Source organism: Hafnia sp., from assembly GCF_036648275.1.
GTDB lineage: Bacteria > Pseudomonadota > Gammaproteobacteria > Enterobacterales > Enterobacteriaceae > Hafnia > Hafnia alvei.
Genome location: NZ_JAVXIQ010000004.1, coordinates 196,610 through 249,617 on the forward strand (window position 1 = coordinate 196,610; position 53,008 = coordinate 249,617).

The 53,008-nt window shown below is 48.4% G+C and carries 53 protein-coding genes and 1 other annotated feature (1 of these 54 only partly in view); of the genes, 21 read left to right on the top strand and 32 right to left on the bottom strand.

The window, feature by feature from the left end:
* The 3 genes from RSC70_RS06115 to add all read left to right on the top strand — a co-directional run.
* On the top strand, positions 1–97 hold the 3' end of the coding sequence (locus tag RSC70_RS06115) for a type II toxin-antitoxin system TacA family antitoxin (protein WP_025801385.1). Its footprint begins 173 nt before the window's first position; 97 of the gene's 270 nt are visible here — the last part of the coding sequence; the start codon falls outside the window, past its left edge; its stop codon occupies positions 95–97.
* Between the two features lie 3 nt (positions 98–100).
* Positions 101–622 carry an N-acetyltransferase gene (locus RSC70_RS06120; protein WP_332542047.1) on the top strand — a complete coding sequence of 174 codons (522 nt, stop codon included), beginning with the start codon at positions 101–103 and terminating at the stop codon, positions 620–622.
* Between the two features lie 197 nt (positions 623–819).
* Positions 820–1,818 (top strand): adenosine deaminase, encoded by a 999-nt coding sequence (gene add, locus RSC70_RS06125; protein WP_332542048.1) that lies wholly within the window; start codon positions 820–822, stop codon positions 1,816–1,818.
* Between the two features lie 198 nt (positions 1,819–2,016).
* Here the strand turns inward: add and RSC70_RS06130 are convergent, their stop codons facing one another.
* From RSC70_RS06130 to RSC70_RS06140, 3 genes are all read right to left on the bottom strand, one after another.
* The gene (locus RSC70_RS06130) at positions 2,017–3,459 is read right to left on the bottom strand and encodes a protein adenylyltransferase SelO (RefSeq protein WP_332542049.1); all 1,443 of its coding nucleotides are present in this window, start codon (positions 3,457–3,459) and stop codon (positions 2,017–2,019) included.
* An 87-nt stretch (positions 3,460–3,546) separates the two neighbouring features.
* Positions 3,547–4,563: a lipoate--protein ligase A gene (locus tag RSC70_RS06135; protein WP_332542050.1), complete on the bottom strand. Its 1,017-nt coding sequence runs from the start codon at positions 4,561–4,563 to the stop codon at positions 3,547–3,549.
* A 328-nt stretch (positions 4,564–4,891) separates the two neighbouring features.
* Positions 4,892–5,356 carry a C40 family peptidase gene (locus RSC70_RS06140; RefSeq protein WP_025801280.1) on the bottom strand — a complete coding sequence of 155 codons (465 nt, stop codon included), beginning with the start codon at positions 5,354–5,356 and terminating at the stop codon, positions 4,892–4,894.
* Between the two features lie 227 nt (positions 5,357–5,583).
* Here RSC70_RS06140 and RSC70_RS06145 point away from each other — a divergent pair, with 227 nt between their 5' ends.
* Positions 5,584–5,847, top strand: a complete 264-nt coding sequence (locus tag RSC70_RS06145) for a DUF3811 domain-containing protein (RefSeq protein ID WP_040045005.1) — start codon at positions 5,584–5,586, stop codon at positions 5,845–5,847.
* Here RSC70_RS06145 and arnF read toward each other — a convergent pair.
* From arnF to thrS, 18 genes are all read right to left on the bottom strand, one after another.
* Positions 5,844–6,272, bottom strand: coding sequence for a 4-amino-4-deoxy-L-arabinose-phosphoundecaprenol flippase subunit ArnF (gene arnF / locus RSC70_RS06150; RefSeq protein ID WP_130971213.1), 429 nt, complete (start codon positions 6,270–6,272; stop codon positions 5,844–5,846). The two genes, RSC70_RS06145 and arnF, sit on opposite strands and share 4 nt — an antisense overlap.
* A complete protein-coding gene (gene arnE, locus RSC70_RS06155) occupies positions 6,272–6,619 on the bottom strand; it encodes a 4-amino-4-deoxy-L-arabinose-phosphoundecaprenol flippase subunit ArnE (protein ID WP_025801277.1) in 348 nt (115 codons plus the stop codon). Before arnE ends, arnF begins: the two co-directional genes overlap by 1 nt.
* Complete coding sequence (gene arnT / locus RSC70_RS06160; protein ID WP_234618443.1) at positions 6,616–8,271, bottom strand: lipid IV(A) 4-amino-4-deoxy-L-arabinosyltransferase; 1,656 nt, start codon at positions 8,269–8,271, stop codon at positions 6,616–6,618. Before arnT ends, arnE begins: the two co-directional genes overlap by 4 nt.
* On the bottom strand, positions 8,268–9,188 hold the full coding sequence (arnD, locus tag RSC70_RS06165; protein WP_234618442.1) for a 4-deoxy-4-formamido-L-arabinose-phosphoundecaprenol deformylase: 921 nt from the start codon (positions 9,186–9,188) through the stop codon (positions 8,268–8,270). The genes arnT and arnD overlap by 4 nt, the downstream gene beginning before the upstream one ends.
* Entirely contained in the window at positions 9,185–11,167 is a 1,983-nt protein-coding gene (gene arnA / locus RSC70_RS06170; RefSeq protein ID WP_130998515.1) for a bifunctional UDP-4-amino-4-deoxy-L-arabinose formyltransferase/UDP-glucuronic acid oxidase ArnA, read from the bottom strand. The genes arnD and arnA overlap by 4 nt, the downstream gene beginning before the upstream one ends.
* Positions 11,167–12,183, bottom strand: a complete 1,017-nt coding sequence (arnC, locus tag RSC70_RS06175; RefSeq protein ID WP_332542051.1) for an undecaprenyl-phosphate 4-deoxy-4-formamido-L-arabinose transferase — start codon at positions 12,181–12,183, stop codon at positions 11,167–11,169. Before arnC ends, arnA begins: the two co-directional genes overlap by 1 nt.
* Positions 12,176–13,324 carry a UDP-4-amino-4-deoxy-L-arabinose aminotransferase gene (gene arnB, locus RSC70_RS06180; protein WP_332542052.1) on the bottom strand — a complete coding sequence of 383 codons (1,149 nt, stop codon included), beginning with the start codon at positions 13,322–13,324 and terminating at the stop codon, positions 12,176–12,178. Before arnB ends, arnC begins: the two co-directional genes overlap by 8 nt.
* 473 nt (positions 13,325–13,797) lie before the next feature.
* A complete protein-coding gene (gene btuD / locus RSC70_RS06185; protein ID WP_332542053.1) occupies positions 13,798–14,592 on the bottom strand; it encodes a vitamin B12 ABC transporter ATP-binding protein BtuD in 795 nt (264 codons plus the stop codon).
* Positions 14,592–15,617, bottom strand: a complete 1,026-nt coding sequence (gene btuC, locus RSC70_RS06190; RefSeq protein WP_130934723.1) for a vitamin B12 ABC transporter permease BtuC — start codon at positions 15,615–15,617, stop codon at positions 14,592–14,594. The genes btuD and btuC overlap by 1 nt, the downstream gene beginning before the upstream one ends.
* A gap of 58 nt (positions 15,618–15,675) precedes the next feature.
* Complete coding sequence (gene dsrB, locus RSC70_RS06195; protein ID WP_025801269.1) at positions 15,676–15,873, bottom strand: protein DsrB; 198 nt, start codon at positions 15,871–15,873, stop codon at positions 15,676–15,678.
* A gap of 83 nt (positions 15,874–15,956) precedes the next feature.
* Positions 15,957–16,253, bottom strand: a complete 297-nt coding sequence (gene ihfA / locus RSC70_RS06200) for an integration host factor subunit alpha (protein WP_004089944.1) — start codon at positions 16,251–16,253, stop codon at positions 15,957–15,959.
* 4 nt (positions 16,254–16,257) lie between these two features.
* Complete coding sequence (gene pheT, locus RSC70_RS06205) at positions 16,258–18,645, bottom strand: phenylalanine--tRNA ligase subunit beta (protein ID WP_130986683.1); 2,388 nt, start codon at positions 18,643–18,645, stop codon at positions 16,258–16,260.
* Positions 18,646–18,659: 14 nt separating this feature from the next.
* The gene (gene pheS, locus RSC70_RS06210; protein WP_025801267.1) at positions 18,660–19,643 is read right to left on the bottom strand and encodes a phenylalanine--tRNA ligase subunit alpha; all 984 of its coding nucleotides are present in this window, start codon (positions 19,641–19,643) and stop codon (positions 18,660–18,662) included.
* Between the two features lie 217 nt (positions 19,644–19,860).
* Positions 19,861–19,985 (bottom strand) — a sequence feature (Phe leader region).
* Positions 19,936–19,980, bottom strand: coding sequence for a pheST operon leader peptide PheM (gene pheM / locus RSC70_RS06215; RefSeq protein ID WP_121626058.1), 45 nt, complete (start codon positions 19,978–19,980; stop codon positions 19,936–19,938). It overlaps the preceding feature by 45 nt.
* A 125-nt stretch (positions 19,986–20,110) precedes the next feature.
* Positions 20,111–20,467, bottom strand: a complete 357-nt coding sequence (rplT, locus tag RSC70_RS06220; protein ID WP_004089950.1) for a 50S ribosomal protein L20 — start codon at positions 20,465–20,467, stop codon at positions 20,111–20,113.
* A 42-nt stretch (positions 20,468–20,509) separates the two neighbouring features.
* Positions 20,510–20,707 carry a 50S ribosomal protein L35 gene (gene rpmI, locus RSC70_RS06225; protein WP_025801266.1) on the bottom strand — a complete coding sequence of 66 codons (198 nt, stop codon included), beginning with the start codon at positions 20,705–20,707 and terminating at the stop codon, positions 20,510–20,512.
* 98 nt (positions 20,708–20,805) lie between these two features.
* Positions 20,806–21,348, bottom strand: coding sequence for a translation initiation factor IF-3 (gene infC / locus RSC70_RS06230; protein WP_025801265.1), 543 nt, complete (start codon positions 21,346–21,348; stop codon positions 20,806–20,808).
* A complete protein-coding gene (thrS, locus tag RSC70_RS06235; RefSeq protein WP_040045013.1) occupies positions 21,344–23,281 on the bottom strand; it encodes a threonine--tRNA ligase in 1,938 nt (645 codons plus the stop codon). The genes infC and thrS overlap by 5 nt, the downstream gene beginning before the upstream one ends.
* 948 nt (positions 23,282–24,229) lie before the next feature.
* Between thrS and ompC the strand changes: the two genes are divergently transcribed.
* Entirely contained in the window at positions 24,230–25,378 is a 1,149-nt protein-coding gene (gene ompC / locus RSC70_RS06240) for a porin OmpC (RefSeq protein WP_025801263.1), read from the top strand.
* Between the two features lie 519 nt (positions 25,379–25,897).
* Here ompC and RSC70_RS21020 read toward each other — a convergent pair.
* On the bottom strand, positions 25,898–26,143 hold the full coding sequence (locus RSC70_RS21020; protein ID WP_063587215.1) for a hypothetical protein: 246 nt from the start codon (positions 26,141–26,143) through the stop codon (positions 25,898–25,900).
* A gap of 130 nt (positions 26,144–26,273) precedes the next feature.
* On the opposite strand from RSC70_RS21020, the gene RSC70_RS06250 reads away from it, so the two are divergent.
* Entirely contained in the window at positions 26,274–26,477 is a 204-nt protein-coding gene (locus RSC70_RS06250; RefSeq protein WP_025801261.1) for a DUF1482 family protein, read from the top strand.
* On the opposite strand, the gene RSC70_RS06255 is transcribed toward RSC70_RS06250, so the two are convergent.
* Complete coding sequence (locus tag RSC70_RS06255) at positions 26,474–27,532, bottom strand: methyl-accepting chemotaxis protein (protein ID WP_332542054.1); 1,059 nt, start codon at positions 27,530–27,532, stop codon at positions 26,474–26,476. The genes RSC70_RS06250 and RSC70_RS06255 overlap by 4 nt on opposite strands.
* Positions 27,533–27,846: 314 nt before the next feature.
* On the opposite strand from RSC70_RS06255, the gene RSC70_RS06260 reads away from it, so the two are divergent.
* The gene (locus RSC70_RS06260) at positions 27,847–28,095 is read left to right on the top strand and encodes a DUF1480 family protein (protein WP_025801259.1); all 249 of its coding nucleotides are present in this window, start codon (positions 27,847–27,849) and stop codon (positions 28,093–28,095) included.
* A 124-nt stretch (positions 28,096–28,219) separates the two neighbouring features.
* Here RSC70_RS06260 and mrdA read toward each other — a convergent pair whose 3' ends face one another.
* Positions 28,220–30,133: a peptidoglycan DD-transpeptidase MrdA gene (mrdA, locus tag RSC70_RS06265; protein WP_332542055.1), complete on the bottom strand. Its 1,914-nt coding sequence runs from the start codon at positions 30,131–30,133 to the stop codon at positions 28,220–28,222.
* A 219-nt stretch (positions 30,134–30,352) separates the two neighbouring features.
* Positions 30,353–30,742, bottom strand: a complete 390-nt coding sequence (locus RSC70_RS06270) for a DUF805 domain-containing protein (RefSeq protein WP_040045017.1) — start codon at positions 30,740–30,742, stop codon at positions 30,353–30,355.
* A 294-nt stretch (positions 30,743–31,036) separates the two neighbouring features.
* On the opposite strand from RSC70_RS06270, the gene RSC70_RS06275 reads away from it, so the two are divergent.
* Genes RSC70_RS06275 through RSC70_RS06295 form a run of 5 tightly spaced genes read left to right on the top strand, consistent with a single transcriptional unit; the run spans position 31,037 to position 35,850 of the window.
* A complete protein-coding gene (locus tag RSC70_RS06275) occupies positions 31,037–32,626 on the top strand; it encodes an ABC transporter substrate-binding protein (RefSeq protein WP_332542056.1) in 1,590 nt (529 codons plus the stop codon).
* Positions 32,627–32,670: 44 nt separating this feature from the next.
* Positions 32,671–33,636: an ABC transporter permease gene (locus RSC70_RS06280; RefSeq protein ID WP_332542065.1), complete on the top strand. Its 966-nt coding sequence runs from the start codon at positions 32,671–32,673 to the stop codon at positions 33,634–33,636.
* Positions 33,636–34,442 (top strand): ABC transporter permease, encoded by an 807-nt coding sequence (locus tag RSC70_RS06285; RefSeq protein WP_103010430.1) that lies wholly within the window; start codon positions 33,636–33,638, stop codon positions 34,440–34,442. Before RSC70_RS06280 ends, RSC70_RS06285 begins: the two co-directional genes overlap by 1 nt.
* A complete protein-coding gene (locus RSC70_RS06290) occupies positions 34,442–35,260 on the top strand; it encodes an ATP-binding cassette domain-containing protein (RefSeq protein WP_332542057.1) in 819 nt (272 codons plus the stop codon). Before RSC70_RS06285 ends, RSC70_RS06290 begins: the two co-directional genes overlap by 1 nt.
* Positions 35,260–35,850: an ATP-binding cassette domain-containing protein gene (locus tag RSC70_RS06295; RefSeq protein ID WP_332542058.1), complete on the top strand. Its 591-nt coding sequence runs from the start codon at positions 35,260–35,262 to the stop codon at positions 35,848–35,850. Before RSC70_RS06290 ends, RSC70_RS06295 begins: the two co-directional genes overlap by 1 nt.
* A gap of 173 nt (positions 35,851–36,023) precedes the next feature.
* Here the strand turns inward: RSC70_RS06295 and RSC70_RS06300 are convergent, their stop codons facing one another.
* From RSC70_RS06300 to RSC70_RS06310, 3 genes are all read right to left on the bottom strand, one after another.
* Complete coding sequence (locus RSC70_RS06300) at positions 36,024–37,163, bottom strand: ABC transporter substrate-binding protein (protein ID WP_332542059.1); 1,140 nt, start codon at positions 37,161–37,163, stop codon at positions 36,024–36,026.
* A 183-nt stretch (positions 37,164–37,346) separates the two neighbouring features.
* Positions 37,347–38,630, bottom strand: a complete 1,284-nt coding sequence (locus tag RSC70_RS06305) for an HAAAP family serine/threonine permease (RefSeq protein ID WP_234618432.1) — start codon at positions 38,628–38,630, stop codon at positions 37,347–37,349.
* Between the two features lie 903 nt (positions 38,631–39,533).
* Positions 39,534–40,184, bottom strand: a complete 651-nt coding sequence (locus RSC70_RS06310) for a transglycosylase SLT domain-containing protein (RefSeq protein WP_332542060.1) — start codon at positions 40,182–40,184, stop codon at positions 39,534–39,536.
* Between the two features lie 169 nt (positions 40,185–40,353).
* On the opposite strand from RSC70_RS06310, the gene ghoS reads away from it, so the two are divergent.
* Together ghoS and RSC70_RS06320 are read left to right on the top strand one after the other, a co-directional pair.
* Positions 40,354–40,674: a type V toxin-antitoxin system endoribonuclease antitoxin GhoS gene (gene ghoS, locus RSC70_RS06315; protein WP_025801248.1), complete on the top strand. Its 321-nt coding sequence runs from the start codon at positions 40,354–40,356 to the stop codon at positions 40,672–40,674.
* Positions 40,675–40,961: 287 nt separating this feature from the next.
* Positions 40,962–41,834, top strand: coding sequence for a fructosamine kinase family protein (locus RSC70_RS06320; protein WP_149226544.1), 873 nt, complete (start codon positions 40,962–40,964; stop codon positions 41,832–41,834).
* Between the two features lie 68 nt (positions 41,835–41,902).
* Here RSC70_RS06320 and RSC70_RS06325 read toward each other — a convergent pair whose 3' ends face one another.
* A complete protein-coding gene (locus RSC70_RS06325) occupies positions 41,903–42,448 on the bottom strand; it encodes a YniB family protein (RefSeq protein ID WP_046459579.1) in 546 nt (181 codons plus the stop codon).
* A 280-nt stretch (positions 42,449–42,728) separates the two neighbouring features.
* On the opposite strand from RSC70_RS06325, the gene hxpB reads away from it, so the two are divergent.
* From hxpB to RSC70_RS06340, 3 genes are all read left to right on the top strand, one after another.
* Entirely contained in the window at positions 42,729–43,391 is a 663-nt protein-coding gene (gene hxpB, locus RSC70_RS06330; protein ID WP_282807001.1) for a hexitol phosphatase HxpB, read from the top strand.
* Between the two features lie 149 nt (positions 43,392–43,540).
* On the top strand, positions 43,541–44,083 hold the full coding sequence (locus RSC70_RS06335; protein WP_025801243.1) for a metal-dependent hydrolase: 543 nt from the start codon (positions 43,541–43,543) through the stop codon (positions 44,081–44,083).
* Between the two features lie 246 nt (positions 44,084–44,329).
* The gene (locus RSC70_RS06340; RefSeq protein ID WP_040045027.1) at positions 44,330–45,721 is read left to right on the top strand and encodes an L-cystine transporter; all 1,392 of its coding nucleotides are present in this window, start codon (positions 44,330–44,332) and stop codon (positions 45,719–45,721) included.
* An 83-nt stretch (positions 45,722–45,804) separates the two neighbouring features.
* Here RSC70_RS06340 and kdgR read toward each other — a convergent pair whose 3' ends face one another.
* Positions 45,805–46,593, bottom strand: a complete 789-nt coding sequence (kdgR, locus tag RSC70_RS06345; RefSeq protein WP_046459583.1) for a DNA-binding transcriptional regulator KdgR — start codon at positions 46,591–46,593, stop codon at positions 45,805–45,807.
* Positions 46,594–46,815: 222 nt separating this feature from the next.
* On the opposite strand from kdgR, the gene RSC70_RS06350 reads away from it, so the two are divergent.
* Positions 46,816–48,192, top strand: coding sequence for an MFS transporter (locus RSC70_RS06350; RefSeq protein WP_332542061.1), 1,377 nt, complete (start codon positions 46,816–46,818; stop codon positions 48,190–48,192).
* A gap of 107 nt (positions 48,193–48,299) precedes the next feature.
* Here RSC70_RS06350 and RSC70_RS06355 read toward each other — a convergent pair whose 3' ends face one another.
* Complete coding sequence (locus RSC70_RS06355) at positions 48,300–48,629, bottom strand: hypothetical protein (RefSeq protein ID WP_040045030.1); 330 nt, start codon at positions 48,627–48,629, stop codon at positions 48,300–48,302.
* 309 nt (positions 48,630–48,938) lie between these two features.
* Here RSC70_RS06355 and RSC70_RS06360 point away from each other — a divergent pair, with 309 nt between their 5' ends.
* Together RSC70_RS06360 and RSC70_RS06365 are read left to right on the top strand one after the other, a co-directional pair.
* Positions 48,939–50,054 (top strand): YadA-like family protein, encoded by a 1,116-nt coding sequence (locus RSC70_RS06360; RefSeq protein WP_332542062.1) that lies wholly within the window; start codon positions 48,939–48,941, stop codon positions 50,052–50,054.
* An 85-nt stretch (positions 50,055–50,139) separates the two neighbouring features.
* Positions 50,140–50,556: a hypothetical protein gene (locus tag RSC70_RS06365; protein WP_332542063.1), complete on the top strand. Its 417-nt coding sequence runs from the start codon at positions 50,140–50,142 to the stop codon at positions 50,554–50,556.
* Positions 50,557–50,609: 53 nt separating this feature from the next.
* Here RSC70_RS06365 and RSC70_RS06370 read toward each other — a convergent pair whose 3' ends face one another.
* Positions 50,610–51,260 (bottom strand): riboflavin synthase subunit alpha, encoded by a 651-nt coding sequence (locus RSC70_RS06370; RefSeq protein WP_234618426.1) that lies wholly within the window; start codon positions 51,258–51,260, stop codon positions 50,610–50,612.
* A 300-nt stretch (positions 51,261–51,560) separates the two neighbouring features.
* Here RSC70_RS06370 and RSC70_RS06375 point away from each other — a divergent pair, with 300 nt between their 5' ends.
* Positions 51,561–52,931 (top strand): MATE family efflux transporter, encoded by a 1,371-nt coding sequence (locus RSC70_RS06375; RefSeq protein ID WP_025801235.1) that lies wholly within the window; start codon positions 51,561–51,563, stop codon positions 52,929–52,931.
* Positions 52,932–53,008 lie beyond the last annotated feature (77 nt).

A 53,008-nucleotide genomic window follows, 5' to 3' on the forward strand; every position in this document is an offset into this window, starting at 1 on the left:
TGAGTCATGGAATCTGGTAATGGATGCCATCAGCACCCCACCGGCACCGAACGATAGACTTAAACGCGCAGCCAAACGTCTACAGAGTATGGAATAGTCAATGCCTAACTTAACCATTGCAATTTTTTCGAGTGAAGCCGAATACGATTTCTCTGACTTTGACTGCGGCGAAGAATCTCTGAATGTATTCCTTACCGATCATTTGGCTCGCCAGCATAATGCGCGAATTTTACGTGGCTATTTACTCATAACCCAAACGCCAAAACCCAAAGTCGTTGGTTATTACACGCTATCTGGTAGCTGCTTCGAAAAGGAAACACTTCCGTCAAATACCCAGAAACGAAAAGTGCCTTATGTCAACGTACCCAGTATCACTTTAGGGCGTCTCGCCATTCAAAAAGATCTCCATGGACAAGAATGGGGCACGGTGCTGGTGACTCACGCGATGCAAGTGGTCTATCGAGCATCGCTTGCCGTGGGCGTTCACGGCATGTTTGTCGATGCACTCAATGAGAAAGCAAAGCAGTTCTACCTGAAACTTGGATTTATTGCTCTCACGGGCAATAACGCAAACTCACTTTTCTACCCAACCAAATCCATCGAAAAACTGTTCGAGGATTAACCGTTTATCTCATAATAACCATACATATTTTTTACCATTTTATTGATACTGTGTATTTATACAGTCACCCGTAAAATTGAGACCAGCACCCATTATTTGTGATTAAGATCACATTTTTATGCAACTCACTGGTAATTTGCAGTGTATTGTTTTTATACTGTTACGCACTTTATCCAGAATAACTGAGAGTGCATATCATGATTGACACCCGCCTTCCTCTGACCGATATCCATCGTCATCTTGACGGTAACATTCGTCCACAAACTATTCTGGAACTGGGTCGTCAGTTCAATTTGGCACTGCCTGCTGAAGAACTGGAAGCCCTACGCCCTCACGTACAAATAACCGATACCGCACCAGATTTGGTCAGTTTTTTAGAGAAACTGGATTGGGGCGTTGCTGTTTTAGGCTCTCTAGACGCCTGCCGCCGCGTAGCCTACGAAAACGTGGAAGATGCATTACGTGCCGGTATCGATTATGCCGAACTGCGTTTCTCGCCGTATTACATGGCGATGAAACACCAATTGCCTGTCCAAGGTGTCGTGGAAGCCGTGATCGACGGCGTGCGTGCAGGCGTTCGTGATTTTGGCGTTGAGACTCGCCTCATCGGCATCATGAGCCGCACTTTTGGCGAAAGCGCATGCTTAAAAGAATTAGATGCCCTGCTGGCCTGCCGTGAAGGCATTACCGCATTAGATTTGGCCGGTGACGAACTGGGCTTCCCTGGCTCTTTATTCCTCAATCATTTCAATCGCGCACGCGACGCGGGCTTACGTATTACGGTTCACGCAGGCGAAGCAGCTGGTCCTGAAAGCATCTGGCAAGCTATTCATGAATTAGGTGCAGAACGTATCGGCCACGGTGTTAAAGCGGTTGAAGATACCCAGCTGCTGGATTATTTAGCTGAAAATCGTATTGGAATGGAATCCTGCCTGACGTCAAATATTCAAACCAGCACCGTGGCTTCACTGGAAAATCACCCGCTGAAAACCTTCCTACGTCACGGCATTCTGGCTTCAATTAACACTGACGATCCGGCAGTAGAAGGCATTGAGCTAGCGCATGAGTATAACGTCGCCGCACCTGCCGCAGGGTTAACGCCGGAAGAAATCCGCACCGCTCAGATTAATGGATTGGAGATGGCGTTTATTTCTGAAGAAGAGAAACAAGCTCTGCGGGAGAAGAAATTAGGGTAGTGTTTAGTTGATAGTCGAAGAAAGGTGAAAGGTTTCGTCCGCCTATGAATAACAGCTATCACATATAGCTAAATCGAAGGCGACCGATGAGGGTCGCCTCCCCCAGCGATACCATAAAAACACAACTGCTAGCGGGCGAACGAAATCTTACACTAAATGATCATATCGTTATGTACTCGAAATTTTAATCCTATCACCCTAACTCGAACACGATATCTCCAACGTCTTACCCCATTCCGGCGGCAACGCACTTAAATCATCGAAAGCAGCATCGTCTTCGTAAGGATTTAATAGCCCCTGATGAACTCGGGTGAGCACGCTGATATCATCTTTTTCCGCGGCTTCAATCGCGTTTTGCGCCAAATAGTTGCGTAAGATCCGTTTAGGGTTCACCGATTTCATCTGCGTCTGACGCGTTGCGTCGTCTACGCTGTCCTGCTGCAAACGTAAGCGCCACTTGCGGTGCCATGCATCAAAGGCATCACGATCGAGAAAATCATCGCGCAGGGCCATTTGGTTTTCGGCCACTTCTACATGGCTTAGCTGGCGGAATGTGCGCGTATAATCCCGCCCTTCTTTGGCCATAAGGCTAAGAAGTTCGGTCAGCAGATCGTTATCTTGATTGTCTCGACTAAAGAAACCCAGTTTCTTACGCATTTGCTCGCCAAAAGCCACCATCAGCGCGGGCTCATAGGCATCAAGCGCACCACGAATTTGATCGGCAGTCATCAGGCCAGAAAGCGCCTGACCCAGACGATGCAGGTTCCAATACGCAACCGCGGGCTGGTTATCAAACGCATAGCGCCCCTGATAGTCAGAGTGGTTACAAATAAAACCGGGTTGGTAATCGTCAAGGAAGGCATAAGGGCCAAAATCAATGGTCAGCCCCAGAATCGACATATTATCGGTATTCATTACCCCGTGCGCAAAACCTTGCGCTTGCCACAGGGCGATCAGGCGCGCCGTTCGCTCGGCGATATCACGCAGCCAAAGTGCATAGCGATCTTTTTCATCAACCAGATGCGGCCAATGATGGCGAATCGCGTAATCCGCCAGCTTTCGTACTTCAGCAGGCTGTTCGCGATAATAGAAGTGCTCGAAATGGCCAAAACGCAGGTGGCTTTCCGCGATACGCATCAGCATGGCACCGCGCTCAGGCTGCTCGCGGAAAACAGGCTGCTGGCTGGTGACAATACTCAGTGCTCTGGTTGTGGGAATGCCGAGATGGTGCAGTGCTTCGGAGGCTAGGAATTCGCGGATCACCGATCGCAATACCGCGCGGCCATCACCCATTCTTGAATAAGGCGTTAGGCCCGCACCTTTGAGATGCCAATCGTATTTGCCCCCGTCGGGTAGCTGTTGTTCGCCGAGCAAAATACCGCGACCATCGCCCAACTGCCCCGCCCAAACCCCAAATTGGTGCCCACTGTAAACCTGAGCGATAGGATTCATTCCCGGTAATAGCGCCTCACCGCGCAAAACGGCGGCGGATTCACCGGTAAAAAAATCAGGGCTCAGGCCTAAATCATCGGCTAAGGGCTGGCTGTAATACAGTAAACGCGCATCTTTAAGCGGCGTTGGCTTTAGCTCGGTATAAAAACCCGCAAGCTCATCGTGATAGCTATTAATAAATTGAGTCATGTGCCCTCTTGTTTTCACCGCATATGATTACAGTGTAGAGGGCATGACTCGATATAAACACCGGCACTCTGTGCGGGTATGGCGGGTTTATTTCACTTGCTGCGATAGCCACTGCTTCAGTTCATGCAGTTCCGCCTGCTGTTCAGGGAATTCCTGCACTAACTGTTCCACAACTGCACCAATTTCATCGCTACGATAAGCCACCTGATGCAAACGCTCGGCAAGCATTTCTAGCGGAGCGGGGTTCAAGCTGTCGGTAAACATCTGTGCGCGCGTAATAAGCCCACGTTCAATGTCAAAGTGCAGCTCAACGCCGCCCCACACAAAGCGTTCATCCAACTGGTGCGTGAACGATGGCGCTTGACCAAAATTCCATGCCCAACTGCTTTGCTTTAGGAACTGCTCGCTGAAATTCGGCATGTCAGGCTCATAGCGCGGTGAAATATGTTCAGCCTCAACGCGCTCGCCATAGTGGTCGAAGAATGACTCGGTGATCGCCGTACAGATTTTCTCATGGGTAATATCAGGCATCAATTCCACTAGGTTTGCTACACGGGAACGCACCGACGTAATCCCTTTCGCCTGTAATTTCTTCGGATCGGGATTCAGGTAATTAGCCAACCGGCTCAGATCGGCATTCAGCAGCAGCGTGCCATGATGAAAGCCGCGATCCATGGTTTCACGATACGCTGAACCGGAAACTTTGCGCTCGCCATCCGCAGTGGTGACCACTAAGTCATTGCGACCCGAGGCATCGGCAGCAAGGCCTAGGCTGCGTAAGGCATTAAGAATAATGCCGGTTGAAATTGTTTTATCGTATTCAGGCTTACCGGCCATAAAGGTAAAGCAGGTATTACCTAAATCGTGGAATACCGCGCCGCCGCCGCTGCTTCGGCGGGCTAATTTCACGCCATCCTCGCTCATGCGCCGAGTATTACACTCTTTCCACGGATTTTGCGCCCGCCCGATCACCACGGTATCGTTATTACGCCACAAAAATAACACCCGCTGCGTGGGGGCCATTTGACGAAATATGCACTCCTCCACCGCCAAATTAAACCAAGGGTCATAAGAGTCTGAAATCAATAAGCGTAAAGTGGTCATTCGTCAATTCCGGTTATTCTTTGCATAGAGAATATAATAACATTTCGCTGCGCTGACTGCGGCAGGAAAGTACCTGTGGTATTTGAGGAGTTTCAATTAGTTTTGAAATAGGTTATTTCGGCATTTTGCGCGTATATACCCTAAATAATTGGAGTGCATCAAGGCGGCAAGGGAGCGAGTCCCGATGAGCTTACTCTAGTAAGTAATTCGGGTGAGCAAGTGCAGCCAACACAGATGCAGCTTCAAGTATGACGGGTATAAAAAACGCCCATATTAAGGGCGCTTTGAATAATTAGGATTATAACTAATAAATTATATAACGTAGAAACTATAAGCGTCGTGCCTGCCAATAGACTTTACGCCAATAGACATTATCTAATGAAGAACGGGTAACGCCCTTACTGGTTGAGGCGTGAATAAAGGTTTCATCGGTATCGTAAATACCCACATGCAAACCGTTTTCACCTCCGCCGGTTTTGAAAAAGACCAGATCGCCCGGCATCAGTTCGTCGCGGTCGACCTTCGTACCCAGCGACGTTTGCTGCTTGGTGGTACGAGGCAGCTGCATTTCAAAACGGTCGCGGAAAGTGCGATAGACAAAGCCCGAGCAGTCAACGCCGTTACGCTCTAAGCCACCGTAACGATAAGGCGCACCGTGCCATTGGCGTAGCTGATCGTTCAACTGCGCCACCACGGCGATTGAATCAGATAATTTTCCGCTTGGTGGCGGCGCATTATGGCTACAGCCCGCCAACACCAAACTTGCCACTACCACTAAAAAACCAAGACGCATAATTTCCCTTTTGCTTATCTTATTTACCTAGCCATAACCTAGGTTCTTTCTCATTGGTAAATTGTACGAATTATCTACATATTTACGTGCTAAGTCAGAATTATGCAAATTTAGCGTGATTTTTTTGCTACGTCAGCGGGAATTTTAGAATATCCGCATTTATTAACTGTAAATGAGCATGTCTGTGTAATACTGACGCTAATGAAATCTGACTCAAGGTGCGCACGATGAAAAAACTGACTTTAAAAGACCTGAATGAAAGCCAGCTACAGCGAGTACAAGTAAGACAGGCTCAGGCCAGAAAAAGTTTAGATCGCCCGCTAACCAATGCCGAAAAAGGCAAAATCAAAGATGAGATGCTGAAAGAAATTGCGTTAGAGATGGATAAAGAAGCTAAGAAAGTACGCGCTGAGAAGAAAAAGCAAAAAGTGGTTCCTAGCGATGAAACCTTTAGCTGGTCTAAAAACAATCACTCGCGTGGTTTACGCTAATCCCCTTTCGACCCAACTCCCTGCTCTTGTGGGTGGGGAGTATCCTGTTTGCCGCTCGTAATTAACCAAACGCCCGCTAATATGGCGATCACGCCAGCCGTTTTAGTCCAGCTCACCGTTTCATTCAGCCACGGTAACGCAATGGCCGCGACGTAAACCAATGCATAGCTTAAACTCAACAGCGGATACGCTCGGCTGAGCGGTAAATAGCGCAGAGCACAAAACCAGCACACCATCGACAGCACATAGCCCAAGATCCCGAGACTAACCACCAGCAACGGTGCCGCATAGGCTATCAGCAACGTTAGCGGTTCAATCTCTAGCGACGAAATAATCGGAATATCCGCCATACCAGACTTCATCAGCACCTGCGCCACACTCACCAAAACAATGCTGCACGCGGCCCAAACATAGCCTTTTTTCATCACAGTCCACGACTCATTAGATAAATACCCAGCATAATTAACGCCACCCCGCACCAATGCCGCACACCCGCTTTCTCACCAAACCAATAGTGCGCGCACAGCGTGATCAGAACAAAGTTAATACTCAGCATCGGATAGGCAATGCCCAGCGGCAGGCGCTGCAAAACTAGCAGCCAGAGCAGCATTGCTATGCCGAGCGAGCAACAGGCGGCGAGTAACCAGCGTAACGTTGTGGCTAAGCGTGAAGACGGTGGGCGCTGTTGCCAGCACACCACCGCTTGTTTTTGGCAAAGTTGCCCGCCGCAGGTAAAAACGCTGGCGAGCAGAAGGAGCAAGTAACTCATTATTCGCTTTTCTTGTAGAACAGCACGACGTAACGGCCTCGTTGTTCAACGCTATCAGCCTTAGGTAAGCCTTCGTGGTCAAGAGTTTCATCTCTGGAGAGATGGATCATCAAGCTCACGTTGCCCTCTTTGCGTGCGTTGGCTAACCATCCAGCAAATTCATCTTTATTGATGCGATGGCCTTTAGCATCAGGATAGCCTAACCCATATCTCAACTCACCCGAATAATCAAACATCAGAATATCACTGCGTTTGAGTTCCCATGCCAGCCCAGCAGCAATACCCACCTCATCGCTTAATACATAGCGGCTGTTGGCGAGCTGCGGCATTACATCTTCAATAAAAGCCTGAGGGTTTTTGCTGTTCTCGATCTTCTGAGGAATAGCCTGCGCGATGAGCAATCCTAACACCAGCGGACATACCGCCGACCATAGCCAGTTTTTACCACCACGAACCAGCGCAATCACGCCGAAGAGTGACCAGCCGGCAAAACACACTACGCCGATGAGGATAGTGCTTAACTCACCCTGCTCACCGGTTCCATACAGTGGCGATTCAAAGTGACCTAGCGCCATCACCGATACGGCTATTGCGCCTACCACGCCAAACAGGATGTTAATCACCGCGTTGACTTTAAACGTTCGCCATTGCCCTTTTGCCACCAGTTCGGAAGCATAATGCGCCATCAGCAACGCCAGCGGTGCCATGCAAGGCAAAATGTACGTGGGCAGTTTGCCTTTCGCGATGCTAAAGAACAGGAATGGCATCACCAACCAACTGAGCAGGAAAAATCTGTCTGGATGGAAACCACGCCAGCCGTGACGAATAGCCCCCGGCAATAGCGCTAACCACGGCATAACACCGGCCACTAGCACCGGTAAATAGTACCAGAACGGCGCTTTGTGCTGAGCATCCGACTCGGCGAAACGCTGGATATGCTCAACCCAGAAGAAGTAATTCCAGAAATCAGGCTCGCGCAGATAAATACTCCACGCCCACGGAGCGCTCAGGATCGCAGCCACCACCACCGCAATGGGCCCAAACAAAAACAGCTCTTTAACCCGTTTTTGTTGGATAACAATCGGCAGAACGCTGATAACCGGTAACGCTAAGGCTAAGAACCCTTTGGTCATAAAGCCCATGCCACACGCAATACCGAGCAGCACGTAGGCACCGACTTTGGCTTTCGGCGTAGTTGCCTTCAAGGTGAGATAGAAACTCACCATCGCCGCCGACATCCACAGCGTGATCATCGGGTCTAGCACGCTATAGGTGCCAACCGCGTATACCAAGAACATGCTGAAATAGATGACCGCCGCCAAAATCGCCGTGCGGCTGTTTTTCCAAATCAGCATGGCCAGCCAATAGACTAACAGCGTGCTTAACGCGGTACAGAATACTGAACCGAAACGCACAGCGAAGTTATTATCACCAAATAACCATTGGCTAATATTGTTGATCCAATACCCAGCGACTGGCTTTTCAAAATAGCGAAGCCCCAGTAAATGGGGCACGGTCCAATCACCGCGAGCAAGCATCTCGCGGCTTATTTCGGCATAACGGGTTTCATCTGGCTGCCAAAGTGGACGCCAATTCAGAGGTAACAGGTACAGCAAGGCGAACAATAAGCCGGACAGTGTTTTAATCACTCTCACAAAGACGTCTCCGCTGGGTTTTCTACAGCAGGAGCCTGACAACCGAGCCAGCCCTCCCGCCCTTCAAATGATGAACGAACGATACGTCCCGTTGGGAGCTGCGCCCTATCGTTTGGCAACAGCGCAGACAACGGGCAAAATTCGATGTTTTCGGCTTTTAATCGGATCAATAATTGCTCAAACATTTCGGCTTTTACGATCCCTTCAACTTCGGCATGAATGGTATAGACCGGAGTACCTTTGTCGTTTTTGATCGCATCAATGATGAAATCATTAAACTGAGCGTCGGTAGTTAACGTCCCTACCGCTTCATCATAGGTCGGTAGCGTAACGGGGATTTGCACCGTGCCGTGCTGGCCGTTACTCATTTGAGGAATAAACGGCTGCGTTCCTCGACAATCGCTGTTGTAGCGCATGCCGTAAGATTGCTTCATATCCACAACGCGCTGATCGGCACGCCAACCCGCCACCGCAGAGCAATCCACCGCATAGCCTAAAATGCGCTGCATTTCCGCTAAACCGCGTTCAAACTCACGCTTGAGCCGAGCATCAGACCAGTGACCCACGTTCTTTTGCCAGCCGTGATGATCCCATGAATGCAGCCCCACTTCATGCCCCGACGTCGCGGTATGACGAATGATAAGCTCGTGAGGTTTACCAATTAATTTGCCTGGCCAGCAGGTGCCGGCCAGTAAAATATCCCATCCATACAGCGAAGCGGCCTGAGAACGAAGCATCTTCCACAAAAAGCGCGGCTTCAGCAGACGCCATAAATGGCGTCCCATGTTGTCCGGCCCCACGCTAAAGAAAAAGCTCCCTAAGACATCATGCTTTTGTAGCATGGTTAATAACTGCGGCACCCCATCACGGGTACCGCGAAACGTATCAACGTCAATTCTCAGGCCAACCCGTTTCATTGTGCCTCACCGCTGAGATCAACGGTACGCAGGAAGTAATCCAGCGTTTCTTCAACGGTCTGTTTCATTTCAACCGTTGGAGCCCAATGCAACAGACGCTTAGCGTTGGTGATGCTTGGTTTACGATGCTCAACGTCCTGATAACCTTTACCATAATAGCTGCTGCTTTCAATTTCTTTGAAACCGGCAAACGGTGGGAAGTGAGAACGCAGCGGATGACGTTCAAAACAATCCAACAGCATCTCACCCAGCTCACGAATACTGGCTTCGTTGTCTGGATTACCGATGTTGATAATCTGCCCGTTGCAGTTGTCGTCTTTGTTCTCAATAATTCGGAACAGCGCTTCGATACCGTCGCTGATATCGGTAAAGCAACGCTTCTGCGCACCGCCGTCCACCAGCTTAATCGGAGAACCTTCAACCAGATTCAGGATCAATTGGGTGATCGCACGGGAGCTACCGATACGCGCGGCATTCAGGTTATCCAAACGTGGCCCCATCCAGTTAAACGGACGGAACAGCGTAAAGTTAAGCTCATTTTTGGCACCGTAAGCCCAAATAACGCGGTCTAACAGCTGCTTAGACACCGAGTAAATCCAGCGCTGTTTGTTGATCGGGCCAACAATCAGGTTAGAGGTATCTTCATCAAAGTCTTTATCGTTACACATGCCATACACTTCTGAAGTGGATGGGAACACGATACGTTTTTGATATTTCACGCAGTCACGCACAATCTTCAAGTTTTGTTCGAAGTCTAATTCGAATACTTTCAATGGATTGCGGGTATACTCAATCGGCGTAGCAATCGCAACCAGCGGCAGGATCACGTCACATTTTTTGATGTGATATTCGATCCACTCATTGTGGATGCTGATATCGCCTTCAACGAAGTGGAAACGCGGGTTGCCGATAAAGCGCTCAATGGCATCAGAGCCGATATCCAAACCGTAGATATCGAAATTATCATCTTGCAGCAGGCGTTCTGTCAGATGGTTACCGATAAAGCCGTTTACGCCCAGAATCAGTACACGCGTGCGGCGCTTGATCAGGCTGTTCGGCTTATCCCACAGGCGAACTTTCGCCACAATGCCCATCTCGTTAGCCAGCTGAGAGCCCTGCGCATATAAACCGGCATCGCTTTGCCCTGTAACGATTTCCAGCGCGTTTTCACCGCAGGCAATAACCAGCGGTTTGGCTGACAGTACCGTACCCGGCTTGCTGCCTGATTTGTCTTCAACCACACGGCTACGCCATACGGTAATTTTTCTATCACCTAGGTAGCTAAATGCACCTGGGTAAGGTTCGGTTACCGCACGCACTAAATTGTGAATCACTGTTGCAGGCTTGTTCCAATCAATCAGGCCATCAGCCGCGGTACGACGGCCAAAATAGCTCGCCTGAGACTCGTCTTGTGCCGTGGTTTTCACGTTACCAGTTTTGATTAACGGTAACTGCTGGCCTAACAAAGCCACCGCAGCATCACGAATTTTGCTGTGCAGCGTCAGCGCCGTATCGTCGGCAGCAATATCCACCGCCAATTGCCCTGCGATATCACCGGCATCCGCTTTACGCGTCATTTGATGCAGCGTGACACCAGTTTGTGCTTCACCGTGTACCAACGCCCAGTTAACCGGTGCGCGACCACGATATTTAGGCAACAGTGAACCATGCAGATTCCAGCTACCGCGAGGGGCAATATCCAGAATGTCCTGGCACAGCATATTGCGATAGTAGAATGAGAAAATAACGTCTGGTTTTAACGCCTTAATGCGATCGATCCACAGTGGATGATTAACATTATCTGGTGCATAAACAGGCAGCTCCATTTCGGCTGCAACACGCGCAACTGAACCATAGAAATGGTTCTCACCCGGTTCATCGGTGTGGGTAAATACGGCAGAGATTTCATAACCCGCATCTTTCAGCGCTTTCAGTCCTGCACAGCCGATATCATGGTAAGCAAATACAATGGCTTTCATTACTCTTCTTCCTGTTGTTCAACAGATTCATGGGTCTTCAACGCGTCTGCGGAGACAATTTTTTGCACAAAATAGCGAGGGCGTGCGCGCACATCGTTATAGATACGCCCGATGTACTCGCCCAATAATCCCAGCCCAACAAACTGAGCGCCGATAAAGGTAAACAGCACGGCAAACAGCGTGAATACCCCTTCTGCGGCCCATGTTGGACCAAAAATCAAACGCATCGCGATAAGTAAGACCGCCAGAGTGAAACCGGAAAGCGCAATCACGCTGCCGACAATACTCAAAAGACGCAAAGGTGTGGTGGTCAAACAGGTCACGAGGTCATACATCAGATTGATGAGTTTTAAGAAGCTGTACTTTGATTCCCCAAACTCGCGCTCATCGTGGCGAACATCGATTTCAATGGTTCGACGAGCAAAGGTATTCGCCAGAATAGGAATAAAGGTGCTGCGTTCATGGCAATGCAGCATGGCTTCAATGATGGGACGGCGGTAGGCTCGCAGCATACAGCCATAGTCTCCCATTGATTTACCAGTGGCTTTTTGGATCATCATATTGATCATCTTGGAGGCCGTTTTACGGAACCAAGTATCTTTACGTTTGGCACGAACGGTGCCCACCACGTCATAGCCCTGCTCTGCCGTTTCAACCAAGCGAGGGATCTCTTCCGGTGGATTTTGTAAATCCGCATCAAGGGTAATAATTAAATCGCCAGAAACCTGATTGAATCCCGCCATGATGGCCGAGTGTTGACCATAGTTACGGTTTAAAAGCACAGCAACAATATGGTTTTCTGGGATCTCAGCCGCCTGGGTTAATATTTCCGCAGATGCATCATGGCTACCGTCATCGATCAAAATAATTTCATACAGCTTATTTAACAGCTCGCAGGCCGCATGGGTACGCTTAATTAAAATGGGCAAACTTTCCTGCTCGTTATACACAGGAATAACCACGGACACTTTTTTTATTGTGTTATCCGTACTTTTATTAACTTCACTATTACTCACTACAGGACTCCAGAATGTCAGATATTGCCTTTACAACGCGATCTACATCGCTGTCTTGCATATCAGGGAACAAAGGTAAGGTCATCAAACTCGCCGAGTTCCATTCGGTATTCGGTAAACTAAGCTCAGGGTATTTTTCCCGATAATATTTTTGGGTATGCGCAGCACGGAAATGCAGGCCGGTGCCGATGCCATGCTCTTTCAGCTTTTCCATCATGGTATTGCGATCGATACCGCACATTTCTTTATCCACACGCACCATAAACAGGTGCCATGCATGATGATGCGGGTATTCCGGAACGGTGAGCGGCAACAAAGGTGAACCTTGAAGCGCCTTGCGATAACGAGCAACCAGCTCTTGGCGACGCGCATTCATAGCAGGAAGTTTTTCCAGCTGAACTAGCGCAATCGCCGCATTGATATCCGCTAAATTGTATTTATAGCCCGGAGCGACAACTTCAGCCTGAGGTTTACGCCCCAGAGCCTGACGATCGAATGCATCCACCGCTAACCCGTGAAACTTGAAACAACGAACTTTATCCGCCAGCTCATCATCATCCGTAACCACCATACCACCTTCGGCACAGGTCATATTTTTGATGGCGTGGAACGAGAAAATCGCGGTTCCGTGCGAGCCAATCATTTCATCACCAAAACGTGTGCCTACCGCGTGGGCAGCATCTTCAATCAGTGGAATATTATGTCGCGCTGCAATCTCTCTTAACGCCGTTAAATCTGCTGGAGCACCCGCATAGTGAACCGGAATAATTGCCTTGGTTTTTTCGGTAATAGCCGCTTCAATCTGAGCAGGCTGAACCATCAAGGTATCCCGATCAACGTCAATCATTACTGGCTCTGCACCCAGCAGAGTAATGATGTTGATCGTCGACACCCACGTTTGGGATGGCGTAATAACCTCATCACCCGCGCCAATGCCCAGCGCCATTAACGTCACGTGCATCCCGCCGGTGGCAGAGCTCACGGCAATGGCGTGTTTCGCACCAACGTACTGGCTGAAGGCAGATTCAAGCTGCTGACATTTAGGACCTGTGGTGATCCACCCCGAACGTAATACCTCAGCAACCGCAGCGATTTCATCCTCCCCCATTGAGGGGACTGAAAATGGGAGAAACTCTTTCATCCGTTACCTTATATTTATTCTATGCCGAGGATTCAATTTGAAGCACTTAATCAAAGTCACTACAAATACCAAAGCGTGCATTGCGCTTGTCTATGTTGAGAATAAGTATAAAAGCTTAGATTAACATTAAGATAAACGCAGACTAAACATAGCGGATGATTGGGAAAAAGTATGGGATTGGTTGAAGGAATATTGATTTAAGTGAATTAAATCGAAAATTTAACGAAATGGTTTATTAAATATTTACTTACTCTGCTATTAATTTTCTTGGCTATATTTATTATTGGCTCTGGTATACCCAAAATAATTGGAGTTGCTTCACAAAAGGCTTCAGACTTTTGAACAGCTCTTGCACTGGCCCCAACGGGGCGAGGCATCGCCGAGTAACGCGGCAAGTGAGGAAATCCCGATGAGCTTACTATAGTAAGGGATTCGGATTCGGGTGCGCGAGCGTAGCGAACACCGAAGCAGCTTCAAGTATGAAGGGTATAAACAAACCAGCGTTGCCCCTCGCTTTCTAATTCACGAAAATCTATTTCAAACAGCGCAGAAAGATTCTGTACCGTCATTACGTCACTTGCGGCCCCTTGCTGTGAAACCACCCCAGCCTTGAGCATCCAAACCTGCTGGGCGTGTCTCTGTGTATGATTCAAATCGTGTGCACTGACGATGACACTAATCCCAAGCTGGGTAAGCTGCTCGAGCAACTGATCTACAGCCGCCTGCTGGCTGATGTCTAGGCTGTTCATCGGTTCATCTAACAATAAAAGCGATGCTTGGGGATTTAACGTTGGCCATACCTGCAAACACACGGCGGCAATTCGCACCCGCTGCCACTCGCCGCCAGAAAGATGAGTCAATGGACGCGCAAGCTTATCACTTAAGTTGAGTGTTTCTGCCAGATAGCCAACCACACCATCAGCAAGCTCACCATCACAGCCTGTAGGTTGGTGTAACGCAAGAAACTGAAAAACAGGCATTACTGCGCTGGGCTGTTGTTGCTGATGCAAATAGGCGCGATAGCGTGCCAGTTCGGTCGCGGTGAGTTTTTCAATGTCGAGCTGATTAAGCATAATCGTGCCTTCACCTGGTAAGATACCGGCGATGCGCGATAGCAACGTGCTTTTACCTGCGCCATTCGGCCCAATGATATGAATAAGCGCCCCACGATTTACCTGTGCGCTAAAGGGTAATAGACGAGTCCCTGCGGAAACATTGTGTAGAGAAAGACAGTTCAGCGACAGCAGATCTCTGTTTTGATTCATCATTAGGCTTTGACACTCCGTGGTCGTAACAGCATCCAGATAAAAACAGGCGCACCGAGAGAAGATGTCACTACACCAATCGGCAATTCAGCGGAGAAAAGTGCCACGCGCGCCACCACATCGGCAAACAACAACACACCGGCACCGCCCAGCGCACAGGCCGGCAAAAGTGCACGATGATCGGTAATCCCCATCAGCCGCAGCATGTGCGGTACAACTAATCCGACAAAACCAATCACACCGGCCAGCGCAACGCTAACGCCCACCAGCCAGCCAATCGCCACCACAAGTAAATTACGCCACACCACCAGCGAAAGTCCGAGCTGGCGCGCTTGAATATCGCCCAGAGACATCAGGTTAAGCACTTTACCTTGATACAGCAGCCAAACAAATACTGGAATGAGCGCTAGCACCAGCCATTTTTGACGCCAATCCACGCCGCTAAATCCGCCCATCAGCCAATACATCAGCTGGCGCAAATCCAAACTGGAGCTAAAATAGACCGCCCACGTCATCACTGCGCTACAGGCAATGCCGAGAGCAACGCCAATTAACAACAGCCGCGAATTTGTCAGCGATTTACGGTGTGCAAATATCATCAGCAAAGCGGTAATCGCCAGCGCACCAATAATCGCACAGGTGCTGAGTACCCACACGGGGAGCATACTTTGGCCGAGTAATACCGCTAGTACTAACGCCACGCCCGCGCCGTTAGAAACCCCTAAAAGCCCCGGTTCAGCCAGCTGATTATCAAACAGCGCCTGCATCACCGCACCGGATATTGCCAGCGCAGCACCGACGGCCATCACCGCTAGCACCCGCGGTAAACGGAGTTGCCACACAAAAAGCTGGGCACTTTCACTTAGCCATTGCGTGGGCCACATCCAGAGATCGCCCGCACACAGGCTGACTATCACCGCAAACAGTAAAAATAGCGTCAGGAGCCACAATCGTCGGCGATCGTGTTGCTTCTGGCGCTGCTGTAAAAGGGAAAAATGCGAAAGTGTTGGCGTGTCAGCGTTTGGCATAGTACTCATTAAAGAGATCTAATCAGAGGTTGGGTATGGGTACAATAATTAAACTTGGCTATTCATCACCGTGATAAGGCTCAACAAATGTACCATCATGGCTATCTATTTCGTTAAAAAACCATACACCATTCGGATAATCATCCAGCGTGACTAAATACATCACGCCTTCACTAAATTCTTCAACTTCAACAATTTTACCAATTCGGCGCGGGCCACCATCGGTTTTAACACTAACGAGGTCATTCACTTTCATCTATGGATTGTCTCGCGATATTTGGGTTGATGGACGTTAGATAAGAAAAAGGCCACCCGCAGGCGGCCTTTTTGTTTTGCGTATTACTCTTTCGGTGTCGCGTTCTCGACCCGGCTCTTGAGCTTCTGCCCCGGACGGAAAGTAACAACACGGCGCGCCGTAATCGGGATATCTTCCCCGGTTTTCGGGTTACGTCCCGGCCTCTGGTTTTTGTCGCGCAGATCGAAGTTACCGAAACCGGATAACTTAACCTGCTCGCCATTTTCCAGAGCACGGCGAACCTCTTCGAAAAATATTTCTACGAGGTCTTTGGCATCCCGTTTGCTAAGCCCAAGCTTCTCAAACAGGTGTTCAGACATTTCAGCTTTAGTAAGCGCCATAAGTTCAATCCCTCAAGGATGCTTGGAATCGCTGTTTTAATGCCTCTACACATTTTGCGACGGTAGCGGCAATCTCCTCTTCTTCCAGTGTACGGGTGGTATCTTGCAATACCAGACTGATAGCGAGGCTCTTATAACCCTCGGCAACACCCTTACCACGGTACACGTCAAACAAGTTTACGCCAACTACCTGATTTACGCCAACTTTCTTACACTCTGCCAAAATATCTTCTGCAGGGACATTTTCAGCCACTACAACGGCGATATCACGGCGGTTTGCAGGATAGCGTGAAACCTCGCGAGCCTGCGGAATACGGCGCTCTGCAAGGGCTTCCCACTCGATTTCGAATACCACGGTGCGACCGTTCAGATCCAGTTTACGTTCCAGATCAGGGTGAACAACACCAATGAAACCAACGCGTTTGCCTGCTAAATAAATTGCCGCACTCTGCCCCGGATGTAAAGCAGGGTTAGTTTCTGCTTTAAATTGGACGTCATCCAATTTACCGGTCAAATCTAAAATAGCTTCTAAATCACCTTTCAGATCGTAGAAATCAACAACCTGACGTTCTAAATTCCAGTGCTCTTCGTAACGGTTACCCGCGATCACACCGGCCAGCATGACATCCTGACGGATACCCAGATTAGCAGCAGTATCAGGAACAAAGCGTAGACCCGTTTCGAACAAACGTACACGTGACTGCTGACGGTTCTGATTATAGACCACCGCAGACAGCAAACCGCTCCACAGAGACAGGCGCATCGCTGACATTTCTACCGAGATTGGGCTTGGCAAAATCAGCGCTTCTTCCGCTGGGTGCAGCAATGCTTGAACTTTAGGATCAACAAAGCTGTAGGTGATCGCTTCTTGATAGCCACGATCGACCAGCATTGTTTTCACGCGCTTAAGCGGCAAATTCGCTTCGCGGTGTGAAGTCATGATCAGGTCAGCTTTCACCGGCACGTTAGGAATATTGTTGTAGCCGTAAACACGGGCCACTTCTTCCACTAAGTCTTCTTCGATTTCCATATCGAAGCGCCAGCTTGGTGCGACGGCCTGCCAAGTGTCGTTGGCAAAGCTGACCTTGCAACCTAAACGCTCAAGGATATCGGTAACCTGTGCGTCTTCAACGTGATGGCCAATTAAGCGATCCAGTTTCTCACGGCGCAGCGTGATCGTAGCGCGCTTAGGCAGCGTTGCTTCATTGGTAACATCAATGACTGGACCTGCTTGACCACCGCAGATATCAAGCAGTAAACGCGTCGCACGTTCCATCGCCGCAGCTTGCAATGCCGGATCAACGCCACGTTCGTAGCGGTGAGAAGCATCGGTATGCAGACCCTGACGGCGTGCACGACCGGTGATAGACAGCGGGTTGAAATATGCACATTCCAGCAGAACGTCTTGTGTTTCTTCGTTCACGCCAGAGTGTTCACCACCGAAGATACCGCCCATCGCCAGCGCTTTTTGCTGATCGGCAATCACTAAGGTATCAGCCGACAGCGTAGCTTCATTGCCGTCCAGCAGAGTCAGCTTTTCGCCCTCTTTCGCCATACGCACAACGATGCCACCTTCTAGGCGGTTAAGATCGAACGCATGCATCGGCTGACCCAGTTCCAACAGAACATAGTTGGTCACATCAACCACGGGATCGATAGAACGAATACCGCAGCGACGCAGTTTTTCACGCATCCACAATGGCGTTGCGGCTTTAACGTTAATCCCTTTCACCACGCGGCCCAAATAGCGTGGGCAAGCGTCGGTTGCTTCAACCGTAATTGGGAAAGTGTCATGAATTGCCGCAGGAACCGCGTCCATCGCAGGCACGTTCAGAGTCAGCTTATTGAGCACCGCAACGTCACGTGCAACGCCAATAATCCCTAAGCAATCCGCACGGTTCGGCGTTACGCTAATTTCAATCGCGTTATCATTCAGCTTCAGATATTCACGGATATCGGTGCCGATAGGCGCATCTGCTGGCAATTCAATGATGCCGTCGTGATCTTCGGAAATACCCAGCTCAGAGAACGAACACAGCATCCCTTCTGAAGGCTCACCGCGCAGTTTCGCCGCTTTGATTTTAAAATCGCCAGGCAATACAGCGCCAATAGTCGCCACGGCGACTTTTAGACCTTTACGACAGTTTGGAGCACCGCAAACGATGTCTAACAGACGCTCGCCGCCCACGTTAACTTTAGTGACACGCAGCTTGTCTGCGTTTGGATGCTGGCCGCACTCAACCACTTCACCCACGAAAACGCCGTTAAATTCGCCAGCAACCGGTTCTACGCCGTCAACTTCCAGACCGGCCATAGTAATTTGTTCTGATAATTCTTCGCTGCTAATGGCAGGATTTACCCACTCACGCAACCAGAGTTCACTGAATTTCATGTGATAATCCCGCCTTACTTAAACTGTTTGAGGAAACGCAGATCGTTTTCGAAGAATGCACGCAGATCGGTTACGCCATAGCGCAGCATGGTTAAACGCTCCATGCCCATACCGAATGCGAAGCCAGAGTAAACTTCTGGATCGATACCTACGTTACGCAGCACGTTTGGATGCACCATACCGCAGCCCAAAACTTCCAGCCATTTACCGTTTTTGCCCATCACGTCAACTTCGGCGGAAGGCTCAGTGAACGGGAAGTAAGAAGGACGGAAACGAATCTGTAAGTCTTCTTCAAAGAAGTTATTCAGGAAATCGTGCAGAGTGCCTTTCAAGTTGGTAAAGCTAATATCTTTATCAACAATTAGGCCTTCCATTTGATGGAACATTGGCGTGTGGGTCTGATCGTAGTCGTTACGATATACACGGCCCGGCGCAATGATGCGGATTGGCGGCTGCTGCTCTTTCATCGTGCGGATCTGCACACCCGAAGTCTGGGTACGCAGCAGGCGTTTTGCATCAAACCAGAAAGTATCGTGGTCTGCGCGCGCTGGATGATGGGCAGGAATATTTAAGGCGTCGAAGTTGTGATAGTCATCTTCGATTTCTGGGCCGGTTTCAACGGCAAAACCCAATTCGCCAAAGAACGTTTCAATACGTTCAATAGTACGGGTTACTGGGTGGAGACCACCGTTTTCCATGCGACGTCCTGGCATAGATACATCGATGGTTTCTTCGGCCAGACGGGCATTGAGCGCAGCTGATTCCAGATCTGATTTACGGGCATTCAGAGCTTCCTGAACTTCCTGTTTAGCCTGGTTAATCACAGCACCCGCTGCGGGACGCTCTTCTGCTGGCAGTTCGCGCAGTGACGTCATCTGCAGCGTCAAATGGCCTTTCTTACCCAAATATTCAACACGCACGTTATCTAGCGTGGCAATATCCTGAGCATTCTCTACGGCTGCCTTTGCTTGGGCAACCAACTCTGCGAGATGTGGCATTGCTTTCCTCTTCTTCCAGCCTGTTAGGCCCGATTGTCGATGGTGAGAGTCTCCCCTTCGCACTTGAAGTTGCTGCTATAGAAACCGCCACTTCAAATACTCAGGGAATATACCCTTCATGCTTGACGTTGCCCTGGCGCAACTTCACTCATTGGGGGGTATCGATCTTCTTAAGTGCGCTCATGAATAAACCTGCATCGGAGAATCATGTTAAAGCAAAAAAAAAGCCTCCGCGAGGGAGGCTTTCAGCGCTATTTTTCGTTTCTTTTCTTACGCGCAAAGCCTCCTGAATTCAGGCGCTAAAGTAAAAAAAGAAACGGAAAATAGCAGCGTGCATGCTTGCATTACCTTAAATGAGTGAAAAAACTGATTCTATTGAAAAACTTAGCGGACTGAATGTCAAGCCAAACACAAGCCAAACAACAAAAAGCAAAAGAGGGAGCAAGCTCCCTCTTTCATCTGATGGCTTACGCCAGAGCAGATTTCGCTTTTTCTACCAGAGCAGCAAACGCTACTTTGTCGAATACAGCGATGTCAGCCAGGATCTTACGGTCGATTTCAACAGAAGCCTTTTTCAGACCATTGATGAAACGGCTGTAAGAGATACCGTTCTGACGTGCAGCAGCGTTAATACGTGCAATCCACAGCTGACGGAACTGACGTTTACGTTGACGACGGTCACGGTAAGCGTACTGGCCTGCTTTGATTACTGCCTGGAAGGCAACACGATAGACGCGCGAACGGGCACCGTAGTAGCCTTTCGCCTGCTTCATTACTTTTTTGTGACGTGCGCGTGCAATTACACCACGTTTTACGCGAGCCATATGCTCTCCTTAAGTCTTAATCTTGATTCAAAAAATGTTTACTTATGCGTACGGCAAGCACGCTACGACCAAGCCCAGATCCCCTTTGGAAACCAGACCTTTTGGACGCAGATGACGCTTACGCTTAGTAGATTTTTTGGTCAGAATATGACGCAGGTTAGCATGTTTACGCTTAAAACCACCACCGGCGGTCTTTTTGAAGCGCTTGGCAGCGCCACGCACAGTTTTAATCTTTGGCATTTCGATTTCCACTTCGCATTGTTAATTACATGAATCAGTGAGGCGAATAACGCCAGCGACAGACCGAAATCCATCGCTGGCAGTATTACTTGAGAGCCTTACTGTTTCTTCTTAGGTGCGAGCACCATGATCATCTGGCGGCCTTCGATCTTCGTAGGGAAGGATTCGACTACTGCCAGTTCACTCAGATCTTCTTTCACGCGGTTAAGCACTTCCATACCGATCTGTTGGTGCGCCATTTCACGTCCACGGAAACGCAGAGTGATTTTGGCTTTATCGCCATCTTCCAGAAAGCGAACCAGGCTGCGGAGTTTTACCTGGTAGTCGCCATCGTCGGTTCCAGGTCGGAATTTGATTTCCTTAACCTGAACAATCTTTTGCTTCTTCTTCTGTTCTTTGGTGGCCTTACTCTTCTCATAGAGGAATTTGCCGTAATCCATGATTCGACAAACTGGCGGCTCGGCATTTGGGCTGATTTCTACTAAATCAACACCCGCTTCCTCAGCCTTTTCCAAAGCTTCATTCAGACTGACAATACCAATCTGCTCGCCATCAACGCCTGTTAAGCGAACCTCTTGGGCGCGAATTTCTCTGTTGATGCGATTAGGACGCGCCGGTTGAACTCTTTTTCCGCCTTTAATAACTCGATTCCTCTAATTGGTGAAGACTACGGCTGCGAATCTCTTTTTGCAGCTTTTCGATCACTTCATTTACATCCATGGTTCCCAGGTCTTTGCCGCGGCGGGTACGAACGGCTACTTTGCCAGATTCGACCTCTTTGTCGCCACAAACCAACATGTATGGGACACGACGTAAAGTGTGTTCGCGGATTTTAAAGCCTATCTTCTCGTTTCTCAAGTCTGATTTTGCACGAATACCAGCAGCTTGCAGCTTTTTGGTTAATTCATCGACATAATCAGCCTGTGCGTCGGTGATATTCATCACCTGAACCTGTACTGGTGCGAGCCAAGTTGGGTAGAACCCAGCATACTCTTCAGTCAGGATACCGATGAAGCGTTCCATCGAACCAAGAATAGCACGGTGAATCATCACCGGAACTAAACGTTCGTTGTTTTCACCCACATAAGACGCGTTTAAACGGCCTGGTAACGAGAAGTCGAGCTGCACAGTACCACATTGCCATGCACGATCCAAACAGTCATGCAGAGTAAACTCAATCTTAGGTCCGTAGAAAGCGCCCTCACCCGGCTGATATTCAAACGGAATACCGTTTTCTTTCAGCGCTTCGGCCAAGTCTTCTTCCGCACGATCCCAAACTTCATCACTACCAATACGTTTTTCTGGACGAGTAGACAGTTTCACCACGATTTTTTCAAAGCCGAAGATGCTATACATGTCGTATACCATCTTGATACAGCTGTTAACTTCATCGCGGATCTGCTCTTCAGTACAAAAAATATGCGCATCATCCTGAGTGAATCCACGCACGCGCATCAGTCCATGCAGTGAACCCGAAGGCTCATTACGATGACAGCTACCGAACTCACCCATACGCAATGGTAAATCACGATAAGATTTCAGACCTTGGTTGAAGATCTGAACGTGACCTGGGCAGTTCATTGGTTTGATGCAGTACTCGCGGTTTTCAGAAGACGTGGTGAACATTGCATCTTTGTAGTTCTCCCAGTGTCCTGTTTTTTCCCACAGTACGCGGTCCATCATGAACGGACCTTTTACTTCCTGATAATCATATTCTTTCAGTTTAACGCGCACGAACGCTTCCAACTCGCGGAAGATAGTCCAGCCATCGTTATGCCAGAACACCATACCCGGCGCTTCTTCCTGCATATGGTACAGGTCGAGCTGCTTGCCGATCTTACGATGGTCGCGTTTTGCGGCTTCTTCCAAACGTTGCAGATAAGCATTTAACTGCTTTTTATCTGCCCATGCGGTGCCGTAGATACGCTGTAAAACGGTATTATTGCTATCGCCGCGCCAATAGGCACCAGACGACTTCTGCAGTTTGAAATGATGGCAGAAACGCATATTCGGCACGTGCGGACCACGGCACATGTCGATATATTCTTCGTGGTGATACAAACCTGGTTGGTCATCACGACTGATGTTCTCATCCAGAATCGCCACTTTATATGGTTCCTGACGTGCTTCAAAAGCGTCACGGGCTTCTTGCCAGCTCACTTTTTTCTTAATCACGTCGTAATCTTTATCTGCCAGCTCATGCATACGCTTGTCGAGCAGTTCAAGATCTTCCTGCGTCAGGGTATGGTCAAGGTCTACATCGTAGTAGAAACCGTTGTCGATCACTGGGCCAATGGCCATTTTAGTGTTCGGCCACAGTTGTTTGATCGCATGACCCAAAAGATGCGCGCAGGAATGGCGAATAATTTCTAAGCCTTCCTGATCTTTTGCGGTAATGATGGAAACACTGGCGTCTTGTGTAATCGGATCGCAAGCATCAACCAGCTCACCGTTAACGCGACCCGCAATGCAGGCTTTCGCCAAGCCAGGTCCGATATCCATAGCAATATCCATTACGGATACAGGTTTGTCGAACTGGCGCTGACTACCGTCAGGAAGTGTAATAACAGGCATTTATATTCCTTATCTACAGTGGTGACCCACACGACAGGCCACATATAGAAAACAATTTGTATTTAAAATCATCGTTTTATGGGCGCCATCCTGCTGTACTTTGCAAGATCTGTACGCAGCGTGATACATAAAACGCTATGCACCCCTGAATACTCACACCCACTACCGCCGATATTAACACCCACAGAGAATGGGTTAAACAAAAACACGGCTACCCAACGATTCTTACCTGCTCTCCCCTCGGTAAATGTTACGTTAGATCAAATAACTGACGGTTAAAGAAAAGACATTTCCAAATTTTTCAAACAGATCACACCGCATGATAATTCACATAGATAGCGCTCTGTACAACTACGTACGCACAGCGCCATCAAATTCCGATAAGCCTGTTACACAGTTGCACAGTTGCACATAGGCCGAAAACTAATGCACCAGTAGCAATCTGGATGCATATTTATGCTGCCAAATAAAAATAACGCACGGGTAATTAATATATACGATTAGATAAGGTTGGAGGAGTTGTGTATTTATTAGTCTTGGAATATAAAATAAAGCGCCGGGAGGCACCCCGGCAATAAAAACAATGTAAAGAATGAATATCTATATTAAGACATATTACGTAATCTGCATTGGCATGCAGTGGCCTAAAAATAGTATTCCTATAACAAGGAATCAAATTAACAAAATGTGCCTAAGCCAATAAAAATATTAACGGTCATTAACGATATAGTTCAAAAGCTAGATCTTTACGTATGTAAATCAATTAAGTGAGAGTTATCATATTTAAACTTTTATCTAATTTCGCATTTTTTGCGCTTTTACTCTTTCAGTAAAGCCGACAATATCGACAGCACTTGGCTTATTTAGTTCATTAAAATGTTCGAATATTGTTGAGTATAAAAAAAAGCAATTGGCATCAATGCAATAAAAAAGATTAAGGAAAATAAAATGAAACGCAAAGTTCTCGCAGTGGTAATACCAACATTAATGGCATTAGCAGGAACCGCCCATGCCGCAGAAATTTATAATAAAGATGGCAATAAACTCGACTTACATTTCAAGGTCGATGGCCTTCACTATATTTCAGATAACGATAATGCCGATGGCGATCATTCCTATGTGCGTGGCGGCTTCAGCGGTGAAACACAAATTACGGATATGCTGACCGGCTATGGCATGTGGGAGTATCAAGCGAACCTAAACCACACTGAAGGCGAAGATAATAGAAACTTTAGCCGTTTCGGTTTCGCGGGCCTAAAATTCGGGGATTATGGCTCTTTAGACTATGGTCGTAATTCGGGGATTATTTACGACATTATGGCTTGGACCGATATGCAGCCTGAGTTCGACGGGAGCACCGTTGGCGCTGACAACTTCATGTTTCAACGTGCTGGCGGCGTGTTAACCTACCATAACCGCGATTTCTTCGGCTTGGTCGATGGCTTGAACTTCGGTATTCAGTATCAAGGTAAAAATGACGACCCAACTGAAAACAAAGATGGCCGTGATGTATTAAGCCAAAATGGTGATGGTTACGGTTTATCACTCTCTTACGATCTCGGCTATGGCTTTAGCCTCGGTGGCGCCTACTTCCAATCTGACCGCACAAACGATCAGAATAGCGGCGGTAAAGGTGGTCGCTATAATGATATTATGGGTAATGGCGATAAAGCCGAAGCTTATACTGTGGGCGTGAAATACGAAAACAGCGGCTATTATGCAGCAGCAAACTATACGCAATCCTATAACGCCATTCGTTTCGGTAATTCTAACGACCATAACGAAGCCTACGGCTACGCAAACAAAGCGCAAGGCGTAGAAATGTATACCGGTTATACCTTTGATTTCGGCTTGCAACCTTTCGTCGGCTGGAACTATGTTGAAGGTAAAGACCTAGGCAGCAATGGCGCATCTCGCGATTATGGCGATCAGAAATTGGTTAACTTTATCGATATTGGTGCAACCTACTTCTTTAATAAAAACATGTCTACCTATGTCGATTATAAAATTAACATGATCGATGATAACGACTTTACTCGTTCAGCGGGTATTGATACGGATGATACCGTTGCATTGGGGATTGTTTACCAGTTCTAAACGCAGCATCATGATCAATAAAAAATAATATATTAGTTATTAACAGCCTTTAGCCCAGCGTTCTGCTGGGCTTTTTTTATTTTAAACCGGAGATAAGTAAAATTTAAAAATACACAATCTACATCGCTAAAGAAAAACCAGCATCCATATAAAAATAGAAACAAACGTTGTAGAGATAAGCAGTATCGGCGCATATGAGCATGACCTCAATATAATAACCCATAGGTATTAAAAGGTTTAAGGATGCATTACGCATGGGTATTCATTTTTACTGCATGACAATTATAATAAAATCATTTTTATTTATTACATGTATAAATAAATGAACAGCACTGTTAAGTTTCGATTTTATGTCTCAGTTTAGAACTCGATGTTTTTCTAGTCATAATTTGTTACACTACCTCACGTTAGTTTTCGATATCTCAGCACTCCCTTTTTATGTTTCGATTGAAGCGTTTGTCTTCACTCGCAGCACATTGTTTTTTTGAGTTCAATAGCCAACTTCACAAACCAAGGTAATTAGATGTATCCAGCAGCATGGGCCTTTATAAAAACGGTGTATTTGATCGGCTCAGTCATTTCCGCATTACTCACTTTCAAGGCCTGTGCTGACCCCTCGCTTAAAATCAGGATCTTTACCGCGATACTGATTGGGCTAACGTGGCCCATGAGCTTTCCCATCGTGTTGCTGTTTTGGGCGTTTATGTGACGCATGATGAGGCTTGGAATGCTGCTATTTATTATTGCAGCGACGAGATAAGTCATTTCAGAGCAAAATCACCTCAGTTTTTATAAGATTTATCTCAGATTAGCCATCAGGCGAGAAAATAAAAAACTCGTTGGGTAGAATTAAAAAATGCCTAAATGAATACCACGGAATGAATTAAGGTTTGTTATGTACGCACTCGTGATGATGGTCTGCTATCTCAACGGCCCCTGTGAAAATTTGTACCTTGGTGGTTTTGATACTGAAGAACAATGTGTGCGCGAAATGAATGTGCAGCGAATTCAACGCGGCGGATGTATCCCGCTTGAAAATGTACTGGACGATTTTTGGCAGCCAGCAACCCGCGCTGCTGACTTCCCTCGCCTGTTCTAATGTGGGCCGATTTGCAGCAAAAGTTCATCTATACGCTTAATGACTAACGTGCTGGCGTGTTCCATAGTAGCTAAACTCATTTTTAAACGTTCATCATCGCCCGCCCTAAATGCCACTAATGCTTCTCGCCCTGAACGATGCACCTCAGCGTGCGGTGCTTCAAGCTGCGCAAAGCTGCTAAGGTGAGAAAACTCCCGCCCTGCATCTCCATAGAACCATTTTCCTAAGCGGCAATCTGTATGGCTGTTAACTTCTGCAACCTCATCACGATGCAAGATCAGTTCATACACTTTGACTTTCCAAATGACGTGATCGAGCTTAACCGTATTCAGAAACTGTTGGGTCGCGATAAAGCGAATGATTTCCTGCATGTGGGCTGAAAGCTCAATAACCTGCTGCAACATCTGGCAAGCCTGTTCCGTCGCGTGGCGAATATCATGAGTGGACTGATTATTTTCCCCAACGCTAGCACTCACGCTCTTCGCATGCTGATTAATATCCTGAGTCAGAGCGGTTATATTTCCCGCCTGAAGCTGAATTTCCGAAGAGAGTTGTTTGATTTCTTTTGCAATAACAGAGAATCCAGCCCCTCGCCCGCCAACATGGGCAGCCTCGATGGCGGAGTTGATCGCCAGCAGATTGGTCTGTTTCGAGAGCTTATTAATGGCATCAATATTGTTATTAATCCCTTTAAGCACAGCAGTCAGTTCGTCAATGTAGCCGATACTCTCACCAGAATGCTGTTCAATAAGATTCACCAATTCAGAAAGCCGCCCCATTCCCTCGCGTGCCTGCTCATTCTTATGGTTAAGCTCATCAACAGTCACTAATTCTTGCATTAAGCTTTGACTGGAGTGCAGCAACGAATCTCGAATAATTTCTATTGCGCCAATACCCGAAAGAAAACTATGACATAGCAATTCGCCATATGACTTCTGCACGGGTTCCTGAGGATCTATTGCTACAAATTTCTCCGTTGTAGCCAACGCGGCTGGTTTCTGCGTTAAGAGTCGTTCCTGTTTATACCCAAACCATCGCTTTAATTGCGTATACATTGCCTAAACCCTCTCCTTATCTTGGATATACCAAGCCACCTGGCATGGCAATTCAATAACACTTAGCCGATCTGTATGGCATAAAGCGTTATCGGCATAAGCCACTCAATATTTATGGTTATTATGTTTTGGTAAAAATTTTGTATTTTTTATGTGACGTATAAAGCGAGTAAAAATAGAGAGTTAATGCGATGTAAAAAATTAAAATGGAAATGAATTCCGTTTCGATGTGGAAAAAAACTTATCCCCTTCTATGCTAAATAACGGGCCATCTGGTACCCGCACACGCATATGAATCAATCAGGAGAGAAGTTATGGGAAAATCATTCGTTCGAATCGGGATTTTTGAAGTGGAAGATGCAGAGCTGTCAAAAACGCCAGATAGTCAATTGAAGAGCCACACACTCAGCATTCCCTGCAAGTCAAACACCGATCTTTGCATGCAGCTTGACGGCTGGGATGAGCAAACCACCGTTCCCGCACTGTTAGATGGCAAAAACGCGCTGCTTTACCGCAACCATTACGATCGCCAGAGCGACGCTTGGGTTATGCGTTTTGCATAATGGGGAAGCCCTAGACAAGGATAAGTTTGATAACCTTGTCTAGGTGTATCAGCGTCTAGGTGTATCAGCGAGCTCGCGAAAAATTGGAAATGCAGTCCATTTTGAATAGTTAATGCTTAAAAAGTTAATGCGCATCACGTAGCTGAGAAGCATCAAGCGTAGGCAACACCGGCGGCTCTACGGGTTTAGTTTTAGCAAAGATATAATCCAGAATTGCGCGCGTTGTCGGCGCTGCGGAGACACCATTTCCCCCACCATTTTCCAAAATAACGGCAATCGCGACCTTAGGATTTGAATACGGCGCAAACGCCGTGTAGAAGATATGATCGCGCAGCTTCACGGGGATCATTTTGGCGTTATAAACCTGATCTTGTTTCAGCCCAAATACCTGAGAGGTACCTGACTTCGCCGCAATTTCATAAGGCGCAGTGTGGAAATACTTGTAGCCAGTGCCATTAGGATAGTTTGCCATTCCAAACATACCTTTTTTCACAATACCCCAGATCGGCGATTTTGGATCGGCCACCTGCGTGTGCTCCTCCTGCTGATAACGCTCAACGTGGTTTCCTTGTTTCATCGAATACATCAAATGCGGCGTTTTCGTTGTACCATCGTTGATGAGCGTGCTTAGCGCCTTAACCATCTGAATCGGCGTTGCAGTCCAATAGCCTTGTCCAATGCCCACAGAAATCGTATCGCCTTGGTACCACATTTTTTTATGAACTTTCTGTTTCCAGGCTCTATCGGGCAAAACGCCTTTTGCCTGTTCCATTAAATCGATGCCGGAATATTGCCCGTAACCAAATTTGCTCAGCCATTCATGAATGCGATCGATCCCCATCTCATAGGCCACCTGATAGAAAAACGTATCCGCTGATTCTTCAATCGCCTTGGTCACATTTAACATGCCGTGGCCGGTTTTCAGCCAGTCGCGATAATGCCGATTAGTACCGGGAAGCACCCACGTAGGTTGACCAAAAAACGTGGTCTGCGGCGTGATAACGCCGGCAAAGAGTGCCGATGTAGCCATGAACGGTTTCACCGTGGATGCAGGCGGATAAATCCCTTGAGTGACACGGTTAATCAGCGGTAAATCAGGATTATCAAGCAACGCCTGATAAGACTTATACGATATACCGTTCACAAAAGGGTTCGGGTCATAGCTTGGGCTAGAAACCATCGCCAAAATGCCGCCGTCGCGCGGATCCATCACCACCACGGCGGCGCGCTGCCCTTTCAGCAGCTTCTCAATATATTGCTGGAGAGGAAGATCTATCGTCAGATAGATATTCTTTCCGGCCTGCGGCGGGGTTTCGGTGAGCTCGCGCACCACGCGGCCATGGCTATCAACCTCAACCTCCTGCGATCCCGTGGTGCCGTGCAGTTGTGTCTCGTAATAACGTTCGATCCCCTGCTTACCGATGTCGTGATCGGCCGCATAGTTTTCACCTTCACCGGCCTCATTCAAGCGTTTGGCATCACGATCGTTAATCTTTGAAACATAGCCAACAACGTGGGCTAGCTCAGCGCCGTAAGGATAGTAACGCTGCTGGTAGCTGCTAATCGACACGCCGGGAAATTCAAATTCATTGACAGAAAAACGCGCGACTTCAACATCGGTCAGCGCTTCTTTAAGGGGGACTTCAGCAAAACGTCGAGAGGACTTCATCGCCTCATGGAAGTTATTAATATCATCCGGCGTTAAATCCACTATCGGCGTCAGCGCTTTGATCGTTTGGTCTAAGTTAGCGACTTTCCCCGGAATCAGTTCAATTTGATACAGCGTTTGGTTTTCTACTAAAGGCGTTCCGTTGCGGTCATAAATCAACCCGCGTACCGGCGCAATGGGCAGGGTTTTAATGTCGTTGGCGTTCGAGCGTGTTTGGTACTGTTCGTGCTCTTCTACCTGAAGATGATACAGATTGAACACTAATACGCCGAATAGCAGCACAACCATCACCGCGGCAATAATTGAACGGCGGATAAACAGCGTCTCTTCAGCACTGTGATCGCGAAATGGCTCTGGCAAACGGCTCATGACTGGGCATACAGGTGCAAAACGACCTGTCGGATTCACTCAATAACTAAAGGGACGCTAAGGCTAAACGCAATCGGAAGCGAGTGAAACCACGGTGATGCTAATGAGTCATCATCATTGTTTCAGAATGTGAATATATTCGTGAGATGTGACAAGACAGAAGTATTTGAACTCAGTAAAGGAAAAAACGGCCTGCGAACGAGGCCGTTGATGAAGCAACTAACTAATAATCGACGACGTTGGCGCTGCAACATCTTTTGGGTTAGCACCGAAACGGTTGCTACCTGGCTGGCTATCAAAGACGGCGAAGATAAACAACACAAACCAGCCAACGATCGGGATAAGACCGATCAACACCCACCAGCCGCTACGGTCGGTGTCGTGCAAACGACGAACCATAACCGCAATAGACGGAATAATTAGCAGCAGGCCATACACCACGGTCAGCACGCCTTCGCCACTCTCATTGCTCCAGCCTAATGCGTCCTGTACAAACCCCAATAGAATAGTAATGATGGCGTTTATCAGTACGAACCACCAATATTCTCTACGTCTAGCGCGGTCACGAAAATTGAAATAGTTCTTCAGAACCTTAAGATACCAATCCATCGTTCTTCCTTTTATTCAGAGCCATAAACCTCACCTGATTGTAGTCATGCCATCAAGTGATAATTCCGTATATTGATAACAATCAATTATGTCTCGTCACAAACATTTCAGCCAGAAATGTAAGCTAAATGAGCGCAAAAAAAATCAGACCATGCGTAAAGTATGCAAAAAAAGTAAAAAGTGCATACTTTGCCGGATCGAGTTGACACAAATCATGTTTGCACAGATAGGCGTCTGCTATAAATCCCTGCGTTTTATGTCATACAAAAAATAATGGGATGATCAGGAATCCACATGTCACTAAAACTCAAAGCGCTACCCTACGCTCTCGCCTTCATTTTTGGCGCACTGCCACTTCTCTCTCACGCCGACGCACAGCCAGCCGTGCAGCACACGCTTAAACTGGCTATTGGTGAAGAACCTACTGAAGGTTTTGATCCGCTACTTGGCTGGAGCCACGGCAGCTACTTGCTGTTACATAGCCCGTTGCTGAAACAAAAAGCCGATCTTAGCTGGGATAACCTTCTGACCGAAAAAGTCACTAACAGCGAGGATGGTAAAACGTGGACGCTAACGCTAAAGCCGGACTTAAAATTCTCTGACGGCTCACCGCTCACGGCCAAAGATGTCGCCTTCACCTACAACCAAGCCGCACGCGGCGGTGGCAAGATCGACATGGGCAACTTTGCTTCAGCAAAAGCCTTAGATTCACGTCGCATAGAAATTACGCTCTCCGCACCGCAAAGCACTTTCGTTAACGTATTAGGTTCACTGGGCATTGTTTCTGCAGAAAAATATGATGCTAAAACCTACGCACAAAAGCCTATCGGTGCAGGGCCTTATCGACTGGTTAGCTTTGAACCGGGTCAACAACTCATAGTTGAAGCGAACCCGTATTACGCCGGTCACAAAAATGATTTCAATAAATTAGTTTTTGTCTTTTTAGATGAAGACAGCGCCTATGCGGCAGCACAAAGCGGTCAGCTTGGCTTGGTACGTATTGCGCCATCTATGTCAGTGAGCGGGCAAAACGGTCTGAAGCTGTGGGTTCGGCCAAGTGTAGAAAACCGTGGCATCGTATTCCCTACCACGCCTGCTGGGAAAAAAGATGCCAATGGCTACCCGATTGGCAACAACATTACCGCTGATGTTGCGATTCGCCGTGCCATCAACTACGCCATTAACCGCCAACTGCTTGCTGACCAACTGATGGAAGGCCATGCGATCCCTGCATACAGTGCGGTTCAAGGATTACCGTGGGACAGCAAAGCCGCAGCGTTTAAAGACGGCGATATTGCCAAAGCCAAGCAAATTTTAGACGACGCCGGCTGGAAAGTCGGCAGTGACGGCGTGCGGGTGAAAAATGGTCAGAAAGCCGAATTAACCCTGTGGTACACCAGCGGCGACAGCACCCGCCGCGATCTGGCGCAGGCCGTCCGTTCCATGCTTCAACCGCTCGGTATCAAAATGGATTTACAATCTGGCAGTTGGGAAACCGTCGAACGCAATATGCATGCAAACCCAACGCTATTTGGCTGGGGAAGCCTAGATCCGATGGAGCTGTATCACCATTACAGCAGCAAAGCGGCCGGCGTGGAGTACTACAATCCAGGTTATTACAATAACAAGATCGTCGATCAACACCTTCAGCAGGCGCTCGATGCGCCAACGTGGCAAAAAGCAGTACCGTTCTGGCAACAGGTTGAATGGGATGGCAAAACGGGCGCGGGCGTACAAGGCGATGCGGCTTGGGCTTGGTTGCTGAACGTGCAGCATACTTACTTGGCAAACCCTTGCGTTGATTTAGGTAAAGCGGCACCGGAAATTCACGGCAGTTGGTCTGTTCTCAATAACCTGCAAGATTGGAAGTGGACGTGCCACTAAGACGCTTGGCCGATCTCAGCCTGACACTCTCTCGCTCACGCGGTTTGCGTCAGGCTGCGTATACCCTATTTCGTTTAGCTTGCCTGCTGACGCTGGTGTCGGCAGGCACGTTCACGCTGCTCAGTTTTTCCCCCATCGATCCCATTCGTGCCTATATCGGCAATGATTTGTTGCATGTTCCACCTCAGCAATATCCGCTGATTGCCGCCCGTTGGGGGTTAGACCAACCACTGTGGCTGCGTTTTTGGCACTGGTTCTCACAGGTGCTACACGGCGATCTTGGCTATTCGATGCTGTATAACGCGCCGGTAGCCGACGTGATCGGTGAACGATTCGCCACCTCTTTTGCTTTGTTGGCAAGTTCATGGCTGTTATCCGGTGTTGTAGGCATGCTGCTAGGCTTTAGCGCTGGTCATTATCTCAACCGTTGGCCCGATCGCCTGATTTGCCGCATCAGCTATCTATTGTCATCGCTACCCACCTTTTGGGTTGGACTTTTACTGCTGGTTGTTTTCGCCGTCCACTGGCCGTGGTTTCCCGTATGCTGCGCTTGGGAACCGGGCAGCAGCGCACAGGATGCAACGATCGTTGAACGCATTCGCCACCTAATTTTGCCTATGATCGCGCTCAGTCTGATGGGCTTGGGACAGATCGCATTGCATACCCGCGAGAAAGTCGCCGAAGTGATGCACAGCGACTTCGTGCGCTACGCTCAGGCGCAAGGTGATTCAGGTTGGTCGCTGTTACGTATTCAGGTATTTCGTCATGCGCTGACGCCCGCGCTGTGTCTCCAATTTGCCTCGGTAGGTGAACTGCTCGGCGGTTCTCTGCTGGCAGAAAAGATCTTTGCCTACCCCGGACTGGGGCAAGCCACGATTGATGCAGGCCTGCGCGGAGATATTCCTTTGTTGATGGGCATCGTATTATTCAGCACCCTGTTGGTCTTTGGCGGAAATACGTTAGCCGCAATGCTATTGGCAAGAATGAACCGCATTTTGGAGCGTCAATGATGCTGCATAACCCCGCTCCGTCACTGTTACGCTTTGTGCTTTCAGCCCTCGTGCTGGTGACGCTCACGGTGTACGGGATTTCATTGCTCTCGTCGGATATTCCGTTGGATCTGCTGGCACGCTATCAGGCACCTAGCGCCGCACACTGGTTTGGCACTGATAATCTGGGGCGCGATCTGTGGCTGCGCTGTTTTCAGGGGGCTTTAACTAGCCTACAAATAGGCATCGGCGCTGCGCTGTGTAGCGGGATCATCGCCATGCTAGTTGCCAGCCTGACACTGATCCATCCAGCGCTCGATCACATGCTGCGGCTGATCGTCGATACCCTGCTGTCGCTGCCGCATCTGCTGTTATTAATACTCATCTGCTTTACCGTTGGCGGTGGCAAACACGGCGTAATTTTGGCCGTGGCATTAACACATTGGCCTAAACTGTCATTAATTCTACGCGCCGAAGCACAGCGAATCCGCACCAGCGACTATATGACTCTCGCCCAGCGCTTGGGCAATAGCCGCTGGTATTGTTGGCGAGCGCACTATTTGCCTGCTCTGGCGCCTCAATGGTTTGTCGGCACGCTATTGATGTTTCCGCATGCGGTATTACACAGCGCGGCGCTGAGCTTTCTCGGCTTCGGCCTAGCGCCGCATGAGCCTTCGTTAGGTATTTTGTTGTCTGACGCACTGCGTTTTCTCAGCAACGGTTGCTGGTGGCTGGCGGTGTTTCCGGGGCTAATTCTGCTGCTGATCGTGTTGTTGTTTGATCAATGCGCCCGCGCGATTCAACAGCTATGGCTAAGGAATCAATGATGCTGAATTTCGACAACGTGACTATCGAAAGTGCTCGCTATAGCTGGCTTGGACGTAAAAAATGGTCGCCTATTCTGAGCGATATTAATCTTACGCTACGCCGTGGCGAAGTGGTCGCGCTGGTCGGCAGCAGCGGTGAAGGAAAAAGTTTACTGCTGCAAAGTGCCTTGGCGTTATTGCCGCAGAACCTGCGCAAACGCGGCGATATTCGCTTAAACGGCGACGTATTGAATGCGCAGCAATGCCAAAAGTTACGCGGTAACACCTTGTGTTACGTGCCACAGGGCGTGAGCTCCCTCAATCCACTGCTTAACGTTGGCAGCCAACTTTCTCGCAGTTTGTATCTGAGCGGCAGCCATACCTGTGCGCTTGCTCTCGAACAGCAAATTAAGCATTACCAGCTGCAAGCCGACGTTTTGCTGAAATATCCTCGTCAACTATCTGGCGGAATGGCCAAGCGTGTCCTTGCCTGTAATGCCGCCTTGGGCGGCGCTCACTATATTTTAGCCGATGAAATCACCGCGTGGCTCGACGAACCGCTGGCCTGCCAGCTTCTGCAACAGCTACGCGATCTGAGTGCACAAGGCGCCGGTGTTTTATGGGTGACTCACGATTTGTCATTAGCCGCTCGCTTCGCCGATCGTATCGTTGCCCTGAACGAAGGACGGGTCAGCGATGACATCACGACCGACGATCTAAAAAACGGGCTCGGCAGCCCGACGCTACAGAAACACTGGTTTGCTCAGCCCGAACACCATCCGTTATTCCCACACACCACCGCTGATGACTTCACCGCGGGTAAAATGAGGCGCGTTTGATGTTTCGTATTTCAGCACTCTGCATAGAACAAGATAAGCGCCAGCTATGGCATGACTTTTCGCTTAACGTATCTACCGGTGAACGGGTGGGAATTTCAGCCCCCAGCGGCTATGGGAAAACAACCTTAGGGCGCGTATTAGCTGGCTGGCAGCCTTACCAGCAAGGGAGCATTACGCTTGACGATGCAGCGTTACCGCTCAGGGGATATTGCCCCGTTCAGCTCGTTCCTCAACATCCTGAACTGACGTTCAACCCTTATCGCACCACGGGGCAGGCATTGCACGATGCTTGGAACCCAAACGCAGAACAGCTTTCGCGTTTTCATGTTAAAGCTGAATGGTTAACCCGTAAGCCCGACCAACTTTCTGGCGGCGAACTGGCGCGCATCGCGCTGTTAAGAGCGTTAGATCCCCGCACGCGGGTATTAATCGCCGATGAGGTTACCGCGCAGCTCGATCCCCATATCCAACGGGATATTTGGCAACAACTGATAGTTGAATCGCAGCAGCGTCCGCTGAGCATGATTATTTTTAGCCATCAGCGGGCATTGTTGGATCAGATTTGTACGCGCGTCGAGGTGATAGCGTAGTGATTGGTGATGGATAAAAACACCAAAACTCGACCCACATCGTTTGTTTATACGACCGAGATACACGGGCCTAGCACACCGCGGGGCGCTCAGGCGGCTTACGCCGCTACGACCCCATCGGTGTGCTCTCCCTAAAATAAGACTCCGGTAAACAACACCATGAACCTTACAACTTATTTTTTATTCACTGGAGCCTGTGCACCGAAAACGGCGTCGGCCTGTGGGATCTGCGTGAATTTCGCAATGATAGTACGGTAGGTTTGCGCAGGCTCAAGGTCGGTAAACTGCTGCGGATAAATGAATTTGGCTAAATAATCCAATCCTACGATGTTGTAAGGATGGTTATAGAAGTTGTGGTACAAGCCATACAGGTGGTTTTCCTGCACCGCTTTTATTTGATTGAAACCGTTGCGCGCTTTCAACTGGCCAAAACGTTCATCCACCTGCTGCTGCGTGACACCGTAACCGAATGGAATGGCAATGCTGTCTTTATTTTTCCAGCGAGCGCCGGAAACCACGTAAACATCTGGCTTCAGGCTGATCACCTTCTCCATGGAGATTTCACCGGTTGCGCCCGGTAATAATCCAGACCCGAGGTTCTCCGCGCCAATCGCCTCAACCATACCGCCAAAACCAACGTGCGCATGGGTAAAGCAGCACGCTTCCGCCCCGCCCACGCCCGCTTTTGCCTCAACAAACACGCGCGGTTTTGGCGTGACTTTGGCGGTTATCGACGTAATCGCCTGCAAATGCTGCTGATAAAAATCGGTGTACTCTTTCGCTTCCTGTTCGCGATTAAGCACTTCACCTAACAACTGAATGCTTTTAGGCGTATTGGCGATAGGCTGCAAAAAAGTATCTACGAAAACAACCGGAACGTTCAGCGCCGCCAGCTGTTTCAACACACCGGTATCGGCTAGCGCGGGCTTGGCACGCAGTTGAGCAATCATTAGGTCAGGTTTACGTGCAATCACGCTTTCTAAATTCACCTCGCCCTTATCGCTAAAGCCCATATCAGGAATTTTATCTGCCTCCCCCGGCCACTTTTGGTTCAGCACCGCTAGGGTTTCGGGATCGCTTTTTTTCAGCAAGTTATTCCACGCCACAATGCGGCTAAAGGGATCGGCACGATCGAGCAACGCCAGCGTCATGATGTCACGCCCGTCCTGTACCACAATACGCTTCGGCTCATGCTGTAAGGTAATACGCTGGCCGGATGTATCGGTAATGGTCAGAGGATAAGTCGTTGCCATAACGGGGGCTGATACCGCCAGCGCGCATATCAGCGCTAAACGATTGAAAGAACGTGCCATAAAGCTCTCCTTATGTGACCAAAACGGCCAATTGGTAATGATAATAAGTTTTATTTGCACGTAAAAATAAAGAATCTTTCCCGCAATTACAAACGAAATGCTTTTCTAAGTATGAATAGACTCGATAAAAACAAAAAAGCCGCGCTTCACAGCACGGCTTTTCGTTTTAGCCTTTCCGTATTATCAGATCAGGCTGTAGACCAGCGCCGACAATGCGATCAGCCCCATAATCAACACAAAGGGATTGGTGATTGAACGGTATTTTTTCATCGCTGGCACTTTATGAATGGCATAAATTGGCAGAATGAACAGGATAACCGCAATCAGTGGCCCACTGATGGTTTCAATGATATGCAGCGCGCTTGGGTTCAAGAACGTCACCAACCACGTCACCGCAAACAACAGCACCGCGGAAATCTTGTGAGTCACGCTGGACGACACTTTCTTACCCACGGTACGGAATGCACCGTCAATCAAGCTGGTAGCACCTTCGGTCACACCCAGCGAAGTTCCCAAATAGGATTTCGACATCGCCAAAATCGCCATCACCGGTCCTAAATAGGCGATCAATGGATTTGAGAATTTATTCGCCAAACTCGACAATACGGTAATATTTTCATCGCGTGCCGCCAGCATTTCAGCATGTGACAGGCTCATCACACAGCTGAAGACAAAGAATAAAATGCTGACGCAAATCATCATGTAGCTATAGCGCATGATGCGCGCACAGCGACGCTCGGCCCCCTCACCGTACAATCCCTTTTGTGTGGAAGAGAACGAGGAGATGATCGGCGCATGGCTAAATGAGAACACCATCACCGGAACCGCTAGCCATAATGAACGCCAGAGCTGAGGATCGCTCACCGACGTCTGCTGCAGGCCAGAGAAAAATGCGGACACATGCCAATATGGGATCAGATAGAGAGAAATACCCAGCAGGAACACAATCAATGGGAAGACCAAAACTCCCATTGCCGCGACAATCGTCTCTTTACCGGTGCGCAGGATCAAACTCAGCGCCGCGACGACACCAAGGCTCAACCAGATCCTGGGCGGCGGCGTAACGTGGAACTGGTTTATCAAGAAGCTTTCCAGCGCATTGGTAATGGAGATGCTGTACACCAAAACAATCGGGAAAAAGGCCAGCAAATACAGCACCATGATGGCTTTACCCGCCAAAATGCCGAAATGCTCTTCAACCACATCGGTAATATCACCGTCGCGGCTGGAGCCTGATAATACAAAACGGCTTAGTGCGCGATGCGGCAAATAGGTTAACGGATAAGCCAAAATCGCCATCAAGATCAAGACTAACGGGCCGTTCAAACCGGCGTTGATAGGTAAAAATAGCGTACCCGCGCCAACCGCCGTGGCATAAAGCCCAAACATCCAGACTGTGTCTGTTTTATTCCACTTGGACGGGCGATCTGTCTCTACCCGACCAGCATCAGGGGAAATAATACTCATTAATTCACTTACCTTCTTTGTGAAACGTGGGCCAACGCAGACATCCTGTTCTGCCCAAATGTGTCCTGCACTTTTGTAGATCGCTGTTATGAGCTGGCCTAAGGCCATATCGCGCAGGAAGCACAGAGTTCAATTCCGCATGCGATACCCATTAGTTCTAAGAACGTTTAAAAACAATGAGTTATCAAAAAAGCAAAACGATTGCGGAATAAGTGCGGAGAGAAGGATAAAGAATTTTGATAAAAAAGTCACAAAAGTTGAATTTTACAGCACAAAAAACCGCAGAAATCGTGGCTATTCGCATCACGATTAACCGTTATGAGTCAGTGATTATTCAGTCGAGTGAATGCAGCCAACACAGCTGTGGATTCAGTATGAAAGCCCTCAAAGCCATTGGAATCACAGCAAGGCAGCAAATGAGTGAGTCTCAATGAGCTGACATTAGTCAGTGACTTGGGCAAGTGAATGCTGCCAACGCTGCTGTGGTTTCAATACGAAAGCCCTCAAAGCCATTGGAATCACAGCAAGGCGGCAAATGAGTGAGTCCCAATGAGCTGACATTAGTCAGTGACTTGGGCGAGTGAATACAGCCAACGCGACTGTGGATTCAGTATGAAAGCCCTCAAAGCCATTGGAATCACAGCAAGGCGGCAAATGAGTGAGTCCCAATGAGCTGACATTAGTCAGTGATTATTCAGCCCATCCATGGGCTTCACCCTTCGGGCCGCAGTAAACTGCGTTCAAATCTGCTCCAGGCAGATTTGTTGAGCGAGCGAATGCAGGCAACACAGCTGTGGTTTCAATGGCGCAGAGGGGAAGAGGGAGATGACTGTGGTTAACCTACAGCCTTATAAGGGCTAACCACAGTCAGGACATGGCCTGATGTACTGCTTGAACGCGCTTTTATTGCACCATCGCGAGATACGCGGTGTTCACCTTCCACAGATAACGCGGAGCCTGCGCTGCCGGATGTCGTTTCTGGATATGCTGATAAAACGCTTCCGGTGTCATGCTGTTGATTTTGTCGATCGCCACTTTACGATTTGGCGAGAACGTCCTCAACATGGCCCCTGCTCCGTTGGCGTACGACACGATCATCGCATAGCGCATGGTCTTAGGGTTTGATATTCCGGCTAACTGCTGATTCTGCAAGATATTCAGATAGGCAGTGCCTAAATCAATATTTACCGCAGGATCTTTTAACTCACGTGACGTTGGTTGCCCGCCTCGTCCCTTCTTGCGGTAAGCATCCTTACCTGCCGTTGAAGCTTTTAACTGCATCAGCCCGATGGCATTAGATGTACTGACTGCGTGAGGATTCCCTCCTGACTCAACCTTAATAATGGCCTTTATTAAGGTTTCATCAATGCCATAACTGTTTGAGGCCGTTCGGATGTAAGTTCCAAACTCTCCTTCAGGTGGCGTTCGTGCATCTAAAAAACTACCGCGAGCATTATTGTTGACGTTTAACTTCACTGTTTGAGGCGGTGTTTGCTCTTTCGCACACCCAGCCAAAAGCAATACCGCCAACATGCAACTGATTCGTTTCTTCACCGTTGCGAGATCCTCTGCGTATGTTGGTCCGTTGTGGATGTTGCCAGAAAAAAAAGGTCTTTGGCTAGTTGATTTTTACGATTTGTTGCTCAATTCACCCTTTTACACACATTTTTCGTCTATTTATAGGCTATGATTATTCAGTTAAATGCACCAATCGAGGTACTCCATGAGTCAATCGGCTATTGCTTGCTATGTAGTGACCTTTAGTTATCCGCAGGCCGATCTTGCGGAAACCGCCAAGCTGAACAACCAACTCATGCTGGAGGGATTTGCGACTACCGTCGCTGATTCTGACGGTATTCCCCATGAATTGGGGCCTAATAGCTACGCGATTACCAGCCTGCAAGATAAAAGTGACGTTGAGCGTCTTGCTCAGGCGTTAGGAAAAGTGGCGCTAGGCCAAGAACCCGAAGTGGAAGCCGTTTTACGCGACGAATATTTCACCCAGCTTTGGGCAACAAGGAATCCATCTAAAGGGCAGCATTAGCTGCCCATTTTATTTTAGATCAACTAATTAACAGAAATTGGCTGATTGTTCTTTTTTGTTCTTTACGTTCATCAGCGCAACGGTTACGGTCAAAATAGCATCACATAACCATGTTCACCTATATATATGCCCTAGAACATTCGAGTGCATGAATGATTCACAGGGAAATAGACTATTCACGAACGCTACCCAAAATAGTTTGAGTTATGGTGAGGCAGCAAACTTGAGCGTCTCTCGATACGCTGGCTCAGCAACTTGAAATACGGCGGGTATATAGGGGGTACACCATGTGGCAAGCTGTAAGTCAGTTATTAAGCGGACACTTTGACCAAACCTTTATAATCCGCGAAAAACGTGAACTTCCTGGCGGCGAAGTACATCAGGCGTGGTGTGTTAGCGACGGTGAACGTCAGGTTTTTATCAAATGTGATACCCCCGACTTCCTACAAGATTTTAAAGCTGAGGCCGATCAGTTAGCGTGCTTGGCGCGCAGCCATACGGTAAAGACCCCGCAGGTTTATGGCGTGGGTGCTACGCGTGAGGCCAGTTTTTTGCTTCTGGAGTATTTGCCGGTGCGTCCGCTTGATGCGCACAATGCCTATCTATTTGGTCAGCAGCTCGCACGCTTGCATCAGTGGAGCGAACAGCCTCAGTTTGGTTTTGATTACGACAACCACCTTTCCACTTCCCCACAGCCGAATACTTGGCAACGTCGCTGGGCTAAATTCTTTTCTGAGCAACGTATCGGCTGGCAGCTACAACTCGCGGCGGAAAAAGGCATTCATTTCGGCGATATCGACAGCATCGTGAGCGCCGTTGAGCAGCGCTTACACAACCACCAGCCACAGCCTTCGCTGCTGCACGGCGATCTCTGGCCGGCGAATATGGGGCTCAGTGCGCAAGGACCGGTGATTTTCGATCCTGCTTGCTACTGGGGCGACCGCGAATGTGATTTAGCCATGCTGCCACTATTCTCGTTGCTGCCCGCCCAAATTTATGACGGTTACCAAAACGTATGGCCGCTGCCGACGTCATTTATTGAGCGTCAGCCCGTTTATCAGCTCTATCATCAGCTAAACATGTGCAACCTGTTCGCAGGGCCACATTTGGAAACCGCTATTCAGGCGATTGATCGTCTGATGGAGAAAGATGTGGCATAGATTTTCTGCCTACCTGTAAAAAAGCTCACCCTAAAGTGAGCTTTTTTATTAGCCGACAAACATTATTGTTACACCAGCCCAAGCAGCTTCAAAATAAAGTACCCGATCACCGCTACGATAATTGGCAAGATGTACAGAGGGAAAAACTGGAGGAAAATGGTATGACGCGGCAGCACAATGCGTTTTTCTAATGCTTCACGCGAATGCCCTTCTGCCCCTTTCATCTGTTCCAGAATCAGTTGGTCTTCAATACCTTCGCGAATATGGCGAACCTGTCGTGACATGCGAGCCCCCGAGGCTTGCAGTGCCATCCCCACGAAAATCAGCCAGTAGATGATCCAAAACATGATATTGCCACCGGTAAATCCCTGTCCTAATACCGGCTGCGGCGAATTGAACCAGAACACATCCAGAAAGTGAGTATTAAACTTCACCATATCAATCATCACATGCACAAAATCTAGCATGACGGCATTAAGCCCTTCTTGCTTTTGGCTATGCTGATAGAGAAAGTTAAGTATCGACACCGTGGTTGAAAGCAGCGCTGGAATAAAAACTATCCAGCCGAATATCCGTTTTGCCACCGCAACCCAACCGGCTTGTTGGTAGGTCATGCCATCCCCTTAATTTGAAATACCCGACATACTTCAAGCAGCTTGAAATATGACGGATATATATGCGCAATCATCGCCTTGAATAACGGCAGTTTACGTGGCTGTTTCCCTTACCGCAATCTCAACTGATTGAATTGATTGGTCAGGTTTGCTGATACTTTAGGCTAGTTTAGTATAACTGGCTTAACCAAAAGCAGCGTGAATGTTAGAGTACCCGCAGCAAATAAAGTTATGACGCTGAACATCAGTTCAGGCGGTCTTAAACCACATAGATGAGGGAATGCCTGTGAGTCGCATTGAAGCCGTAATTTTCGATATGGATGGGTTACTGATAGATTCTGAACCATTGTGGACTCAAGGAGAACACGATGTGTTTTCCTCTTTAGGCATCGACGTTGAGGCGGCAGATGTTCCTGAAACCTTAGGCCTGCGCATCGATTTAGTGGTAAAGCTGTGGTATCAGCGCACACCGTGGCAAGGCGCAAGCCAGGAAGAAGTGACTGAGCGCATTATTCGCCGCGTCATTGAGCTGGTTCGTGAAACCAAACCTCTGCTTCCCGGCGTTGAACATGCGCTAAAACTCTGCCGTCAGCAGGGAATGAAAATCGGTTTAGCCTCTGCGTCTCCACTTTATATGCTCAACGAAGTGCTAGAGATGTTTAACATCAGCCACTATTTCGACGCCGTGGTTTCGGCTGAAGCCTTGCCGTATAGCAAGCCGCATCCTGAAGTTTATCTGAACGCCGCTCAACAGCTTGGCGTGGATCCTCTCAACTGTGTGACGCTCGAAGATTCGTTTAACGGCATGATCGCCACCAAAGCGGCCCGCATGCGCTCTATTGTTGTGCCAGCGCCGGAGAATATTAACGATCCTCGTTGGGCATTAGCCGATGTGAAATTAAACAATCTTAACGAACTCACTGCGGCGAATATTCAGCCTTAATCAACGTTAAAACCAAGCGGAGCCTACCTAAGGCTCCGTTTTATGTATATTTATACAGCAAACAGTCATCTGTTACGCTGTCACCTCTTGCTTCCTACGAAAACTCCGATATGCTGGATAAATTACCAGTACCCTCGGCGAGTTTTATCATGACGGCGGAAGGCCATCTTATTTTTTCTGTCGCTTGTGCCATTTTCGCTAAAAAAGCGGAATTGACGCCTGCGCTCGCCCATGGCGACTGGTGGCATATCATACCCGGTGCGTTACTCACCTGCCTGTGGCCAGATATCGACCACCCAAAATCGGTTCTTGGACAGCGTCTTAAATGGCTGTCGTCACCCATCGCCCGCATGTTTGGCCATCGCGGTTTTACACATAGTCTGCTGGCAGTCATCGGCGGCGTTTTTCTGCTGAACTGCGAAATGCCGAGCTATCTGGGAATACCCGTTGATGCGATGCATGCCATGGTGATTGGATATCTAAGCCATCTGCTTGCCGATATGCTCACCCCTGCCGGTGTTCCTTTACTGTGGCCCATTCGCTGGCGTTTCCGGTTGCCGATACTCAATTCTCAGAAAGGCAATCAGCTAGAGCGGATCTTGTGCATGTCTCTCGTTGGCTATGCCCTCTATTGGGGCGGCGATTTAATGCCTTTTTACGATTTGCTCAGATACGTAAGTCATAAATTATGACGCAAATCACACTGCACTGGTTATAAACCCTTCGTTTTGACTGTTTAGCACACAAACTCGATGCAAAAATTATAATAAATTCATTTTGGATATAAGCATCACGTGTATGGTGCTGTTAGCATATATAGCATTGATTAAGACAATCACGTTTTTGCGTAGGTAGCACGTCGCCCAACGAGGCTTCGGCGTCCTTAGGGCACGCAGAAACGTATAAAAACATATATTAGAAATGGGATGGAGATTGGGATGAACCTACCGCTCGTGATTAACGTGCTGGTGTTTGTAGCGCTATTATTGCTGCTGGCACAGACGCGTCGTACAAAATGGAGCCTGGCTAAAAAAGTTTTAGTCGGCTTATTTATGGGGGTCCTGTTTGGTTTAGGGCTACAGCTGGTTTACGGTTCAGACAATCCAGTACTCAAAGATTCAATTAGCTGGTTTAACATTGTCGGTAACGGCTACGTACAGCTACTGCAAATGATCGTGATGCCGCTGGTATTAGTCTCTATCTTGAGCGCCGTGGCTAAACTACACAATGCCTCATCGCTGGGCAAAATCAGCTTCCTTTCTATCGGCACGCTACTGTTCACCACAATGATCGCGGCTTTGGTCGGGGTGTTTGTGACTAACCTATTTGGCTTAACGGCGGAAGGTTTGGTTCAGGGCGTACAAGAAACCGCGCGTCTGGCCGCCATCAATACCAACTATGCAGGTAAAGTTTCAGACCTGAGCGTTCCGCAGTTGGTGCTGTCATTCATCCCTAAAAACCCGTTTGCCGACCTGACCGGTGCAAGCCCAACGTCTATTATCAGCGTGGTTATCTTTGCGGCAATTTTGGGAACTGCGGCGCTGCAACTGCTGAAAGATGATGAAGTTAAAGGTAAACGTGTTCTTACCGCTATCGACACACTGCAATCGTTGGTGATGAAGCTGGTTCGTCAAATCATGAAGCTAACGCCATACGGCGTACTGGCGCTGATGACCAAAGTCGTTGCGGGTTCTAATATGCACGACATCATCAAGCTAGGTAGCTTCGTGGTTGCGTCCTATCTTGGCTTGGCGATCATGTTCGTGGTACACGGTTTACTGCTGTCGTTCACCGGCATTAACCCACTGAAATTCTTCCGCAAAGTCTGGCCAGTTCTGACATTCGCCTTCACCAGCCGTTCTAGCGCGGCCAGCATTCCATTGAATGTGGAAGCACAAACCCTCCGTATTGGCGTGCCTGAATCTATCGCCAGCTTCTCAGCGTCGTTCGGTGCTACGATTGGTCAGAACGGTTGCGCGGGGCTTTATCCTGCAATGTTGGCGGTGATGGTTGCGCCAACCGTCGGGATTAATCCGTTCGATCCGCTGTGGATTGCAACGCTGGTGGGTATTGTCACCGTCAGCTCCGCAGGCGTTGCGGGCGTCGGCGGTGGCGCAACCTTCGCTGCGCTGATGGTCTTACCGGCGATGGGATTACCGGTTACGTTAGTGGCGCTGCTTATCTCCGTTGAACCGCTGATTGATATGGGACGTACCGCATTGAACGTGAATGGTTCTATGGCAGCAGGCACTATCACCAGCCAAATCCTACGTCAAACCGATAAGAGCGTATTTGATTCTGAAGAAGAAGCCGAGCTGGCACATCAGTAATTAAGCGAACTTAATATACGAAAAAGGGAGCCGATGGCTCCCTTTTGATATTTATCTATCGCAATGAATTAGAACGCCATTCATTAGAACGGATAGTCGTGATAACCCAGCTGTTCAGAAATATTGCGTGCTGCGGTATGCAGCATTTTAACGTATTCGTGTTTAGCATCTTCTGAGAAGCGGATCGTTGGGAACGAAATACTCAGCCCCGCAATCACCACGCCAAAGCGATCGAAAACAGGCACCGCGATGCAGCGCAGCCCTTCTTCCTGTTCTTCAATATCTTCACCAAAACCTTGCTCTTTCACCTCATCGAGCGCCGCTAGCAGCGCTTCTGGGGTAAGAATAGTTTTATCGGTACTACGCTTGAACTCAATCTGGCTGATGATTTCTTCTGCTTCACTACGATCGCGCCAAGCCAGCAGCACTTTACCAATAGCGGTGGTGTGCAGCGGATTACGACGACCAATGCGCGAATACATACGCAGGTTATACATTGAGTCAATTTTATGAATATAGACGATCCCATCTTCATCCAAAGCGCCAAGGTGAATAGTTTCACGGGTTAAACGTGAAAGCTCACGCATTTCAATATCAGCGCTGCGGATTAAATCGACGTTTTGTAACGCGTGCGCGCCCAGTTCGAACAGTTTGAGCGTGAGTGAATATTTCTCTGACTCACTCTCCTGCGAAACATAGCCGAGAGACTTCATGGTTTGCAGAAAACGATAGACGGTGCTTTTCGACATCATGACGCGCTGGGACAGTTCCGTGATGCCTATTTCGCGCTCTTCGGTGAGCGCTTGTAAAATCCCAAACACTTTAAGTACAGAAGAGACCGAATCGGGTTGTTTATCTATATCTGTTGACATTGTATTTCTTTACCCTATCAGATGGTTAAATCGAACCTGTGTTTCATTATAAAAGGAACAGCTACCGAAATACAGCCTGTTAAACAGGGGAATCAGGTGGTTAACCGTTTCCGCACGCTAGATCCTTTGTTACAAACAAAGCTAAATGTGACGGTAGTCTCAAGTGGTAATAAAAGTTATAGTTCCGCAACTGACTAATAAACTATTAACGATTGTTGCCGAATGAAATCAACCATAAATGATGGCGTTCCACTGCCTCAACGATACGGCGCAATTTTAGCCATTGCACTGGGTATCACCGTCGCGGTACTTGATGGCGCTATTGCTAACGTCGCCCTTCCTACTATTGCCCGCGATCTTAACGCCTCTGCCGCAACGTCGGTGTGGATTGTTAACGCCTACCAGCTCGCCATTACCATTTCGTTGCTCTCGCTGGCGTCCTTAGGCGATATCATCGGCTATCGCAAGATTTATCTCACCGGATTGTTGGTGTTTAGCGTAACGTCATTGGGTTGCGCCATGTCCGACTCACTCTGGACGCTCACCCTCGCTAGGGTGTTGCAAGGCTTTGGCGCGGCGGCGGTGATGAGCGTGAACGTCGCGCTAGTGCGTTTAATCTATCCTCAGCGTTTTCTCGGACGAGGAATGGGAATTAACGCATTAATCGTCGCGGTTTCTGCGGCGGCGGGGCCATCGGTAGCGGCGGCGATCCTGTCCGTCAGCAGCTGGCCGTGGTTATTTGCCGTTAACGTGCCCATTGGCATTGCCGCCTTTATTTGCGGCATGAAATTTCTGCCAGAGAATCCACCCAAAGTGGGCAAGCCAAAATTCGATGGTTACAGCGCGTTGCTTAACGCCCTCACCTTCGGCCTACTGATTTCTGCCATTAGCGGCTTTGCTCAGCGCCAAAACAACCTTCTACTGTTGGGTGAACTGGTGGTTATGCTGATTGTGGGTACCCTTTTCGTACGCCGTCAGCTCAATCAGGAATTTCCGCTGTTGCCCGTGGATCTATTACGTATTCCGATCTTTTCGCTGTCAGTAGGAACATCGATATGTTCCTTCAGCGCACAAATGCTGGCATTCGTTTCGTTGCCATTTTTCCTGCAAACGGTACTTGGCAAAACGGAAGTGATGACAGGTCTGCTGCTTACGCCTTGGCCTATCGCCACCATGATAATGGCACCGATTGCCGGACGACTGCTTGAGCGCTTCAACGCTGGACTGCTGGGAAGTATTGGGCTGATGCTATTTGCCATCGGATTACTGTCGCTGGCATTGCTCCCGTCTAACCCAACGGACATCGATATTATCTGGCGGATGGAGCTTTGCGGTGCGGGTTTTGGTATTTTCCAATCACCTAACAACCACACCATGATCTCTTCTGCGCCGCGCCATCGCAGCGGCGGAGCCAGTGGAATGCTAGGCACAGCGCGTCTACTGGGGCAAACCAGCGGAGCCGCGCTGGTGGCGCTCATGTTTAACCTGTTTGGCGATCTTGGTACGCATTCATCGTTACTGCTGGGCGCCCTATTTGCCCTTTGTGCCGCCATTGTCAGCAGCCTGCGCATTCGTCAACCTAAGCCAGCTGCGCAGTAAATTCATATTAAAAAGGGAACCCATATGGGTTCCCTACCAAAATGATAAGAATCATCGCCAAACATCACAATGGGGTGCTTTGATGCTTATCAGCTCGGTTATTACTTTTACTTGATAAAACCTCTCAGTTCGCCGTGGCGAACGATCCCCTGCAAAAGCACATCGTCATTGATGATATCGAACAGTGACAGCGTATTACCGTCTCTTTTTTCCTGATTTTTGTTATAGCGAGTTATCTCTCCCCACTCCTCAAATGCTCTTGGGTGATGCTGCTTAATAAATGCCAAAAGCGTAATCAGCGTCACCGCGCTGGCCGGCATATTGGTTACCGATCCCTTCAGATAGTTGAAAATTGTATTCCGGGGCGTATTAAGCAACATAGTCAGTTCGGTCTTATCTATGTCTAAATCGTTAAAAATTCGAGTGAATTCATTCACTAAATTTGTTCCTAATAGGTTAAAAATCTGGTTTTATTATTTTATCAAACCCTTGATGATCCTGAAAGTTTTTCATCTTAAATAATCTTAGCGATACAATAACTTGCCAATAACAAGAACATCAGAATCACTCATAAAAAGCAATTAAACGCACCCAACAAGAACAAAAATCGTTGTTATCTTTTTGTTGAATGCAAAATAAGTATTGATAGAAATTAAATATGCTCATAAATTTCGCTCCATTAGGAACAAAAACGAGGCGAATTAATTAAAAATCGCCTACCACCTCTTATTTGGGATGATTTGATTATGAATGGCAAATTAACTTTAATTGCGACACTGATCGCAGGCTCTACCATGGGTGCAGCACATGCACAACTGACCTTTGCAGAGGCCGAAACCCCGCATTTAGATGGTCAGCACAATGTGACCATTGCCTCCACCACGCTGACTCCTTCGCAACCGACCGCGTTGTCCAACGAAAGAGCACAGATGAAACAGCGTGCCACCACCGAGCGCAAATATGCCGGTGTGAAACTTGCCGCCGAAACCCCGCATTTAGATGGTGAGCACAATGTGACCGTTGCCGCCACTACCCTAACGCCTTCGCAGCCGACCGCGTTGTCCAACGAAAGAGCGCAGATGAAACAGCGTGCCACCACCGAGCGCAAATATGCCGGTGTAAACTTTGCCGCCGAAACCCCGCATTTAGATGGTGAGCATAATCAGAAGCCAGCACTTGGCGCGAAAGTCCCCCCATCAGTTCAACAACAAAAAGACACAGAGCAAGACGCCGATATCAGCGATTTGAAAAACACCACCAACGGGCACACAAAAGGTATTTACAATAACCATCAAGCTATTGTCGCAACATCCAAAGTTGTTGATGAAAACAGTAAAAATATCGCAAACAATACCGCAACGATTAAAAGCACTTCTAAAAACGTTAATGGCAACACAAAAGCTATTGCGTCAACCAACAGCAAGGTGAAAACGCTGACCAATCAGCAAAAAATTGAATCTGTTTACTATAATCAACAGATTCAGGCTTTAGCTGACAATAGCCAAAATGCGGCCAATAATAACCGTTCACAAATTCGCTCCACCCAAGCACGCGTGAATGACAATACGGCATCCATCAATAAACTGAACAGCAACTTCAGCAGCTTAAAAAGTACTGTTGATGATAACCGCAAAGAAGCTAACGCGGGTATTGCAGGCGCAACTGCCATTGCATCAATGCCACAGGTCAAATCTGGCGATTCATTTATGGTCTCTGCGGGTGCGGGTACATTTAATAGCGAGAGTGCTGTTGCAGTTGGTGCTTCATTCAATGCAGGCGATCATACTGTCATTAAAGCGGGCGTTTCAGCAGACACCCAATCAGATTTTGGCGCTGGTGTGGGCATTGGTTTTTCATACTAATCGACACAAACCCCACGGCTAACGTTTAGTCGTGGGGTTTCCCTCTATATGCAAAAGCGCACCCTATCAGGTAAAGGTAAATCGTATGAAAATGCAAAAAATATTCATTGCAGGGCTGATTGTTAGCTCACTTGCAGCCTGTTCATCCCCAGCCGACCGCATGGCAAAATGTGAGTCTCAGGGGATTAGCAAAGACGCTTGCTATATTGCAGAACAAAGCAGAGAAAATGCGATCAACTCGGCGGCAGAAAAACAGGCGCTAGAAAACGCGCAGAAGCAGTATGCTCAAGCAACGCATAAGTCGGTGGTTAAAACCGGCTATGGCGTAACGGTCAAGCGTGGCGCGGATGGGATTGTCACCGTTGATGGTAAACCTGCGGCCTTAGATGAAAAAAATGCCGATGCGTCGGTGTATTCACAGGGAAACTATCAGGTGATTTTTTATACCAAGGGGAAAGTGGCGCTGATGGAGAATCGTCAATTTAAAGGCTATTTGAAGTAAGGTTAAAAGCCGGATGTGATGAAAACGGCATCCGGCTGCATATTTTTACATGATCAAGCCACAGAATCAGCTTTCATGGCGGCTTGCAATGCTGCGTCTCGGCTGGCTAATACACGCTCCACCGTATCAACCACGGCTTGAGTTTGCGGATCGATCTCAATATTCACTTTGTCGCCCAGACGTTTCACACCAAGCGTAGTGCGTTGCAGTGTTTCTGGGATCAAATGCACGCAAAAACGGCTCTTCGTTACCTCGCCGATAGTCAAACTAATACCGTCGATACCGATAAAACCTTTATGTAGTACGTACTTCATCAGCTCAGGATTCGGCATTTTGAACCAAATCTGACGATTGTTCTCTGAGGTTAGGATTTTAACGATTTCAGCGGTACAGATGATATGGCCAGACATTAAATGCCCACCGATTTCATCATTAAACTTCGCTGCTCGCTCAAGATTCACCACGCTACCCACCGCCACATCGCCCAGATTGGTAATGCGCAGCGTTTCTTTCATCAAATCAAAGCTAACCAGGTCGCCTTCAACTTTCGTCACGGTCAGACAACAACCGTTGTGAGCAACGGACGCACCGAGCTCAAGGTCAGGCAATAACTCCTGTGGAAATTTGACTACATGAGTACGAAAATTTGATTTTTCATCAATGGACACGACGGGAGCGGTGCCCTGAACAATGCCGGTAAACATAAATGATGCCTCTGCAATAATGTCTTTTCGAAAACAATTATCTAGCAGTTTGCCGCAAACCCTAGATAAAACCAAATCCAGCCGCTAAAAAACAGCATATGCATGACTCATCTACTACACTTTTCATTCTCTTGTGCTGTATCTGCAGGTAGAATCGTTCACTCACTGTTTATACTCATCACGTTTGACGCCGCATCGGCGATCGGATTGCTGAGTATCGCGTTACCCTCTTTAGGACTTTCCGCGAAGAGGCGTTTACTTGTCTGTTTTCTCTCTCATTTAAAATAAAAAGGTGTATACGTGCAGAAGTATTGGATAGAAGCGCGTAGCTTATTAGCTCTGGCTATTCCCGTTATCATTGCGCAGGTTTCACAAACGGCCATGGGTTTTGTTGACACCATCATGGCAGGCGGCGTTAGCGCCACAGATATGGCGGCCGTTGCCGTTGGGACCTCCATTTGGCTACCGGCTATTTTGTTTGGCCACGGTTTGCTGCTGGCTTTAACTCCGGTCATTGCACAGCTAAACGGCGCGGGTCGGCGCGATAAAATTGAGCATCAGGTGCGACAAGGCTTCTGGCTGGCGTTTGGCGTTTCAGTTTTAATCATCGTAGTGCTTTATAATTCCAAACATATCATCGATATGATGCATAACATCGATCATGATTTGTCGAGCAAAGCCATCGGTTATCTGCACGCCATTATGTGGGGCGCGCCGGGGTATTTGTTCTTCCAAGTGCTGCGTAATCAGTGCGAAGGCCTATCGAAAACCAAACCGGGGATGGTTATTGGTTTCATCGGCCTGTTGGTCAATATTCCGATTAACTACATTTTCATCTACGGGAAATTAGGTGCTCCAGCGCTGGGCGGCGTCGGCTGCGGCGTAGCCACAGGCAGCGTGTATTGGGTAATGTATTTCATCATGCGCTGGTATGTTCGTCATTCATCCAGCCTGCGCGATCTGCGCCAAAAAGGCATGGAAGCACCACAGTGGGCAACGATCCATCGTCTGATCAATATCGGTATGCCAGTCGCTTTAGCGCTGTTTTTCGAAGTAACGCTGTTTGCCGTTGTCGCTTTGCTGGTTTCACCGTTGGGTATTGTTTCCGTCGCGGGTCACCAAATTGCGCTGAACTTCAGCTCGCTGATGTTTGTACTACCGATGTCACTCGGCGTAGCGGCCACCATTCGCGTGGGTTACCGTTTGGGCGAAGGCTCGGCAGAAAATGCAAAGGTCGCGGCGCGAACCAGTATTGCCGTGGGCATGACGATGGCGGCATGTACCGCTATTTTCACCGTTATCTTCCGCGAGCCTATTGCCCTGCTCTACAACGATAATCCTGAAGTTATCACCATGGCATCGCACCTTATGCTACTGGCGGCAATTTATCAGATTTCCGATTCGGTACAGGTTATCGGTAGCGGTGTGCTGCGTGGTTATAAAGATACGCGTTCGATTTTCTTTATTACTTTCACGGCGTACTGGATTTTGGGGCTGCCAACCGGCTATGTGTTGGCGTTGACCGACTATATCGTTCCTGCGATGGGGCCAAGCGGCTTCTGGACAGGCTTTATCATCGGCTTAACATCGGCCGCCATCATGATGGCGCTGCGTATTCGCTGGCTACAAAATCAGCCAGCCGCGTGGATCTTACAGCGCGCTGCGCGTTAATCACTCTTATTCAACGGCATCCTAGATGCCGTTTTTTTCACCCAGATGCGCATATCATCAGCAATCGTGTGAATTTA

What these genes read in the sequence shown, in the direction of transcription:
- RSC70_RS06135 (WP_332542050.1), bottom strand. Translation starts at nt 4,563, where the DNA reads ATGACCACTTTACGCTTATTGATTTCAGACTCTTATGACCCTTGGTTT.
- btuD (WP_332542053.1), bottom strand. Translation starts at nt 14,592, where the DNA reads ATGATGAATCAAAACAGAGATCTGCTGTCGCTGAACTGTCTTTCTCTA.
- RSC70_RS06360 (WP_332542062.1), top strand. Translation starts at nt 48,939, where the DNA reads ATGAATGGCAAATTAACTTTAATTGCGACACTGATCGCAGGCTCTACC.
- arnB (WP_332542052.1), bottom strand. Translation starts at nt 13,324, where the DNA reads ATGAAAGAGTTTCTCCCATTTTCAGTCCCCTCAATGGGGGAGGATGAA.
- ompC (WP_025801263.1), top strand. Translation starts at nt 24,230, where the DNA reads ATGAAACGCAAAGTTCTCGCAGTGGTAATACCAACATTAATGGCATTA.
- RSC70_RS06120 (WP_332542047.1), top strand. Translation starts at nt 101, where the DNA reads ATGCCTAACTTAACCATTGCAATTTTTTCGAGTGAAGCCGAATACGAT.
- add (WP_332542048.1), top strand. Translation starts at nt 820, where the DNA reads ATGATTGACACCCGCCTTCCTCTGACCGATATCCATCGTCATCTTGAC.
- RSC70_RS06320 (WP_149226544.1), top strand. Translation starts at nt 40,962, where the DNA reads ATGTGGCAAGCTGTAAGTCAGTTATTAAGCGGACACTTTGACCAAACC.
- RSC70_RS06140 (WP_025801280.1), bottom strand. Translation starts at nt 5,356, where the DNA reads ATGCGTCTTGGTTTTTTAGTGGTAGTGGCAAGTTTGGTGTTGGCGGGC.
- RSC70_RS06255 (WP_332542054.1), bottom strand. Translation starts at nt 27,532, where the DNA reads ATGTATACGCAATTAAAGCGATGGTTTGGGTATAAACAGGAACGACTC.
- RSC70_RS06335 (WP_025801243.1), top strand. Translation starts at nt 43,541, where the DNA reads ATGACGGCGGAAGGCCATCTTATTTTTTCTGTCGCTTGTGCCATTTTC.
- arnD (WP_234618442.1), bottom strand. Translation starts at nt 9,188, where the DNA reads ATGAAACGGGTTGGCCTGAGAATTGACGTTGATACGTTTCGCGGTACC.
- RSC70_RS06285 (WP_103010430.1), top strand. Translation starts at nt 33,636, where the DNA reads ATGCTGCATAACCCCGCTCCGTCACTGTTACGCTTTGTGCTTTCAGCC.
- hxpB (WP_282807001.1), top strand. Translation starts at nt 42,729, where the DNA reads ATGCCTGTGAGTCGCATTGAAGCCGTAATTTTCGATATGGATGGGTTA.
- arnF (WP_130971213.1), bottom strand. Translation starts at nt 6,272, where the DNA reads ATGAAAAAAGGCTATGTTTGGGCCGCGTGCAGCATTGTTTTGGTGAGT.
- dsrB (WP_025801269.1), bottom strand. Translation starts at nt 15,873, where the DNA reads ATGAAAGTGAATGACCTCGTTAGTGTTAAAACCGATGGTGGCCCGCGC.
- RSC70_RS06250 (WP_025801261.1), top strand. Translation starts at nt 26,274, where the DNA reads ATGTACGCACTCGTGATGATGGTCTGCTATCTCAACGGCCCCTGTGAA.
- rpmI (WP_025801266.1), bottom strand. Translation starts at nt 20,707, where the DNA reads ATGCCAAAGATTAAAACTGTGCGTGGCGCTGCCAAGCGCTTCAAAAAG.
- RSC70_RS06300 (WP_332542059.1), bottom strand. Translation starts at nt 37,163, where the DNA reads ATGGCACGTTCTTTCAATCGTTTAGCGCTGATATGCGCGCTGGCGGTA.
- pheS (WP_025801267.1), bottom strand. Translation starts at nt 19,643, where the DNA reads ATGCCACATCTCGCAGAGTTGGTTGCCCAAGCAAAGGCAGCCGTAGAG.
- RSC70_RS06340 (WP_040045027.1), top strand. Translation starts at nt 44,330, where the DNA reads ATGAACCTACCGCTCGTGATTAACGTGCTGGTGTTTGTAGCGCTATTA.
- ihfA (WP_004089944.1), bottom strand. Translation starts at nt 16,253, where the DNA reads ATGGCGCTTACTAAAGCTGAAATGTCTGAACACCTGTTTGAGAAGCTT.
- RSC70_RS06350 (WP_332542061.1), top strand. Translation starts at nt 46,816, where the DNA reads ATGAAATCAACCATAAATGATGGCGTTCCACTGCCTCAACGATACGGC.
- ghoS (WP_025801248.1), top strand. Translation starts at nt 40,354, where the DNA reads ATGAGTCAATCGGCTATTGCTTGCTATGTAGTGACCTTTAGTTATCCG.
- RSC70_RS06370 (WP_234618426.1), bottom strand. Translation starts at nt 51,260, where the DNA reads ATGTTTACCGGCATTGTTCAGGGCACCGCTCCCGTCGTGTCCATTGAT.
- RSC70_RS06290 (WP_332542057.1), top strand. Translation starts at nt 34,442, where the DNA reads ATGCTGAATTTCGACAACGTGACTATCGAAAGTGCTCGCTATAGCTGG.
- mrdA (WP_332542055.1), bottom strand. Translation starts at nt 30,133, where the DNA reads ATGAGCCGTTTGCCAGAGCCATTTCGCGATCACAGTGCTGAAGAGACG.
- rplT (WP_004089950.1), bottom strand. Translation starts at nt 20,467, where the DNA reads ATGGCTCGCGTAAAACGTGGTGTAATTGCACGCGCACGTCACAAAAAA.
- RSC70_RS06130 (WP_332542049.1), bottom strand. Translation starts at nt 3,459, where the DNA reads ATGACTCAATTTATTAATAGCTATCACGATGAGCTTGCGGGTTTTTAT.
- btuC (WP_130934723.1), bottom strand. Translation starts at nt 15,617, where the DNA reads ATGCCAAACGCTGACACGCCAACACTTTCGCATTTTTCCCTTTTACAG.
- RSC70_RS06275 (WP_332542056.1), top strand. Translation starts at nt 31,037, where the DNA reads ATGTCACTAAAACTCAAAGCGCTACCCTACGCTCTCGCCTTCATTTTT.
- RSC70_RS06305 (WP_234618432.1), bottom strand. Translation starts at nt 38,630, where the DNA reads ATGAGTATTATTTCCCCTGATGCTGGTCGGGTAGAGACAGATCGCCCG.
- pheT (WP_130986683.1), bottom strand. Translation starts at nt 18,645, where the DNA reads ATGAAATTCAGTGAACTCTGGTTGCGTGAGTGGGTAAATCCTGCCATT.
- RSC70_RS06260 (WP_025801259.1), top strand. Translation starts at nt 27,847, where the DNA reads ATGGGAAAATCATTCGTTCGAATCGGGATTTTTGAAGTGGAAGATGCA.
- RSC70_RS06325 (WP_046459579.1), bottom strand. Translation starts at nt 42,448, where the DNA reads ATGACCTACCAACAAGCCGGTTGGGTTGCGGTGGCAAAACGGATATTC.
- arnA (WP_130998515.1), bottom strand. Translation starts at nt 11,167, where the DNA reads ATGAAAGCCATTGTATTTGCTTACCATGATATCGGCTGTGCAGGACTG.
- RSC70_RS21020 (WP_063587215.1), bottom strand. Translation starts at nt 26,143, where the DNA reads ATGACTTATCTCGTCGCTGCAATAATAAATAGCAGCATTCCAAGCCTC.
- thrS (WP_040045013.1), bottom strand. Translation starts at nt 23,281, where the DNA reads ATGCCTGTTATTACACTTCCTGACGGTAGTCAGCGCCAGTTCGACAAA.
- kdgR (WP_046459583.1), bottom strand. Translation starts at nt 46,593, where the DNA reads ATGTCAACAGATATAGATAAACAACCCGATTCGGTCTCTTCTGTACTT.
- RSC70_RS06270 (WP_040045017.1), bottom strand. Translation starts at nt 30,742, where the DNA reads ATGGATTGGTATCTTAAGGTTCTGAAGAACTATTTCAATTTTCGTGAC.
- RSC70_RS06365 (WP_332542063.1), top strand. Translation starts at nt 50,140, where the DNA reads ATGAAAATGCAAAAAATATTCATTGCAGGGCTGATTGTTAGCTCACTT.
- RSC70_RS06145 (WP_040045005.1), top strand. Translation starts at nt 5,584, where the DNA reads ATGAAAAAACTGACTTTAAAAGACCTGAATGAAAGCCAGCTACAGCGA.
- RSC70_RS06295 (WP_332542058.1), top strand. Translation starts at nt 35,260, where the DNA reads ATGTTTCGTATTTCAGCACTCTGCATAGAACAAGATAAGCGCCAGCTA.